Genomic DNA, 57,671 nt, shown 5'->3' on the forward strand with positions numbered 1-57,671 from the left:
TGACTTGTGCCAAGGACAGGCACAAAGGATATATAACTTACTGAACTCATACGTGGTTTCAAACAGTGTATTAATGTTTGTGATTGGTGCCGTTGTCGAAGCTTAAGGTATAATATTTCGCTTTAAAAATTTATTTTGGCCATTACAGTCTAACACTTTTAAGGAATAGCAGGGTGCGAAACTTGAGAATATATTCTCATTGAAAGCGAAGTGAATTAATCTCATAACACATTGATAATTAATAAGATTACCACGTCGCCTTGCCCCTCGCAATGACCAAGATTACAGTTTTGCAAAGTCTCTATTTAAGTCAGGTGCCATCGGATACGACGTTAGTCATTGATTTTGTCCAACTCTTTTTATCCTCGAACGCAGCTCGTACCCAAAAAAATAAGGGTATCATGGAAAACTACCTGGATATATTGTTTTTTATCGCCAGTTTCACAGTGATTGCCCTTGCTTCAAAGCAAATTGGACAATTCTTCATCAAAGCGCAACTCCCTCTGATTAGTGGATTTCTTTTTACCGGCATACTTGCCGGGCCTTATGTATTAGGTCTCATTTCAGTAGAAACTACAGAAAAATTACGCTTTGTGGATGAAATATCACTTGGGTTCATTGCCTTTGCCGCCGGAAGTGAACTGTATTTGAAAGAGCTGAAAAGTCGCTTTAAAATCATTACCTGGGTAACCATTGGGCTCGTGGTGTGTACTTTTTCTCTGGGCAGCTTAACTTTTTTTATATTGTCCGACTTTATCCCCTTTATGCAAAGCATGCCGGTAGCCGGCCGAATGGCGGTTTCTATCCTGGCAGGCGCTATCCTGGTCGCTCGTTCTCCATCCTCGGCCATAGCTATTGTAAATGAACTTCGTGCCATGGGGCCTTTTACTCAAACGGTATTGGGCGTAACAGTGATTATGGACGTAGTGGTCATTACTCTGTTCGCCGTTAACTCTTCGATCGCCGATGCCATTTTGACGGGCTTGAGCTTTGATCTGAGTTTTATAATCCTGCTCTTGATTGAGCTGGTGATATCGCTGGCACTGGGGTATTTTCTCGGAAAAATCTTAACGCGTATCCTGGCCAGTCGTATCAATAACACCGTAAAAACAGGGATCATTTTGCTGACAGGATATGGTATTTTTGTCTTATCTGCCGCGATCCGTGAAGCTACCCATGCCCGATTATCCTTTGAAATACTTTTGGAACCCTTGCTCATTTGCATGATTGGCGGCTTTCTGGCATCCAACTACAGCAAGTATCGCGCGGAGTTCTCAAAAATTCTTTACGACATCGGGCCTCTGGTTTATATCGTCTTTTTTACACTGGCCGGGGCTTCGCTGGCGTTGGATGTTCTGGCCAAAACCTGGCGAATTGCGTTGGTTCTCTTTGTGGTTCGTTTGGTTGCCATATTCGCCGGCAGTTTCAGCGGCGGCGCGCTGGCCGGAGTTCCCATGAAATACAACCGTATTGGCTGGATGTCCTTTATAACCCAGGCCGGAGTTGGGCTTGGTCTTGCGAAACAGATCGTTGTGGAGTTTCCGGAGTGGGGGCACCCTTTTGCCACAATAATTATTGCAGTCATTGCGCTGAACCAGATTGTCGGTCCTCCTATGTTCAAATGGGCGATTCGCATGGCAGGGGAAGCACACACTCGTGCAGAAACACCAGAATTTGGCGGTGGACGCAATGCAATAATCTTTGGTCTGGAAGGACAATCGCTGGCATTGGCTCGATCGCTGCGCTCCTACGGCTGGAGCGTGCAAATCGCCTCCATGGAAGTCAGCGATGAGGATATTAAAGCCTCTGATGTTGATATTTTTCCCATTTCCAGCTTGACTCTGGATGTGTTGCACCAACTGAACGCCGGACAAGCCGAAGCGATTGTCGCCATGCTCTCTGATGAAGAAAATTACCGGATTTGCGAATTGGCATATGAACATTTCGGAACGGAGAGCTTAGTCGTGCGTTTAAATAATCGGGCCAATTTTGACCGATTTAATGCACTGGGCGCTTTGATTGTTGATCCCACCATCGCGATTGTCAGCCTGCTCGATCATTTTGTACGCTTTCCGACGGCTACATCGCTGCTGCTGGGAATGGAAGAAAATCAGAGTGTTGCTGAACTGGAACTCCGCAATCCAAACTTACATGGCATCGCTCTGCGCGAATTGCGTCTGCCCTTGGACACACTCATTTTATCCGTCCGTCGCCATGGACAGATGTTGATATCTCACGGTTATACCCGGCTCGAAGTCGGTGATTGGGCAACCGTGATCGGGTCGTCGAAAAGCTTAGAAGAAATAGCGCTGCGATTCAATATAAACAGAGAATATGCTCTTTTGCACCTTATCGAAACGGTCACACCAAAAGAACTCGCATCCAGCTCATTGAAAACAGAAGTAAAAGAAATTATTAGGGGGAAAAATGGTGTCCCCAAAGATAGATTTGACAGGTTTATCGAAGAGAGTAGTGTAATAGATATTAGCCATGCCATAGGGGTAGAGGAGCTGTTTCAAATGGTGGCCAAAGCCATGGCTGCCAGACTGAACATAAAACCCGACTTACTTTTCGAATTGATGATGGCCAGAGAAAAAGAAAGCAGCACAGCCATAAGTCGAGGCATAGCCATACCGCATATCATCATCGACGGAAAACATACATTTGGTATCCTCCTGGCCCGTTGTAAGGAAGGAATCACATTTTCAGCATCAGCCCCGATGGTTTCTGCTGTCTTTGCAATGGTGGGAACCAGAGATGAGCGGAATTTTCATCTTCGCGCTCTATCGGCTATCGCTCAGATCGTTCAGGATCCTTATTTTGAAAAAAAATGGTTAAGAGCCAAAAATGAAAAAGCCCTGCGTGATGTTATGCTTATGGCAAAGCGCAAGAGGCATGGGCGGACTTGCTGAAACTCCATTTGCGAATCGGTTGTCGGCTTAGTCTGTTAGATAATATGCCAAAGAATATTTACCCCGTTCAATTCGCTACAGCGAACATTTAACAGGGAAAATCGGCTTTATAGTTAAAGAAAAACTCAGTAGATACGGGAAAAAGAAACAAGTATCGCGCAAAAGCGCTGATTAAACTGTTATTATTTAACCGGGCCGGCACAAATAATTCAGAAGAAAAGAAAATCAAGTTAATCCTGTCTGAAAAGTCAGTATGAGTTTGTTGCTGGCCATTACAATATTTGCTTTTGGGCAACAGCCCGTCAAGATTTGGCATCGATTCCCCCTTTATGATAATATTGAACCGCGGCCGGAGCTGATGACAAAACTCTTTCCGGGACTGTTTTATATTTGATGTTCAATACGAAAAAATTGACATAAAATAGTTATCTATGTTTTAATATTATAATTACAAACCAGATGATCTTGTTTAGAAGATGACTTGCATGACGCACTTAAGTTTATAAATTTAATATGTTATACGGCCAATATCTGTTAGAAACTTATAATCTGAAGAACATTCCCGAATTCCTGCCAGATTAATAAATAGGGCAAATCCATTTTCACATGGTTTGCCTTATTGATTTTTTATGGATTTTGAGATACGTGCAATTAAATTGATGTTGGGTTGGCTTTATGGAAAGGATAACGCAAATTTGATTTCGGTTAGAAATCTTCACTTTTCGTGAATTGAAGGTTCAGGCAAGGAATCTTATGCGGTACAGAAATGAACGATATACAGCTATACAATATTATTCCTATGGATTCTCCACGGGCTGTGCTCGACGAAGTAATAGTAATTCTTGACCTGATTTCGCCAGATTTCGATACCGCTCCCGTCACCTCTGCGTTTAACATGACCGTCAGTTTGTACCAGGGAAGATATCCAGGGTACCGCTCTTGCAACACCGAGTACCACGATCTACATCATACTATCGAGACCTTCCTTGCCACAGCACGGCTGATTCATGGAGCCGTATTGGACGGCAAAATCTTTACGGATCGCCGCATTACCTTGGGATTGATCACTGCCTTTTTACATGATGCGGGATATATTCAGGAAGAATCGGACAAGGATGGCACCGGGGCGAAATACACAGCCAATCATGTTCAGCGCAGTATAGACTTTTTAGAATGCCATGGTTCAGAACTCGGGCTGTCCCATGATGAAACAACCGAAGGCCGAGCAATAATCCTCTGCACCGATCTTGCTGTAGATATATCCACCATCGTATTTAAATCTGCCGAAGTAGAGCTACTTGGAAAAATACTAGGCTCAGCGGATCTCTTGGCTCAGATGGCAGACCGGACATATTTAGAAAAACTTCTATTCCTATACCATGAGTTCAAAGAAGCCGGTATTAGAAATTACCTGGACGAGGTGGATCTTCTCCGAAAGACCTTAGCATTTTATGACTTCGTGTCCCAGCGCCTTAAAACAACACTCGATGAGACCGACCTGTTTATGGGTCCACATTTTACATCAAGGTGGGGAATTCATGAGGATCTGTATCATGTGGCGATCGCAAAGCAGAGGGATTTCCTGAAGAAGATTCTGGAAATTAAAGATTCCGATCCCCGTGACCATTTGAAGCGTAGTGTCGTCAATAAAATACGAAGGGAATATTGAGGAAAAAGCTATCTGTCTTTTTTCTTAAAATATCACATGGTAAGCCCTGTTCAAACCAAAATTGATGATTTCTGCCTTGTATCATACATTATTTAACCAGGCCGCCACAAATAATTCAGAAGAAAAGAAAATCAAGTCAATCAAGTTAAGATGAACTCGTAAAAAGTCGTCACTCCGGTGGAAACCGGAGTTCAGATGATCTGCAGCTACTTGAAAAGACTGGATTCAACAAAATCAACAAGTTAAGTTCTTGCTATGATGCGATATAGTAGTAAAATGCCAATAATTGCTTTTGGGCAACAGCCCGTCAAGATTTGACACCGATTTTTATATGTGGTTTTTTGAATTGGCTGGATTTTTAGATGACAAAATAAAAAGGGCATTCCCTCATAATTTGATGGAATGCCCTTTTTTTAACTCAAAAATATTGGTCTAAACCGTAACGACATTCGCTGCAGCAGGACCTTTTTGACCCTGCTCAATGTCAAAAGTAACTCGGTCGCCTTCATTAAGAGACTTGAAACCGCTTGCATTGATTGCTGAATGATGGACAAATACATCCGGACCATCTTCCTGCTCAATGAAACCAAAGCCTTTACCGCTATTAAACCATTTTACAATTCCATTAGCCATAATTAACACCCTCCTTTTTAAAAAATTCTCATAGTTCCAGACTTCAGGGTGCCACTTTGACAAATGGTACTTTCCTTTAGAGCGAAACCGGCCCGCCAATTAAGAACAAGCCTTTACTGATTAAAAATGATAATAACACCTTTTAGGCGAAAAGCAAGGTTTATTATTGATATTTTTTAAATAAAGTGTTTTATTCTGCAAAATACAAATCCGCTTAATAGTGAGATCGGGATAATCTGGATTTTTTTACGAGGATTTCTAAAGGCAACAGGAACATTGGGTAGTCACTTTACCCAATGGCTCCAACAGGAAATCGGCTGTTTTGAGCTGAACGGAATAGGCAATTAAGAAAAGAAAAAATCTGGATAGACAACATCCGTTTTTATGAATGAGAAAAAACATGCTCCTATAATCCCCCAAAGACAGAGGTGTTAACATTGGACACATTTTTAAGCATCAGAAACACCTGTTTTTTGTTAACCGGCCGTTTTACCATGATTCGTACGTCGTCCACCGTCACAAACGTAAGATAGAACTTAAAATTGATCCACTTGATTTGTTGAAAATCACTTTCAAACAAGCCCCTTTTATCGGAGAAGGAAAAGCGCACTTTACGCGCATCAAAATCAAGCGTCACCGAGTCGGCGAACCGTTTCCCATACACCAAGTAAAGGAAATACATCGGCGAGACAAGAATGAGCCCTCCCAAAACAGCATCTGCCACGGCTGTCTTCAGGGAAAAGACCTGAAGGAAAATCACGATCAGAAAGATGGCAATTGCAATGGTATGGAAATGCTGTAATAAGATGCGCTCTTCGCCGGGCATGAAAAAGGTATATGTTTTTTTGCCAACAGGATCAGTCATGGTTTAGCTGTTTCGCAGGACCGGCTGCAAGCACACTGTCCGACGACCTGTCTTTGAATTGTTCAAAGTTTTCATGGAACAGAACAGCCAGCTTTTTTGCCTGTACATCATAATCAGATGGATTTGACCAGGTATTGCGGGGATTCAATATTTCTGATGGAACACCAAGCGATTCAGACGGCACCTGAAAACCAAATATCGGGTCGATCCACATCTCGACTTTTCCAAGTGAACCTGAGAGGGCTGCATTCAGAAGTGCTCGGGTATATCCGATTCTCATGCGGGACCCGACCCCAAATGGACCGCCGGTCCAGCCGGTATTAACCAGCCAGCATTCAGCGCTATGTTCTTCGATTCTGTCTGCAAGCAGCCGGGCATATACAAAAGGATGACGCATCATAAAAGGAGCGCCAAAGCATGCGCTGAATGTGGCGGCAGGTTCGGTTACACCCTTTTCCGTACCAGCAACTTTTGCGGTATAGCCGCTGATAAAGTGATACATTGCCTGATCCGGCGTAAGCCTGGCAATAGGAGGCAGAACACCGAAAGCATCTGCCGTAAGCATGATAATACTGCGTGGATGCCCGGCCATTCCTGAGCTGACAATGTTTGGAATATGCTTAAGAGGATACGAAGCACGGGTGTTTTCTGTTAAACTTTCGTCATCCAGATCAACGCGGTGTGTTACCGTGTTCATTGAAACATTCTCAAGGATAGTGCCAAAACGACGGGTGCATTCATATATTTCAGGTTCTGCTTCTTTGGAAAGCCGGATTACCTTTGCATAGCATCCACCTTCAAAGTTGAATACCCCGTTGGCAGACCAACCGTGTTCGTCATCGCCGACAAGCAATCTGTTTGGATCTGCTGAAAGTGTGGTTTTTCCGGTACCAGATAGACCAAAAAAGATGGCGACATCATCCGGGTCGGCCTTGCTGACATTAGCTGAGCAGTGCATTGAAAGGACATTTTGGTCGGGCAGAAGAAAGTTAAGTGCGGAAAAGATTGATTTTTTTATTTCTCCGGCATATGCAGTACCGCCGATCAACACCAGTTTTCGACTGATATTAATAATTACAAAAGTTCCACTGCGTGTTCCATCTTCGTCCGAATCTGCGTGAAAGTTCGGACAGTGAAGTACAGTGAAGTCAGGCTTGAATTTCCTGATAGCTTCAGGGTCTAATGGTTGCTGAATAAACATGTTACGAGCAAAGAGGTTATGCCAGGCATATTCATTAATGATTCGCACTGACTGACGGAACTGTTTGTCCGTACCAGCAAAACAGTCCTGCACAAAAACCGATTTGCCACGCAGATATGCTGCCATGCGTTTGAGTATAGAATTGAACCTTTCCTCAGGGTATTTCACATTGACCTTGTTCCACCATATATCATTGGTAGTCTCTGGTTCATCCACAATATACTTGTCCTTTGCGGCTCGACCTGTATGCTGCCCCATGCTGACCACCAAGGGGCCAAGATGTGCTATCAGGCCTTCAAAGCGACGGACAGCATGTTCATACAAAGCAGGCGTTGAAAGGTTCCAGCACACCTGGCCAAGCTCGTGCAACCCCAGACAATCTAACCCATGTTCCGGTATTAGCTCGTTGATTTCCATTATGCCCATCCTTTAGAATATTTTAGGGAAAGGAACTTTATTTATCTGTACTTAAGCCCGTGACTTTTTACGAAACCATCAACTTTTGCTCTTTCAAGCAAATTATTATAAAAAACCATGACAGAAATCAGAAGAAACGTAAAGAATATATTGAAACTCCCTAACCGGTATACGAGTTTCAGGCGTGGGCCTAGTGTAAATTTCCGCTTGCTTTCTATAACAGGAAAAAATATTATTAAACAGATTAAAAAATCATAGGAGCTTTGTGACATGCAAAAAGAGGTTGAGAAGTACGATTTTAAGCTTATAAAAAGAATCAGGGTAAGAATTCATGATACACCGGGTGCATTCGGCAGGGTTGCCGTGGAACTGGGAAAGTATGGTGGAATGTTGGGCGATATAACAAAAGTAGACCTGACCTCTCAGCATATTACCAGGGACCTTATCATGTTTTTTGATAATCAGAAACAATTCGAAGAAACTAAAGCTGCGCTGGAAAAAATTAAAAGGTGCAAAATACTTTCCATTGAAGATGAGGTTCTTAATATTCACAGGGGTGGTAAAATAGAGGTAACACCAACGGTAATAATGGACAACCTCAGTGATTTACGAATGATATATACGCCTGGAGTTGCGCAGGTCTGCGATTATATTCTCAAAAATCCAGAAAAAGTACGTGATTTTACGTCGATCGGCAATTCCGTGTGCATTGCCACAAATGGGTCCGCCATTCTGGGTTTGGGCAATATCGGCGTTCATGCGGGCATGCCGGTTATGGAAGGCAAGTCGGTGATCCTGCATAAAATGGCAGGGGTGAGTTGCATCCCTATCCTGGTTGACAGTGATGATGCCAATCGGATCGTCGATACTCTTGAAGCCATATCAAAAACATTCAGTATGATTATGATTGAAGACATAAAAGCGCCGTTATGCTTCGAGGTCGAGAGAATGTTGCAGGAAAAGTTGCCGATCCCTGTATTCCACGATGATCAACATGGTACGGCAACCGTTGTCCTGGCAGTATTAATAATAGCGCTGCGGATGCTGAGCAAAGAAAAAGAAAATGTCAGCATTGTGATCAATGGTGCAGGTGCAGCGGGTTTTGCTACTTGCAATATGTTGCTGGAATATGGGTTTAAGAAGATCATCGTTTGTGATTCGGCAGGGGCGATCTATGAAAAGAGAAAAGAAAAAATGAATGCGTATAAAGAGGCTCTTGCAAAAGTTACAAACAAAAAAATGAAAAAAGGCTCACTGGAAACGATCATAAAAAACAAGGATATATTTATCGGCGTTTCAGCGGCAAATCTGGTTTCAAAAAATATGGTGAAAAGCATGAATAAAGATCCGATTGTACTCGCTCTTGCTAATCCGATACCTGAAATAATGCCGCAGGATGCATTGGAAGCCGGCGCGGCATTTGCCAAAGACGGCAGAACAGTGAATAATTGTCTTGTATTTCCAGGGCTCGTAAGAGGAACCCTTGATGCCCGCACTTCAAAAATTACCTATCCGATGAAGTTTGCAGCAGCTGAAACAATTGCGGGTTTTGCAAGAAAACATGAAGGTGTGCCCAATTTTATGAACCTCGGTATCCATAAAAGTGTTGCAGAAAGAGTAAAATATGTAGCTCTAAATCAAAACAATATCACACCAATTTCTATTTTCTGATTTCAACCAGTCTTCAGCCGTCAGCCTAACAACCTGAGCAATTACAGAAGTTTTTACAAACTATAATAAGAGATAATTATTATGTCTGACAAACCGATAGGCGCAATTTTACAACGCGATAAAGAAACATACGCAATAGTTCCAAGGACTCCGGTCGGGCTTGTTACTCCGGAACATTTGGAAAACATTGCTAACGCAGCAAGAAAATACAAGATACCAATAATTAAAATCACTTCAGGCCAGCGTTTTGCATTGGTAGGGATAAAAAAAGATGATCTTGATAATATCTGGAAAGACCTTGATATGGATATGGGTAAAGCTACCGAGCTTTGCCTGCATTACGTCCAGGCGTGCCCGGGTACGGCTGTGTGTAAATTCGGAGTTCAAGACTCTTTGGGGCTCGGCATGGAAATCGAAAAACTTTTTTCTGGAATCGATCTTCCTGCCAAAGTCAAGTTTGGAGTATCGGGCTGTCACTTCTCATGCGGAGAAAGTTTCGTCCGTGATATCGGTATTCTTGGCATGAAAAAAGGCTGGACATTAATAGCAGGAGGAAATTCCGGACATCGCGCACGTATCGGAAACATTCTGTCCGAGAACCTGTCAAAAGATGAAATAATCGATCTAACTAAAAAGGTATTAGACTATTATAAAAACAACGCCAGGAAACGTGAACGCATGGCCAGATTCGTCGAGAGAATCGGAATTAAAGACATTAAAGGAGCTATATTCTAAGAAACCTTTAAAAAATGTTTCCTGCTAAAAGCAAGATCCGGGCACAAGGAAGGCGTCCGCCTCAGGAGGATTAACCATGGGAATAGATTGAGAATTATTAATTTTAACCCTCTTCCCAGGATATACAATCCTCAGGACAGTATTTTATGGCCTCTTCAACACATGATTCAGGATAATCTGAAAGCTCGGCGACTTTTATATAACCTGCGTCATTTAAACTGAAAACCAGGGGGCATACCTCGACACATCCCTCACATAGACTGCATTGACCAATATCAACAACCGGCCTTTTCATAACAGCCATTTTATTCTTCCTTTTGAAACTCATCCTTTGAAGCTCCGCACACCGGGCATTCCCAGTCATCAGGCACATTTCCCCATTTTGTTCCAGGCTCAACACCATGGTCAGGATCTCCCTGCTCTGGGTCATAAACATAGCCGCAAACCGTGCATATATATTTGTCCATTTTGTCCTCCCCCTGAAATCCGCAATCAGGAATATAACATGTATTATCCACAAACTCACACTTTTTCTTACATGAAGGACACTCTTCGGGAGGAGTGTCGATCTCAAGGGTGTAGCCGCAATTTGAACATCGCCAGCTTGGCATAATTGCCTCCTTAAGTTTTATCCCTTCCACAATCCATGTATATTGCAGTATGCCCGAACTGAGATTTCGTCGGCGTCCACGCTAAAGAATGCTTCGGGATCCTGTCCCGGGTTAAGGAACTGCCTGTATACCTTGCCGCCGGCAACAATTTCGATCCATTCGATAAAATGTTTTTCTTCCATTGGATGCGCCACAGCACCCACTTTGACCTTAACGCCCCAGGGAATCTTTTCAGATACAGGAACATGTTTCTCTATTGCCGCATCCACGGTATTTTCTTTAATAAGATTCATCGGTTTGCCGCAGCATACAAGCTCACCTTTTCCGCCATGCAGCACCTCAATAATGTTTCCGCAAACTTCACATTTGTAAACTTCAAGCCTTTCCGCCATGATACCCTCCTTTCATGAAAATCCTAATAGTTTTCTCCCAGCAGCTCAAAATGATCCTGGGGATGGTCGCAGGCCGGACAAACATTCGGCGCCTCTGTATCTTCATGAACATAGCCGCAGTTGCGGCAGCGCCAAACAACTTTTTTATCCTTTTTAAATACCCTGCCGGTTTCAATATTAGCTGCAAGAGTGTTGTATCTTTTCTCATGCTGCTTTTCCGCAACAGCAATCGCCTCAAATATTGCAGCTATGGCATCAAGCCCTTCCATGCGGGCAGTTTTTGCAAAATCCGGATACATTGTAGTATGTTCGTAATTTTCTCCTTCTGCAGATGCCTTAAGGTTTTCAAGGGTGCTGCTTATCAGACCGGCAGGGAATGATCCTGCGATCTCAACCTCTCCGCCTTCAAGAAGTTTAAAAAGTCTTTTTGCATGTTCCTTCTCCTGATTTGCAGTCTCTTCAAAAATCGCAGATATCTGAATGTAACCCTCTTTTTTTGCCTTGCTTGCAAAATAGGTGTACCGGTTTCTTGCCTGTGATTCTCCTGCAAAAGCTGTAAGAATATTTATTTCCGTTCTGGTTCCTTTCAGCTTCATAATTACATCCCCTTTTTTTATAATCTATTTGCCTGGTTTGTGTGTCGCCCTCATGGTCATGGCCATCTCTTGAATCGCGCCAAGATCCTCGGTCATCATTGCCCATCCATACCAGTAGGCATAATCCGGATTAACATGAAAAAAACCCTGGTATGTCCGCATCCGGTGTTTCATATACATTTGAAACAAAATCTGATCGATATGAGACAGTTTGTCGGTATCTCCGCCGCCGGTTTGCATAAAATAGAGTAAATCCGGATAAGCAAAAGAATAGTTGTCTGGTTTCTTTATAATATGGTCTTTATATAAAGCAGCAACAATTTCAATCGCTTCTGCAAGAAGGTGATCGGCCTTCTTCATTATTGAATCTCCCATGGCAAGCTGTTCACGTGCATATTGCTCTGAATGACAATTGCTGCAAACGCTGATCATCTTGTTACGTTCATCAAGCCAGTCTTTTTCCGTAAGTCTAACCATATCTACTGCCTTGACAACATCAAGCCTGGCTGTTGGCTTGCCTGTATCCGGATTCAGAACCCCAAGCGCCTTTAGAATTGTTGTCCTGTCAGCAGCCCACTCCTTGTCTTCAGGAAGCGGCAGCCTCACTCCTAAAAAACCCCAGGCAGTTCTGTTTGTATGAGTGCCTTCAGGCAGGTGGCAAAACTGGCAGGTGGGCGCCTGAGCTTTTTCATGCATCTTTCCCTTTTCCTTCACAGCATAACGCGTTCCGTGCTTGGAACTTTCCCACATCTCCCACTGCGGGTGATCGTATCCCATGTGGCACTGCTGGCATGCCTTTGGATCGAGCGCTTCTTTTTTGGAAAAGCTGTGCCTTGTGTGGCACTCGTCACATGAGTTGTTCTGGTAACGGTACCCTTTGTCTCGTTGTTCCTTTTTCTGAGCAGCACTCTTGATTCCCATGTTGTGGCAGCCTCCGCAACCCCTGCCGCCTTCCATCAACTCGTCCGGCTCAACATGTGTAACAGGAATGGCGTTCAGCGATGTCCAGCCAAAGCTGTGCTTGCCTTTTGCAAATTGATTAAACTGATCTTCATGACAATCTGCGCATACCTGTTCATCCGGCAATTTAGCAAGATGCGCGTCTTCAGCCCCATTATGGCTGTCACCATGGCAGAAGGAGCATGTAATTTCTTCACTGCTGTGCTTGCTTGATTCCCAGTCAGCCACCTGGCCCGGAGAAATCTTTCTGTGGCACGTAATGCAAGCCTCTTCTATTGCAAATGCCGGTGCAGCAAAACAGATAAGGCCTAGAGAAAATCCCAACACTGCAATCCATTTACTTGTCATAACATCCCTCCTTGCATTTCTTGTCACCTAAAGTTTCGCACCCTTGATTTCTATCAAAGTCAAGGCGGTAAAGGAGCCAAATTTATTTTGACCCTTACAGTCTAACACTTTTAAGGAATATCAGGGTGCGAAACTTAAGATACAACTATTATGTAAGCTTTCCATGTTCTGCCAGATCTGCCAAACCGCTACGATCTAAGAGCTTTATTTCCAGGCCATTTATTTCAATTAAATCCCGGGTGCTCATTTTTGCAAAAATTCGTGACAGAGTTTCCGGTATGGTCCCAAGGAGACTGGCGAGTTGACCTTTTGAAATCGGCAGTAAAATATTATCCGCGTTTTTCTGCTCCTCGGCGAGATATATCAGATAAGAGGCAAGGCGGCCGGGCACTTCTTTTAAAGAAAGATTTTCAATCTGAACTGTAAATTCTCTGAGCCGCATGGAAAGAACCGCGAGCATGTTCATGGCCATGGATGGGTTTGTGGTAATAAGTTTAATAAATGCGGTTTTTGGGAAAAAAAGGAGACGGGTTTTTAGCATAGCCTGAGCATTTGCCGGAAATTTTTTTCCTGAAAAGACAGGGACTTCGCCAAAAGGATTTTCAGGACCGTAGATGTGCAGGATCTGTTCTTTGCCGTCTATTGAGGCTTTAAAAATTTTAACTTTGCCTTCTGCAACAACATAAAATCCGTTTCCCTCATCACCCTCTGAAAAGATTATTTCTCCTTTACCATATCTTTTTTTAACCGCTATCCCCTCTATTTCGTTTAGCTGCTTTTCGGGCAGCCCGTTAAAAAGGGATATATCGGCGATTATTTCTGATATGTTTTTCATAAATAACCTCTTTTAAAAAAATAATCTCAATTTAACTTTCTGTCAATAATTATTAACCCGGCAAAATAATACCCGGACTTTGTCATGCCAGGCTTGATAAGCCTGCCCTGTACTTGATACGGGGGCATCCATAACGCATTGAATTTACTGGATCCAGGCTTTCGCTGGAATGACGGGAAACGGTGTTTTTGGAGTTTTTACGAAACCATCAAACTTGAGATAATTTTTTTTCTCCTTTTTTGATTTAAGTCAAGGTGTCTTGCCTGTTTTATGTGTAGCATACGCATAAAACAGGCAATGGAGATAAATCATGAAATGCCCGGGTCAAGACACCAGGTACTGGAAACCGGAAGCTATTTTTGATGCAAAATGTCCGGGATGCAGTCACAAGGTAGAATTTTTCAAGGATGACACTACCCGCAAATGCCCAAATTGCGGGCGCAGGTTTAAAAACCCTAACATAGATTTTGGCTGTGCTTTATATTGCCAGTTTGCCGGGCAATGCACAGGAAATCTTAAGTCAAAAGGATAACGAGATGGAAATACTACGAAAAATAATAGAGATCGACGAAGAATTATGCAACGGATGCGGCCAATGCGTGCCAGGCTGTGCAGAAGGATCATTGCAAATCATAGAGGGCAAGGCAAAGATGGTTTCGGAGAACCTATGTGACGGTCTTGGGGCATGCATCGGAGAATGTCCTAACGGAGCCCTCAGAATTGTCGAACGTAAAGCCGAGGAATTTGATGAAAAAGCAGTAAAAAAATATCTGGCAAAAAAAGAATCAACAAAACAAAAGCAACAGCCGGTATTGGCATGCGGGTGTCCGTCGACTAATATACAGACATTTGCACCGGTTTCATCATGCCGGGCAGCAAATATACCAGCCAGCTTTGCAGATAGTGAATCCGCCCTTTTTCACTGGCCGATTCAGATACGGCTGGTACCTGCAACAGCGCCATTTTTAAAAGGCGCGAATCTTCTGGTGCTTGCAGATTGCTGCGGTGTTGCCGTTCCGACCCTCCACAGGGATTTGCTCAAAGGAAGGGTCGTAATGATAGGATGCCCGAAATTTGATAATGTTCCAGAATACATCAACAAGTTCGCGGATATCTTCAAAACCGCAAACATAAAAAGTGTTCTATCAGTTGTCATGGAAGTCCCATGCTGCTCCGGCTTGCCAATGATTGTCAAAAAAGGTATGGAAGCAGCAGGGAAAAACATACCTGTAGAAAAAGTAGTCATCAGCACGAGAGGCAAGATACTGGAGCAAAAATAAACAGGATATCCCATAAATAAAAAGCCGAGCTGTCTCATAAAGCAGGCTGTTAAGCATTTTTTTTCAGAGCAACCAGCTCTTTGCCGAGAAGTTTTATATGGGCCATCTCTTCCTTGATAATTGCATCAATTTTTGTTTTCCCTGAATTAACAGGAACCATTTCCTTCATGCCCAGATAAAATGCTATGGAATCCTTTTCAGCCAGGATAGCCTGCTTGAGGATCTCTTCCATTGACGACATGTCGATCTTTTTTTCAAAAAACACCCTAATGTCGGCTAATGCTTGAAGATAAAGAGCCGTCTCACCCTCAGGATCAAATAAGGTTGTAAATCTCTCTTTTTCAGACAGTCCTGCTCTTAAATCAACAAATGTTTTTTCATGTTCCTCTTCCATTGCAGCAAGATCGAGTAAAAGCTTTTTTTCAGCAGGCTCAGCAATCGATTCTGCCGATCTCCTGTAAAAGGAAGCGCCATTTCTTTCAATCTGCTCGGCCATTTCAAATATTTCATCTGCATTAAAATCGTAAGTCATTGTTTATTAAAGCCCTTTTATTCTTCCTTTTGAAAATCATCCTTTGAAGAGCCACACACCGGACATCCCCAATCATCCGGCACATCTTCCCATTTTGTCCCGGGTTTTACTCCATTATCAGGGTCGCCTTGCTCAGGGTTATAAACATAGCCGCACACCGTGCATACATATTTGTCCATTTTTCCCTCCTTTTGCACAGATCTAATTAACTATAAGGACAGAAATATCCTTAGCCAGTTGAAATACTTTTTGTGAAACACTGCCAAGAATAAAATCCTTAATCCCGGACTGCCCTCTTCTCCCCACAACAATAGCATTATAACCGGATTGCGCTTCTTTAACGATATCCCTTGCAATCCCCTTTTTTTTGTTTTTTGCCTTTATGGTTATATTCTTTGCTTTAAACCCGGCATCTATTAATTTTTCCCGTGCTTTTTTGAGTGCGCTTTCAACCAGGTTCTTTTTTTTATCTTCAAGTTTACAAAAGGAACTTTGTTCAGATTTAAAATATGGGATTAATTCCGGACTGTTCATCTCACATAACGCAGCCGTATCCTGCATTACATTAAATAACGTCACCTTACTGTCAGAAGTGAAAAATTTCTCAATAAAGTCCACTGCCCGCATGGCGTTCTCAGAATCATCAAGTGCCACTAATATTTTTTTATTCATGAGTCATATCCTCCTTTTATAAAATTTAAGATTTTATATTTTGATTATACACTTTTTATATCCGGTTTCAACTTTTTTACAAGTTCATAAATATTTTTTATCTTGATAATATCCTTTTTTTTTATTAAATTATTAATATGGGGTATGTGTTTAATTTCCATGATGCCATAGCTTACGAGCAATGGTTTAACAATCCGCAAAACAGGTTTTTTTTCGATCTTGAAAAAGGTCTTATGCTTGATATGCTTAAGCCTGTGCGTGGAGATTCGGTTGTCGATATAGGCTGCGGAATCGGAGCAAACCTTTTGTCGTTTGCAGAAATGGGGCTTGAAGTAACAGGACTCGATCCTTCCCCGTACATGCTTGATATTGCAGCAAGAAATCTTGACAATCGCGCTGATCTTCATCGTGGATTTGCCGAAAACCTTCCGTTTGACGATAACTCCTTTAATTATGCATGCCTTGTTACCACACTGGAATTTGTCGATGATCCTCAAAAAGCCATTGAAGAGGCATGCAGGGTTACAAAAGACAAAATATTTATCGGCGTATTGAACCGTTATGCGATCAAAGGAATTCAAAGGCGCATTAAAGGGATGTTCATTAAAACCATATATAATCACGCAAATTTTTTCAGTATATGGGAGCTGAAACAAATTATCAGAACTATTCTTGGAGATGTTCCAATATCATGGAAAACAATATGCCAGTTGCCTATGATACATGGGAATATTGCATCCAGAATAGAACAGGTCGGCCTGTTGCAAAGATGTCCTTTCGGGGCTTTTGCAGGTATGGTTGTCACACTTGTCCCTCGCTATACAACAAGAGCCCTTCCGCTCAGATGCGATGTCAAGCATACAATCGACACACCGGCGGGTTAAAAGTGAGAAGGAACAGCAATTGTGGAAGCATATCTTTATAAACCATTAAAGGAAAAGAAGGTAAAGTGCAACCTGTGCAGCCATCGCTGTATTATAAAAAATGGCAAGCGCGGGATATGCGGTGTGCGTGAAAACCGGAATGGAATTCTTGAGAGCCTGGTTTATGGCAAACTTATTGCCAGGCACATAGACCCTATTGAAAAAAAGCCGCTGTTTCATTTTATGCCAGGCAGCAAATCATATTCCATAGCCACTGTGGGTTGCAATTTTAAATGTCTTTTTTGCCAGAATGCCGATATCGCTCAAATGCCTTCAGACCATAATGGAATGATAATCGGTGACCTCTGCTCACCAGAAGACGTTGTTGACGCAGCGGAAAAAGGGAAATGTAAAAGCATAGCCTATACCTATACCGAACCGACTGTTTTTTTTGAGTTTGCATTTGACACCGCAAAGCTCGCGCGTGAAAGGGGAATCAAAAATGTATTTATAACAAACGGTTACATGAGTTCGGAAGCCCTGCATATGATAAGCCCTTTTCTTGATGCAGCCAACGTTGATTTAAAGGGCTTTACAGAAAGTTTCTATAAAGAAATATGCGGGAGCAGACTTGAACCTGTTAAAGAGACCTTAAAACTTATGAAAAAGCTCGGTATCTTCGTGGAGGTCACGACCCTGCTTATTCCAGGATTAAACAACGGTGCAGAAGAGCTAAAAGAGCTGGCTTTGTTTATAGCAGATTCTCTGGGCACCGACACACCATGGCATATCAGCCGGTTTTATCCAACATACAAATTGACAGACCGCCCGTCAACACCGGTTGAATCAATCGCAAACGCCCGCGAAATAGGCATAAAATCGGGATTAAGATATGTTTATACCGGCAATCTGCCGGGCGATAAGGGAGAAAACACATTCTGCTATAGTTGCGGAAAGATTCTTATCAACCGTTTAGGCTTTTCCATAATCAAAAATGTGGTGGAAAACGGCTGCTGCCCGTATTGCGGTTCTCAGATAGATGGAATCGGGCTTGATAAATTATGAGGCCTTTGGAGCAGTTTCTGGCATACGGCAAAACCATTAAATTCAGCCATACTATTTTTGCCCTTCCTTTTGCCCTTTCAGCAGTAGTACTTGCTCACCGGCATTATCCAATCAGCCCGACACATCTCTTCTGGATTCTTATCGCCATGGTCGGGGCGCGCTCCTCTGCAATGGGTTTTAACAGGATTGCAGATGCAAGGTTTGACGCAAAAAATCCGCGCACATCAAAACGTGAAATACCTTTAGGCAGGCTTTCTTTATTCTCCGCAAAGATGTTTGTAATTTTATTTTCCCTTATTTTTATTTTTGCCGCTGCAATGCTCGGCAAGATATGCCTTTATCTTTCCTTTCCCGTGCTTGCTTTGATGTTTTCCTATTCCTACACAAAAAGGTTTACCTGGCTTTCCCATTTTTATCTTGGATTTGTGATATCGCTTGCGCCCACAGGAGCATGGATAGCTCTTACCAACACCTTTTCATTGCCCATCACATTGCTTTCTCTGACCCTTTTGACCTATATCGCAGGCTTTGACATCCTTTATGGTTGTCAGGACACAGGCTTTGATACAAAAGAAGGGCTCTTTTCCATACCCGCCAGGTTCGGTATTCATAAAGCACTTTTAATCTCTTCCATTACTCATGTTTTTTCTTTTTTGTTTTTATTTTTGATCTTTATTGCCTTTGATATGAAGATAATATATCTAATAACTATTATAGTAATCGCCTTGCTGCTTATTATTGAGCACAAACTTGTTAAACCCCGTGATCTCAGCCATGTTAATATCGCTTTTTTCCATATTAACAGCGCAATTTCAATAATCCTGTTTGTCGGCATATTAGCTGACGAGCTGGTCAGGCAATGGATATGAACAAAAAAATTATAGTGGCGATATGCGGAGCTTCAGGATCGATTTACGGCATCAGGCTGTTAAAGGCGCTTTTGAATAAGCCTGTAAATATATACTTAATCATTTCAAATGCCGGCTATAAAGTACTTGAGCATGAAACCGGTTACACAGGTGGATCGTTTTCATCTTTTTTAAAGGATAAAGGGGTTGTCGTTCATAATGATGCGGATTTAAATATCTATGAGCAGGATGATTTTTTTGCTCCACCTGCAAGCGGGTCATTCAGAAATGACGGCATGGTTATAGCTCCCTGCTCAATGAAAACACTTGCAGCAATTGCTTCCGGCATGGCGGACAACCTCATCCACAGGGCGGCAGATGTCAGCCTGAAGGAAAAGCGGCCACTTATCCTGCTCCCAAGAGAGACCCCTTTAAGCATTATTCATTTAAAGAACATGTACGTGGCAGCCAAGGCAGGCGCTACTATAATGCCCCCCTCCCCTTCATTTTATTCCAATCCCAAAAATATTTCCGACCTTGTAGATTCTGTAATTGCAAGGGTTCTCGACCACCTGAAAATTGAGCATGACCTTGTTAAGCAGTGGGGGTAAGAAACTTAACATGAATATAAAATGATAGCCCTATAGAATCCCCAAACAGTTCACTAAATAATCGTTGATTTAACGATTAAACAGAGCTATCCGTTACCGAACGGGAATAACTTGTCGTTTTCCTGCGTGAAACATCAAAATATTCCCGTTCGGTAATTTATCTTAAATTACAAGTGAGCGGAGCATAAATATTCTCTATCGGTAATATTCTATGGTAAAGGGAAAGATTGAAGCTCCCCGCCGCAAGCAGCGGGGACTGCGCTCGTTTTTGCGATTCAAGGGTTTGGAGATATAGAGTATGATCGAGGGAAAAGCACTTATCCCAATCGAACGAATTGAAAACGTTATTATCCAAATACGAGATCATAAAGTTATTATTGCTACGGACTTAGCTAAAATCTATGGTGTGACTACAAGAAAATTGAATCAAGCCATAAAGCGGAACATTGATCGATTCCCTCCTGATTTCTTGTTTCAACTGACTCAAAAAGAAAAAGAAGAGGTGATCACAATTTGTGACCACCTCGAAAATCTTAAATATTCCCCATACCTACCATTTGCTTTTACAGAACATGGCGCCATTATGGCAGCCTCGGTTTTAAATTCCAAACGAGCTATTCATGTAAGTGTATATGTTGTCAGAGCATTTGTAAAATTGCGGGAAATGGTATCAACCCATAAAGAACTAGCGCTCAAGCTTTTGGAAATGGAGCAACGATTAGAAAGTCATGATAAGCAGATTCAGGCCGTTTTGGAGGCGATCCAGCAACTTATGACACTGCCTGCCAAACCACACAAGAAGATTGGATTTATAGTAAAGGAAAGGCAAGCTACCTATGGCCGTAGAGGCATAAAACGCAAAAAAGGCTAATCATGCTTGATGATGGAACAAAAAAAGCGGAGGCAAGGCCGCCCCACCCAAAAACCCTTATACGGCTATTGACGGTGAAAAAAATCGCAAAGGAAAACGATAGTTACTTCTTGACGATATAAACTTATAAACTGAGGAATGTCCCATATATCCCTGTTGTTGAGGTAATGATATGATCAAGTTGCATTATCCTAAATTTTATCGGCAACGCCTTGTTTTGATTTTGTTAGAAAAGGCTGGAGGCTGCCTGTCAAAAATGGATTTTCAGAAGCTATTGTTTTTATTGCATCAGAAGACAGGAATTTTGTACTATGATTTTATTCCTTACCACTATGGCTCTTATTCGTTCCAGGCAGCATCAGACATTGAAACTTTGCAAGCAACAGGCTGGCTTAAATCAGAAGAGAAAAATATTACTTTACTAAAACAACTCCCTCAATCAAAAGGTTTAAAGGGATATGAAATAGATGAGATTAGTCGATTTATGCAAAGCTATAAGGATTATCGGGGCCGCAGGCTGCTGCGTTATACTTATCAATATTATCCTTATTATGCGATCAGGAGCAAAATAGCTCATGATATTGTGGATAAAGAAACTCATAAACGTATCCAGGCTGAAAGGAGCCGGACGATAAAACAGGAGTCTGTGCTTTATACAATTGGCTATGAAGGATCAACCTTTGAGGCTTATATTAACAAACTGATAGCCAACGATATACGACTGTTGTGCGATGTGCGAAAAAATCCGCTGAGTCGCAAATTCGGTTTTTCCAAAGGGATACTATCCAGCGTATTACCAAAATTAGGTGTTGAGTACTTGCATGTCCCAAAGTTAGGAATTGTCTCGCAAAAACGAAAACAGCTCGAAACAAAGGATGATTACATCCGCCTGTTTGCAGAATACCGGGAATCTCTTCCTGAAAAAGCAAGCTGTCTGCAAGATTTGACAGTGCTGATGGAGCGTTATCAAAGGATAGCGCTGACCTGCTTTGAAAGGCATTCGTATTTTTGTCATCGTCATTGTATCAGTGATTATCTGGAGGCTGAGAAAGACATAGCGGTTGTCCATTTATGATCGAAAAACGAAAAATATTCATAACAGTCAAGACATATCCAACCCTGTCAAGAAAATATGATGAAATTGTTTGTACAGCAGGAATCTTGGATGATGGAAGCTGGGCGCGTATATATCCACTACCGTTCCGCAAGCTGGATTACGAAAAGCGTTATAGAAAATATCAGTGGATGGAAATCCAGTTACAAAAAAATACGAGTGATCCCAGACCAGAAAGCTATAAAGTATGTGATATTACACAAGTCAGGCTTATCGGAAAACCAGTTGGGACAGCAATGGGATGGAAGGAGAGAAAACGTATTATTTTTGATCAAAATCCAATCTACACTGATTTGACCGGTTTAATCGAACAGGCACAAAGAAATAAGCTTTCCCTGGCCATTTTCAAACCCGAGGAAATTATTGAGGTTGTTGTTGCGGAAACACAACACGAATGGAGTGAAGAAAAGTTAACCCTCCTGAAAGCAAAAGCAAAGCAGCTTTCTCTTTTTCAGACTGAAGAGGAAGTGAAAAGAGAATTTTCAATAGTTGATAAACTTCCCTACGATTTTTTTTATCGTTTCAGGGACAAAAAGGGCAGAGAAGCCAAACTCATAATAAAAGATTGGGAGATTGGCATGCTTTACTGGAATTGTCTTAAAAATTCCAGCGGTGATGAACAAGAGGCTGTATACAAAGTTAAAGAAAAATATTTTAATTTGTTTAGCAAAAAAGATATTTACTTGTTTTTAGGAACAACAAAACAATTTCATGGATGGGCTAAAAATCCATTTGTAATTATTGGAGTTTTTTATCCACCGCTTGAATCACAGCTTTCATTCTTTTAGCAACACAAAGCACTGTTTCCTAATATCAACCCAAAGTTGAAACGTCGAGAATATTACCCACAATAACTCAAATTGTATATTGATGGATTGACAGAAATGATAGCGGTAATTTAGAAAAAAAACATAACAAATTGACTTGTATATTCAATTAATATATTTTGTTATAGATTAATTTCGGTCTGTTTTTTGAACCTCAAGCAGGAGGATCAGGTGACCAAGAATTACAAAAAAATAAAGCCCCATTTCTTCAGCCATATGAAGGATGGGGTTTTTTGTTTTACAACCCTGGATCTGAACCGTAATATCGAGCGAATACAAAAATAGCAAACTTCCTTACGGTCGCAGCTCCCCGCTGATTGGCGGGGAAGCTTCAAATCATGAACTAAAAAGGATTTAGCTGTTCTATCCTTGACGATACAAACTTATAAACTGAGGAGCATTATAAACAGTCCAAGCGAAATATTTCCGAAACTTAAACCTAATATTCAAATATGTGGAAGTATTTTCCAAATATATAGTCCGATATCATGGGAAAAATTTACACTTATTAACACTGACAAGCTGACTGCTCGCGATCAGCATAACGCCGGCGGATGCTTCGCCATCCGCCGGCGTTATGCAGCACAATAAAGAGATAGAACTTGGACGTGCCATGTATGTGAGACCCAATTCGACACTGTTGGGAGAACATATTAGGGGCAATTCTTGATTATTGACAAATGGAATTTTGCAGTAACCTCATGGGCATTGGAAAAGAAATAAAGTTAATTGAGATAGTGCATTTGTCAAGATTAAAGACCCTATCGGGTTGTACTAATCAGGTGGCATAAAAAATGCGAATTACGAAATCTCAGCTTGTAAATAAACCAGGGAAATGGGGTCGCCATATCGTCATACTTGGGGCTGGGGCGAGTGTCGCAGCGTTTCCTTATGGTGACGCTAATGGGAAAAGACTGCCGACGATGAATAACTTAATTGAGATGCTTGGTCTCGAACCGGTATTAGAACGGGGAGGAGTTAAGAATAAACGTCGCAACTTTGAAGATATTTACAGTGAGTTGTACGAAAATAATCCTGGGTCACCATTTCTTAAAGAAATTGAGAAGATCATATATACTTATTTTGACAGCCTAAAACTCCCAGAATTACCAACCGTGTATGACCGTTTATTGATGTCCCTTAGGCCAAAGGATATTGTTGCAACCTTTAACTGGGATCCATTCCTCTTTGATGCGTGGAATCGGAATAAGGATAAAGTTCCAGCTCCGGAGATTCTTCACCTTCACGGCAACGTCCGCTTAGCATATTGCCCAGAGCACCCTGTTTATGGTGGACACGGCATGTATTGTCCAAAATGTGATAGAGAGCTTATCCCCTCTCAGCTACTCTACCCCGTCGCAATGAAGAACTATGCCAACGAACCCTTTGTCAAGACAGAATGGGAAGTTCTAAAGAAATATCTGCGTCAGGCGAAGACCCTAACAATTTTTGGCTATGGAGCACCGACTACGGATAAAGAAGCAGTTGATATTATGAATAGTGCATGGGACAAGGACAATCGATTAATCGAACGAACGGAGATCATTGATAAAAAGGACAAAGAAGTTCTGTGGACGCAGTGGGAGCCTTTTATAATAAGAACTTACCTTGATTGCCCTAAGGACTTTTATCAATCACGGATAGCAAACTTTCCTAGAAGAACTTGTGAAGCGTTATTAGCTCAAACAGCTTATGGTCAATGGGTTGAGAACAACCCCTTCCCGTTGGATGCTAATTTTGATGAACTATTGTCTTGGGTAAAGCCATTAGTTGAGGCAGAGCGTGTATTGGATGCTGTCTGAAAATTTATAGAGGCTTTTAGTTCATAACTATGGCTATGCGATAATTTTATGTAAATACATAACCCAACGCACTCGGACGCCAAACAGCTTCGCCGTTCGGCGCCGATGGTTTCAAACGTTAGGAGCAAGAATATGGATTTTCTGAATAGAATTCCTAATTGGCTGAGATGGATTTTATCGTTGCCTACTGCTCTTTTAGCACTGTTTATTTCTTATCCACTGATCATATTATTAAACAAAATAACGATGATTGGTATTGGGGAAGGCTTTTTAACAGACCTTGTAATATTGATATTGGCTAACCTATGGAGTGCTGCTGCTTTCATATGGGTCGGAGCTATAATAGCACCACGTCATAATTTCATTGTTTCGATCATTTTCGCAGTATTCTATAGCTTTATACTTGGAGCATCGTTCTTTGCAAAGTTTTCACTCGGGGCTAAGTCGAGTGTTACTTGGCTGGAAATGACTATAACGGTAATAGCTGGATTAGTCGCGGCAGTCGGAGTGGTGTATCATTTTTATGAAAATGAGAAAAAGGATGAAATTCACTCTGTAAGTTTTAAAAATGAATTATATTAGATAGCTGGCTCCTAACCTGTTTGAGTAAAGTGGGGGACAATCCTATATCCTCCTGTCAAGAGCAAAATAAAAAGAATATAAAATCAATATGTTACTATACATTATAAATTTTGGGCGTATCGGTATTGTAAGCTCTCAAAGAGCTTTTAAACAAATGTGTTGGCGAGTTTCTCACCTATAAATAAACCTGTTGCCTTATCGTTACTTCTATCCGGTGTGGATCTTTTTCCACCTATAATCCCTTATCCAGGCTATAATGTTCGGTGAGAGGCCCTTTATTGTCCCTTCCGAGGTCATATGCCTCTACGTCCATGCTCGGGCTCTCTCGCCATATCAAAACTTTATTTATTGACTTTCACCCACTATATGACTATAATTCTGGTCAACTAAAAAAGAGGTGTTTTTATGCAAACATTATCATTGTCCGAAGTTAAGATGAAGCTTAGCGAGCTTGTTGAAAAAGTCCACTCAACCGATGAGGAGATTGTAATTACAAAAAACGGCAGACCCTCAGCCGTACTGGTCAGCTCTGATGAATTTGAAAGCTGGAAAGAAACTCTTGAAATCATTTCCGACAAAGACATGATGGACGAAATTAAGCAGGGGCTTGCGGCACTCGAGAAGAAAACCAGGCTTTATACGCTTGAGGAGTTATTTTAGCATCAAACAGCCATTCTCGGACAGCTCGTTAGGAGCAAAACATATGCCGGCGACTTATAAGTTTAGAATGCCGGATAAGACAGCGGATCTTATCCGGCATATACATCCTGAAATAAAGAAAAAAATTAAGTCATCTCTTGAAATTATTTTATCAGATCCCCAGGCCGGCAAATCATTGAAGGGTGAACCGACAGGTTTAAAAAGTTTCAGGACAGGTCGATTCAGGATTATTTATAAGATATCTTCAAAACAGATTATAGATATTGTGGCTGTTGGCCCGCGAAGTGTAATATATGGAATTACTTACAGAATTTTAAAAAAACAAACAGATCAGAAAAAAGAATAGAGCGGGTAGGTCTCAGAGATTTATTTAAGTCCGCTTTTTATTAATGCTTCTGCTAACGGGTTATTAAACGGCTTATTCCTGCCGCTTACCTTATTTTCCTGCTTATCCTTTGGTTTCGGGTTACGGTTTTCAGCCTTTTTTAAGCCCGGATTTTCAATTGCAATCCCTGACTTATCTGCCCGCGATTTCATTGTGAGAGAAATCCTGTTTCTGGCAAGGTCAACTTCAAGCACGGTTACCATTACCTTTTGCTGAACCTTTACAATATCCGCTGGATTTTTTACAAATCTGTCTGCCATCTGGCTGACATGAACAAGGCCGTCCTGATGCACACCAATATCAACAAAAGCTCCGAAGGCTGTGATATTTGTCACAATTCCAGGGATTTTCATCCCAGGTCTCAGGTCTTCGATTTTTTCAATACCATCAGCAAATGCGAATGCCTCGAATTTTTCCCTTGGGTCACGTCCTGGTTTTGCCAGTTCATCAAGGATATCATTTAATGTGGGAATTCCGACTGATTCAGTAACATATTTTGTAACATCAATCTTTTGCCTGATATCAGGTTTTTTTATAATATCAACGACTGTTGTCTCAAGGTCTCTTGCCATGGCGTCAACAATATAGTAACTTTCAGGATGCACCGCGCTGGCATCCAGCGGGTTTTCACCGTCAACGATCCTTAAAAAACCCGCAGACTGTTCAAACGCCTTGGGGCCGAGGCGCGACACTTTTGTCAATTGCTTCTTGGACATGAAGGGGCCGTTCTCCTCACGATATGCGATAATGTTTTTTGCGATTACGGTGTTCAGGCCTGAAACATAGGTAAGGAGCTGGGCGCTGGCTCTGTTCAGATCAACACCGACACCGTTAACACAACTCATAACAACATCGTCAAGGGTCTGTTTCAGTGCCCTCTGATCAACATCATGCTGGTACTGACCAACACCTATTGATTTTGGATCGATTTTTACAAGCTCTGCGAGAGGATCCATCAAACGTCTTCCGATTGATACAGCTCCTCGCACCGTTAGATCATGATCAGGGAACTCTTCCCTTGCCACGTCAGAAGCGGAATATATTGAAGCCCCGCTCTCATTGACCATTATAATCTGCACAGGCTTTGAAAAAGGGACAGCCTTGACAAAGGCTTCTGTTTCTCTGCCTGCTGTACCGTTTCCCACAGCTATGACCTCAATATCAAACTTTTCGCACAGGGATTTTATCTTTTCGATTTCTGCAAGAGCCTTTTTTTCAGACATATGGGGATAAACAGTATCATAATGAAGCAGTTTGCCCTGCCGGTCAAGACAGACAAGCTTGCACCCGGTTCTGAACCCAGGGTCTATTCCCATGACGCGTTTTGCTCCCAGCGGCGGGGCAAGCATGAGCTGGCGAAGGTTATCAGCAAAGACTTTTATCGCTTCAGTCTCAGCTCTTTCTTTTGCGTAAAGCCTGGTTTCAGTTTCCATTGAATGGGAAAGAAGACGCTTGTAGCAGTCCTTTACAGCCAGCTTTACCTGCGCGGAATCATCACCTTCTCCATTAACAAACAGGTTTTCAAGTATAGCTGTTGCTTCCTCTTCGTCAGGCAGTATGTCAAGATGCAGAAAGTCTTCGCTTTCACCCCGTCTCATGGCCAGCATCCTGTGAGATGGAACGCCTGCAACCGGTTCTTCCAAGTCAAAATAGTCTCTGAATTTAGCCCCTTTTTCCTCCATGCCTGACGCAACCCGGCTTTTAATCGTAGCTTTTGTGAAAAAAAGGTTTCTCAGCCAGGACCTGGCCTTATCATTCTCATTTATGATTTCTGCAATTATGTCTCTGGCCCCGGCCAGGGCATCTTCGACAGACTCAACCCCTTTTTCATGGTCAATGAAAGATTCTGCTTCTTTGACCGGATTTGCTCCTTTCTGCTCAAAAATCATCAGTGCCAGAGGTTCAAGCCCTTTTTCCTTTGCTATAATAGCTCTTGTCCGTCGTTTGGGCTTATAAGGAAGATATATGTCTTCAAGCACGGCCATGGATTCCGCAGCAAGAACCTTTTCCCGAAGTTCATCTGTCATGTGACCGTGTTTTTCAAGAGATTTGAGGATCGTTTCCTTTCGTTCTTCCAGTTCCCTGAGCTGGTTCAGCCTGTCCCTGACCGCCTTAACAGCGACTTCGTCAAGACTTCCTGTGGCTTCTTTTCTATAGCGCGAGATAAACGGAATTGTTGCGCCTTCTGATAGAAGAGAAGCTACTGCCTGAATCTGATTATCGGCTATGTTCAGTTCTTTGGCAATTACGGATATAAATCTATCGTTGTTCATAATATCTGTTCCTGATTGTTTTTATATGCCTGAGCTCTTTTTTCCCAGGCGACAAAATATCCACGGGCCTGGTATTTGTCAAGCCGCTTAATATATGCCAATTACCATATCTCTGCTTTTCTGACGATATGCACATTGCCAGGGCCTGCATTTTTGGCTTCTGTGTAATCTGCGTAATCTGTGGATTAATATTGATTCTAAATTCAAATTACATTATTTTGCATGTAATTAAATACAACATTAATGAATGATCTCAAAAGGAACCAAAATTGTATAAAAATTTAAAAGATTTTTTAGATACCCTTGATAAAGCAGGAGAGCTCAAACATATACACGATAAAGTTTCCCCTCATCTTGAAATAAGCAAACTTACAGACAGGGAATCAAAAAGTCCGGAAGGCGGCAAAGCGCTCTTTTTTGAAAATATTGATGGTTCATCATTTCCGGTTGCCACAAACATATTCGGAAGTTCCCGCAGGATCTGCATGGCCCTTGGGGTGGATCATCTCGACCGGTTGGGAGAAAGAATAAAAAAATATATTGATCTCAACCCGCCAAAGAGTTTAATGGGGGCACTGCAAATGCTGCCGATGGCTTTCGGCCTTACAAAATTCTTTCCACGTTCATTCAGGGCATCAACCCCGCCATGCCAGGAAGTAGTGTATAGAAATGATGATGTTGATCTTTCAAAGCTCCCTGTTCTCCACTGCTGGCCAAAGGATGCCGGCCCTTTTATTACTCTGCCGATGGTATTTACAAAGAGTTTTGAAACCGGAAAACGCAATGTTGGAATGTACAGAATGCAGATCTTTGATAAAAACTCAACAGGAATGCACTGGCACATTCATAAAGATGGCTCGCATTATTTTAATGAATATCGCAAGGCCGGTAAAAAAATGCCTGTCGCAGTCGCAATAGGAGCGGACCCTGCCATTATATATTCTGCAACCGCGCCAATGCCGAGAGGAATTGACGAAATGCTTCTCGCAGGTTTCATACGAAATAAGCCTGTGACCATGGCAAAGTGCTTAACCGTGGACATGGAAGTGCCGGCTGAAGCTGAATTTGTGCTCGAGGGGTATGTTGACCCGGATGAACTAAGGCTTGAAGGCCCGTTTGGGGATCATACAGGTTACTATTCTCTTGCCGACGATTATCCGGTATTCCATGTTACAGCCATAACCCACAGAAAAAATCCTGTTTACAATGCCACTCTTGTTGGACGACCGCCAATGGAAGACTGCTATATGGCAAAGGCAACAGAACGGATTTTCCTTCCATTGCTACAGACGGTAATGCCTGAAATATGCGACTACTGGTTCCCATGGGAGGGGGTATTTCATAACATAGTTGTGGTATCCATTGACAAGGAATATTCGGGACATGCGCAAAAAGTAATAAGCGGGTTATGGGGACAGGGCCAGATGAGCTTTTGCAAGGCAATAGCAATTGTTGATAAAAATATCAGCCCGCAGAATCCTGAAAGGATAATAAAAGAGATTTTGTCGAGACTCGATATAGCCTCTGATATCACCATTACCAGGGGGGTTTTAGACGTGCTTGATCACTCATCCCCTTTTGCCAATTATGGGAACAAGATAGGGATTGACCTTACAGCAAGATTCAAAGGGGAACCGCCGAGAAGCAACAGGCGTTTTTTATCAAAACCCCCTTCTGAAGCCGGCCTGTCGAATATAATCAAAAGCAGTGTGCCTGGATCTGCTGGATGCAGACACCTGTTTAAGAAGCTTCAGGAAGGCAAAGAGGTTTTAAACAGGATTCTAACTGTTTCAGTGGAAAAGACCGTTGATAGAGGTGGAAAGGATTTTGCCTCAATTTTATTAGGCCTGAATGCGCTTGATATGTTCAATGTTTTTATTCTGTTTGACAGGGAGATCGATCTTAATGACGGCTCCCTTATGTTGTGGAAGGTATTTAACAATGTCGATCCGGGTCGGGATATGATTTTTCAAAACAATCGTGTGGTAATTGATGCGTGTAAAAAAGGGATTATGGACGGCCATGAAAGGGAGTGGCCGGATGAACTTACTTTTGACTGAGAACTAAGCGCCCTATGGGCTGGCTTAAAAGATGAACGTCCAACATCGAACATCCAACGTCGAATGAAAAACCAATACCAAATGAGAAACAAAGGTTCAGGGGTTCAGCTCGAAACTTGAAACTTGCAAAAATCTACGACCTCTGACCTCTGTTTCTTTATCTTTCTCATTCAACATTCGATGTTGGACGTTCAAAGTTCGATGTTCATTTTTTTCGCCAGGGGATATCTCCTGCCATCACCAAAGGCCTTTGATGTAACCTTAAGAGCCGGCGCTGCCTGGCGTCTCTTGTATTCGTTTTGATCGACCCTGTGAACAACGTCCTCTACAAGGCTTCTTTCAAATCCCATGTCAACCAGTTCGTCTATTCCCTTGAGCTCCTTGATATATCCATTTAATACGCTGTCCAGTATTTCATATGGCGGCAGATCATCCTGATCTGTTTGATCGGGTTTAAGTTCAGCCGAAGGAGTTCTTTCAATTATACTTTGCGGGATATACTCCTTTTCAGAGTTTATAAAACAGGCAATATCATAAACAATTGTTTTGGGAACATCTCCAATCACTGCCAGCCCTCCGTTCATATCACCATAAAGCGTGCAATAACCGACGCTGAGCTCGGATTTGTTCCCTGTGGAAAGAAGAAGGCTGCCATGCATGTTGGAAAAAGCCATGAGAATGGTTCCCCTGATTCTTGCCTGTATATTCTGCTGCGCAACAGTCGGCCTGCTTTCCTTAAAAGAGGGTGAAACAAGCATCGCAAATTCTCTGAATATATTTTCAATCGAAATCTCTTTCAGCTCAATTTCAAGATTTTTCGCAAGTTTTTCAGAATCATTTATGTTTTCCCGGGAAGTATATATTGACGGCATAGATACAGCCAGCACATTATCAGGCCCCATAGCCTTTGTCGCAATGTATGCGGTCAGTGCTGAATCAATGCCCCCGCTGAGCCCTAAAACAACCTTTGAAAAGCCGCACTTTGTTGCATAGTCTCGCGTCCCCATGATAAGGGCCTTTAAAATGCTTTCAGTGTCTGAGCCGGATATGCTGTGGATGTTTTCCTTAAAGGCTTTTGCAGGTTCAGTATCAAAGACAATAATGTCCTCCTCAAAATCACAGGCTCTGGCCTTTATATTTCCGTATTGATCAAAAGCAGCGCTCAAACCATTAAAAAGGATACCGTCGTTTCCGCCCACCTGGTTCGCATATATTAAAGGAACACCATATTTTCCGGCTATAGAGCTCAGCGTATCTATCGTTAACTCATTTTTCCCAACATAAAAAGGGGATGCGGATATATTTATGATAAGGTCGGCCCCATCCTTTATCAGCAATGATACAGGGTCTGAATGATAGATTCTTTTCTTTATTATATCCCTGTCATTCCAGATATCCTCACAGATAGTAAGCCCTATTCTGCGGCCTTTGTATAAATAGGATTCGCATGATAAGCCTGGTTCAAAATATCTGCCGTCATCAAACACGTCATAATTTGGAAGAAGCCTTTTTTTAACCTGATGCAGCAAAACGCTGTTTTCAAACAGAGCTGCCGAGTTGTAAAGGGCCTTTCCCTCCTTATCAGGATTTTTATCAACAAATCCGCATATTACTCCGATCCCATGTATGGACTTTATAAGTTTGTCTAAACATTTAAGATTTGCTTCAACAAAATCCTTTTTTTCAAGAAGATCGCGCGGCGGATATCCTGTGATAACAAGTTCAGGAAAAACAATCAGATCGCACGAAAGCTGTTTTGCCCTGTCTGCGAAATTCATAATTTTGTTAAAATTATGATTAAAGTCGCCGATTATCGGATTTATTTGAGCTATAGCTATTTTCATGACACTAGTTTAATAATATAGGAATTTCCATTTTTTGCCTAATGAATTCGGTATCATAGAATAGATAGATTGTTGAGCGAAAAGTGCCTATAATGCCTAAAGTTAAGGAATTCTGCCATTTTATATAGGTTTCTAAACCATCAATACACAATTGGAGCAGACTCTAAGTGGTTTTGGGTTATCAATTAGCACGCCGAAGGCGTACCATAACTTTAGGCGCTTTAATATACTTTAGCTCACTTTAGGCACTTATGTCCACACCGAAGGTGCGCTAAGTTCGAATTCTTCGTGAACTTCGTGGTAAAACTTTGACTATTTATGACAAAACTCAAAGGTCTCACTTACTGTTTACTTATGTCGAGTTCGATTTCGACCCTGCGATCCGGTATCCCGCTTTTCTCAATGCCGCCTGCTTCAATCTCCGTCGCAGGTCCCATTCCAAGCGTTTTGATTTTATATGTGCTAATCCCTCCGGCCACAAGATAATTTTTTACAACGGCTGGGCGTCGCCTACACTCTTGACAAAAATCTTAACCTGGCAAGCTGTGATTATCAGGCGGACTGAAGGGACACACTGAATTAGGCTGTGGATTTATGATGCCACTTGAAGGGGTAATTGGAAATTGCCTGCAATAATCCCTGGCACTGTAATGTCTTCATCAAGTGATTCCCAGCGCGATGCAAATCCATTCAACCTTATTTTGACTTCTTTGAGCTGACCATCTGTAGCTTTTGATAGAAGTTTAAAGCGATCTGCCGGAAATCCAATAATGCGACTATCTGTTAATTCGATGTAAATCGTTCTGCCTTCCTTCCAGGCCTTAATTGCGGTAGGTTCTACAATTTCCATTTTATTTATCTCGGGATTCATTATATTTCCCCATTAAAAGAAGTTGATTTTCAAATACGATCTTTTATGTTTTTCTGATGGTCAATGGTGGCACACCTTTATTTCTTGCCAATCTAATTGGTTGAAGCCAAAACTTACACTCACCATCAGGAGTTTCGACATGAATATGTGGTGATTCGTTTCCTTCATCTGAATAGAAATGGAACCTGAAGGAACCTATTTTCATGACCGTCGGCATAAAAAAATAATATCATAGCACATTTTTCATTACAAGTGATTTTCTTTCAACGAAATGGCGGGAAAGTGCGTCCACAAGTAAGTAAATAACTTGGCATTTATGGTTTTTAAAGGTTTTATCGACGCGAAGTTTTTCTCTGAAAAAAGAACTAATGGCCAAGTCTTCATGCTTGATAGAATACCTGATATAGAATCTCTTGAAGAATAAGATTTAACCGCAGACACAGATAGACTTTTACGTCATATGGAATAACCACACAAACAGAAAATGAAAGATGAATAATATTTGACCGGATAATGGATGAATGATAGAGTAAACACAAAAAATTAGATAGTGGGTGTATCATGGACAAAATTGTGGCACATTGGGTCGAACGGGCATCTCAGGAACGTCCATAAATAATTTAACCTCCCCGCTGCAAGCAGCGAGACCTTTGCAAAACTCTCATTTGGGGTCGATTCTGGTCGCTGCGATGAGCAAATCAAAGCGGCGATCTCATGGCTTATCAATGCGTTATGAGATTGCTTCGCTTGCCCCCTTTGCTACGTTCGGGGCTTTGGCTCATTGCAATGACAATACTAGGGTTCTGCAAAGGTCTCGATGTTTCCATGAAGACTTTCAAAGCATAAAATTCGCCGGGTGTTTTGAGGATATTAATAAGGAGTAAGATAAAATGTGCGGAATTTTTGGATATAATGGCATAGAACAGGACGGGGTGAAAAAAATATTGGAAGGTATCCACAGGCTTGAACATCGCGGATATGATTCTATGGGCATAGCATTTTTAACCGGTGATAAGGTTGAGTGTTTTAAAGTAGCTGAAGATGAAAAGGCTGGTTTTGATATAAAAGATCTGGCTAAAAAAATCCCCGACAAAAAAGTGATTTGCAACATTGGAATTGGCCACACCAGATGGGCGACTTATGGCGGAAAGACTGTAAAAAATGCTCATCCGCATTTTAGTAATGGTTTGTTTATTGTTCATAATGGTAATGTTGAAAATTTTGAGACATTAAAAAAAGAAATAGACACCCACACGCTTTATTCAGAAACTGATTCTGAAGTTATTGTTAAGCTGATCGATAAGATATATCAGGAAACCGGCGACTTAGTGAAGTCGATCGAGAAGGTTATGAGGATGCTTGTTGGGGCTAATGCAATACTTCTTATGAGTAAAAATCATCCGGATCAATTGTTTGCGGCTAATAAAGGGGGAACAATACTTTTGGGGAAATCTGATTCCGGAGTTATTATTGCTTCCGATCCAGCAGCGTTTGAAGGCAACCATATTATTAAGAAAAGAAACCTTGGGACAAATGAAGTAGCAGTTATACATTCAGATTCCTGGGATATCATCGCCAAAGAAGTTGTTGCTATTGAGAAGGATTATTTTCAGGACATTGGTAAAAATGGCTGTGATTTTTATATGGAAAAAGAAATATTTGAGCAAGGCGCAGTATTGCAGGGAACAATGAGCGGACGTTTGATTCCTGACAAAGGCAATACTCGCCTTGGGGGCATAAATGAAATAGCAAGGGAACTAAGAAATGTGGAAACATTTCATTTTGTTGGGTGTGGCACAGCCTATAATGCCTGCTCATACGCCGCGTTGCTTTTTAATCGTTTTGGCATAGCATCCCGCGCCTGGATCGCTTCTGAATTTTGTTATTCTCATCCGGTATTTGGCCCGAATGATGCTTTTTTCTTTATTTCTCAATCCGGAGAAACAGCAGATACCATTGAAGTGCTTGAGGAAATACAAATAAAGGGAAATATCTGCCTTGGTATAGTAAACGTTCCGGACAGCAAAATTGCTCGCTTAACTGAGGCTGGCGTTTATATCAGGGCAGGCAAAGAAAAAGGCGTTGCTTCAACAAAAGCATTTACAGCTCAGTTGGTTACCATAGTGCTGCTGGCAATATATTTGGCCCGGCAAAGAAAGATGACGATAGATACGGGCATGGGAATTATTGAAGAACTTATGCTTATCCCGGAAAAAATCGAAAAAGTTCTTAAACAGAAAAATAAAATAAAGCGGTTGGCGAAGAAATATAAAGAGTTTAAAAATTATTATTTTTTAGGTCGATATTTTAATTCAGTTGTAGCTCAGGAAGGAAGCCTTAAGCTTAAAGAAATTTCTTATATGCATGCTGAAAGCTATCCCCTGGGAGAGATGAAACATGGCCCCCTGGCTTTAATTGACCCTTCCTTTTGCAGTGTTGTCATCATTCCCAATGATTCCGTACATTCAAAAGGGGTGGTTAATGTTCGAGAAATAAAGGGAAGGAACGGTGTTGTTATAGCAGTTGTTACGGAAGGCAATAGTTTTGAATTAGCAGATGATATTATTGAGATTCCTGAGATTAGACCAAGGTATGAATATTTATATCCAATAATAGCCGCAATTCCTTTGCAGCTATTTTCTTATTACATGGCATTAGAGTTAAATTGCAATCCTGATAAACCAAGAAATTTAGCAAAAACTGTGACAGTTGGATAAAAAATATGCCGAAATTGACCTAAACTAAAAAGGATGTTTTGTAAAGGTCTCCCCTGCCCTTGGCCTGAGGGGCAAGGGGCTCTATAATAGACTAAAACAATATCGTGTTGCGGACAGAAACTTCTTTACCAGACGGATAATATCTTCCAACTGCTCGGGCTTTTTCCATGCAACCCTTGAATCAGCCTTAAACCAGGTCATTTGACGTTTTGCATATCTTCTTGTGTCCCGCTTAAGGGTCGACAATGCCTCATCCCATGAAAGACGACCCTTTATATAATCGGTAATATGGCGATAGCCGATCGACTGCATAGACTTGAGGTTTTCCGAATAGCCCTTGTCAAGAAGCCACTTAACCTCATCTACAAGTCCTGCGTCAATCATTGCGTCAACTCTGGAGTTAATGCGATCATACAGGATTTCTCTGCTCATATTCAAACCAATGGTCAAAACTTTAAATGGCTCATCCGCAAACCTGTGCTCTTCATGGCATTCTGATATGCTCTTTCCGGTTATCTCATATACCTCCAGAGCCCTTATTATCCTGTATGCATCATTAGGGTGTATATTTTCGGCCGCTGTTGGATCGCATTTGCTCAGCCGCTTGTGAAGAAAAGCTGCGCCATGGACCGCCGCCTCCCCTTTCATGCGCTCACGGACATTTACATCCCCGCCTTTTACTGGACCTGTAAACAGGCCATGTAATAGCGCCTTGACATAAAATCCAGTACCTCCCGCAACAAATGAAACAATATCCTGCCTGTCAAGTTTAATGATAGTTTCACGCGCCATCTTTGCATACATGGCTGCATCAAAGGGTTCGTCAGGATCAATAATATCGATCATATGGTGTTTAACACGGGCCTGTTCATCAGGGGTCGGCTTTGCCGTGCCTATATCCATATATCTGTATATCTGCATTGAGTCCGCGTTTATAATCTCGCCATTAAATTTTCCGGCGATTTCAAGGGCCGCAGATGTCTTGCCGACCCCGGTGGGACCGCAAATTACAATCACCTTTGGTTTTGGTTTGTTAGTGTTCACAGTAAACCTTTTTGGGAACCGTTTTCATCACAGCAACTTTAGAATTATTTACATAGCGCGTAACAATAAAATGATCAATTTTTAAAAATATATCTCTCTTACAATAAGGCTCAAGCTTTTATTAAAACATTTTATCTTGACAAAACTTTATGTTATGTACTCTATAAAAGTAACAGTTTACGGTTCACGGTTGAGATCTTTGAATTTTACCAGGAATAGTCTTGTCGTTCCCGTGGAAACGGGAATCCAGCCCCCGATTAGGTCAAGGACAAGCATTTTTAAGTCGTTATGGATTCCGGCCGGAATGACAAAAACGAACCAACTGTTAACTGTGAACAGTTACCTATAAAAATTTGTCGCAAGCGCAAGACAAAGGTCTTGCCTTTTTTTATGCGACCAACAGGAGCCATTTTGTATGGTATTTAATGTTTTACTTTATACATCCCTGTTTGTCTTCATCTTCGGCCTTATCTACAGGATTAGCACCTGGTTCTCCTGGAAAATCGGCATTTCATCCGGAGATATCGGCAAGTCCGAAAGACTGGCTGCGGCTTTTAAAGGTATGCTGGGAGTTATTTTCAGCGCAAAAATCCTTATCCTTATTAAGGTATTTATCCTTGATGTGGTGTTTCAAAAAAGGATTCTCAAAGAGGATTTTCTCCGCTGGGCCATGCATATGCTCATATACACAGGTTTTATGTTATTACTGCTCATGCATGCGCTTGACGAGCATATAACCGCCTCTCTGTTCAGTGAATATTACTCCACATTAAATCCATTTCTTTTTCTGCGAAATTTTTTTGGCATCATGGTAATTGCAGGGCTTGCGATCGCCATATACCGGCGCTTTATCCTGAAGGTACCTCGCCTGAAGACAAACAGCATGGATTATTATGCCATAATTATTCTTGTCGTTATTATGATTTCCGGTTTTTTTCTTGAAGCAACAAAAATCACATCTATCTCTGATTTTGAAAGAATGGTAAATGAGTTCTCAGATGTGGATGAAGAAAAGGATCTCATAGCGCTTGAAAGTCTGTGGGTCCATGAATTTGGAACTGTTTCTCCGGATCTTAAGGAGCCCTTTGAGCAAAAGCTGCTTGAACATGGCCGTGAAATCCACGAAACAAATTGCGCTTCCTGTCATTCTTCTCCAAAATGGGCAGCTGCAGGATATGCTCTGGCCAATATTCTAAATCCAATAGCCTTAAGCCTGGACAGGGCAAAAGGCCCCAACATTCTATGGTATATTCATATACTGGTCTGCTTTTTCGGGCTGGCATATCTTCCGTTCAGCAAAATGTTTCACATAATCGCCGGCCCCATAAGTTTACTTACCAATGCTGTTATGGAAAAGGAAAGCTCACATCCTGCAAATATTGCGACAAGACAGGTGATGGAGCTGGATGCATGTACCCATTGCGGAACCTGCAGCCTTGGATGTTCCGCTGCAACGGCATTTGACGCTTTGGGCAATGAAAATATTCTGCCGTCGGAAAAGATGGTTTCTCTAAAGAGTTTAATTGCCGGGCAAAAACTAAGTTCTGAAAAGATGAAAGCCGTCCAGGAGGGGATTTGCCTTTGCACGAATTGCGATCGATGCACCGTGGTTTGTCCTGTAGGAATCAATCTTAAGGAATTATGGCTTAACGTGCGAGAGGATTTAATCCAAAAAGGATATCCTGAACCGCTGCTCCTTTCCCCCTTTTCTTTTGCCAGAGGCTTAAACCGTTATGATATACCGGCTGACAAGTATTATAAACCTGTTGAGGCCGCAAAACAGGCAGTGGCAGGAAAATTTGATTCGCTGATTAAGCAAAGCCCTCTGGTTCTCAATGGTGGGGGTATCAAGGAATTTAATCAACTATCCAAAGACAATACATTTGCATATTGCTTTAGCTGCCGGAACTGCACCAGCATATGTCCCGTGGTATGCAGTTTTGATAAACCTGAAGAGGCGCTGGGACTGCTGCCGCATCAAATTATGCGCTGTCTCGGCCTTGGCCTTGTTGAAATGGCATCAGGCGCAAGCATGATATGGAACTGTTCGACCTGTTATCAATGCCAGGAACACTGTCCACAGAACGTAAATGTCACGGATCTTTTTTTTCAATTGAAAAATATAGCTGTCAAAAATGTAAAAAAAGCATCAAACGAAAAAGAATTATCACAACGACATGAAACTTAAGTTAATAAGCTTTAGCTTTTTAAACTTTATCTGTTTCGTGCTTTCGTGTTTTCGTGATTAAATAAAGGTTGAAACAAGATGATCAAATATGCATTATTTTTGGGATGCAATATACCGGCAAGGGTAAGCTGGTATGAAGATTCTTCCAGAGCGGTTTTAAAGAACCTGGGCGTGGAGCTGATTGACATCCGAGGCTTTAACTGCTGCGGCTATCCCCTGAAAAATATCGACCAAAGAGCATATATTCTGTCTTCAGCAAAAAACCTGGCATTGGCTGAAAAGCAAGGCCTGAACATACTGACTCTGTGCAAATGCTGTTTCGGAAGCCTGAAAAAGGTTGAATATCTTCTCAAAGAGGATTCAAATCTGCGGCAGGATATAAACCGCTTGCTCGCTGATAGTGGCTTGAAATATGAGGGCAACATCGCTGTAAAACATTTTCTTTCGGTCCTTTATCATGATGTGGGTATTGATGCCATAAAAAGCAGGTTGTCCGGTTCATATAAAGATCTCAGAATCGCCGCCCATTATGGATGCCATGCCCTGCGTCCCAGCAGAATCACCCGGTTTGACGATCCAGTTGCGCCAACTATATTTGATGAGCTGGTGGAGATAACCGGCGCCATATCTGTTGACTGGCCCCAAAAACTGGAATGCTGCGGAGCCCCTTTAACAGGCATAAATGATGATATCTCGATTAATTTGACAAAAAAGAAGGTGTTGGATGCTAAAAAATCAGGCGCCGACTACCTGTGCACTGCCTGTCCGTTCTGCCATCTGCAATTCGATACTATTCAAAAGAAGGTGGCTTCTAACAACGGAAACAGCGAATATCTTGCCCCTGTTCTTTATTCCCAGCTTCTTGGGCTGTGCATGGGCATTGATCAGGAGACTCTTGGAATCAATAAAAACAAACTTGATATCAACGAAATTAAATCTTTTATAGATTCAGCCACAGACCCACATAGACCCACATAAACAAGATAAAGAAAGTAAAGTGTTTGTCCTTGTGTGTCTGTGGCTGAGAATTAATAATAACTTTAGGAACATAAAGATGTCGGAAAATAAAACAGGCTCGGTTATGGTGATAGGCGCGGGAATCGCCGGAATGCAGGCAGCATTGGATCTGGCTGATTCCGGTTATTATGTCTATCTTGTGGAAAGGTCAAGCTCGATCGGCGGCATGATGTCGCAGCTTGATAAGACCTTTCCCACCAATGACTGCGCAATGTGAGTTATCTCACCTAAACTGGTCGAGGTCGGCCGGCACATCAACATTGAGCTGCTTACCCTTTCCGAGGTAAACTCGGTTTCCGGCAAGCAGGGGAATTTTGAGGTAAACATAACGCAGCACCCGCGTTATGTTGATCCTGACAGGTGTATTGCGTGCGGCCTTTGTGCAGAAAAATGCCCTAAAAAAGTACCTGCTGAGCATGATGAAGGATTGGGCATGCGCAAAGCCATCTATGTGAAGTATCCACAGGCTGTTCCTTTAAAATACGCCATTGACGCAAAAAATTGCATCTACTTTAAAAAGGGGAAATGCAGAATATGCGAAAAATTCTGCCCTAACAATGCTATAAATTTTAAGGATCAAAAAAGGGAGGTTACCCTGAAAACAGGGGCAATTATCCTTGCCCTGGGCAGCAAGATCTTTGATCCGGGAACCCATGATACATACGGCTATAAAAAATCACCCAATATTGTAACAAGCCTGGAATTTGAAAGGATTTTATCATCATCCGGGCCTTATGGCGGACATCTCGTTTCCTCCCCGGACAATAATGAACCTGAAAAGATTGCCTGGCTTCAATGCGTAGGATCCAGGGATGAACGCCCGGGCTCTAAAGGATACTGCTCTGCTGTCTGCTGCACCTATGCTGTTAAACAGGCCATGCTGGCCAAGGAACATACTAAAAAAAATCTGGATGCAGCTATTTTCTATATAGACATCCGTACAAACGGAAAGGACTTTGAGAAATATTATAACCGGGCAAAGGATGAGGCCGGCGTACGTTTCATTAAATCGAAAATTACAAACATTACAGAACTTGATGGAAAGCACCTTATATCCTATGTGGATGAAGCAGGCAAAAGAATCGAAGAATTATTCGACATGGTAGTATTGTCTGTAGGGCTCGGAGTATCAGGAGAAGCCGTAAATCTTGCCCAAAAACTGGACATAAAACTTAATCATTACGGCTTTGCGGGCTCCGGCAGTTTTGAGCCTGTTGCCAGCTCCAGACCTGGCATCTATGTTTGTGGCGCATTTCAGGCTCCCAAGGATATTCCGTCGTCGGTTATAGATGCCAGCGCTGCCGCAGGTCTGGCTGGAAGCAAACTGGCCGACTACAGGTGGACCCTCACAAAAACAAAACATATCCCCGAAGAAATCGATGTCCGCGGAGAACCTCCCAGAATCGGCGTGTTTGTATGCCGCTGCGGATCAAATATCGCGGGCGTTGTTGATGTTCCAGCAGTTGTCGAATTTGCTCAAAGTCTGCCCTATGTGGTCTATGCCGAAGAAAATATGTTCAGTTGTTCTCAGGACACACAGGATAAAATCACAGAGATTATTAAAAACAAACGACTAAACAGGGTTGTTGTGGCAGCCTGTACGCCAAGAACTCATGAACCGCTTTTTCAGGAAACATTAATCAATGCTGGCATTAATAAATACCTTTTCGAGATGGCCAATATCCGCAACCAGTGCTCCTGGGTTCATAAAGATGATAAAGAAAAGGCCACGGAAAAGGCTAAAAATCTGGTTAAAATGGCTGTGGCAAAGGTTGCCCTGCTTGCCCCTCTTGAAGAACCTTCAATGCAAATCAACCAGAATGTGCTGGTCATCGGAGGCGGAATAGCCGGCATGGTGGCAGCCAAAAATCTGGCAGACCAGGGCTACCGGATCTTTTTAATTGAAAAGGCTGATTCACTTGGCGGGCAGGCGCGTCATCTACATGAAACATGGCAAGGAGAAGACATTCAACAATATTTATCCGGTCTGATAAAAGAGGTGCAATCTGATAAAAGCACAGAGATATTTTTAAATTCCCACATAAAACAGGTGGATGGTTTTGTGGGAAATTTTAAGACAACAATCGAAAATAACAGCAAGAGCATAGTACTGGAACACGGAATAACGATCATTGCCTCAGGCGCCTCGGAATTCGTGCCGGATCAGTATCTCTATGGCAATGACAGACGTGTTGTAACCGGGCTGGAACTCCAGCAGCGTTTCATCAACAAAGACCCCTCGCTGACACAACTCAATACCGCGGTATTTATCCAGTGCGTTGGTTCACGCATTCCAGAGCGACCTTTTTGCTCAAAGGTCTGCTGCACACAATCCATTAAAAGCGCCGTAAAACTCAAAGAGATTAAACCCACAATGGAGGTCTTCGTGCTATACAGGGATATGCGCCCATATGGGCTGCGAGAGGATTTGTATAGAAAGGCGCGCTCTATCGGGATTAACTTTATCCGCTACGACTTTGGCAAGGAGCTTGCCGTAGAAGCAGACAACGGAAATCTGCGGATTGCTTTCATTGATTGCGTGCTAAAGCGAAAGATGGTAATACAGCCTGACATTTTAATACTGGCCGCTGCTATTGTTCCGGAAAAAGTAAACAGGCTGGCGCAGCTTTATAAAGTAACGCAAAATGAGGATGGATTTTTTGCGGAGGCGCATGTTAAACTAAGGCCTGTTGATTTTGCAACAGGCGGAGTGTTTCTATGCGGGCTTGCTCATGCCCCTAAATCAATAGATGAATCAATAACTCAGGCCCAGGCCGCAGCATCGAGAGCTGTTACACTTTTATCCGCGAAGAGCATCTCTGCCGACGGAACAGTGGCCTGTGTGAGCCCGAACTTATGCAGCAGTTGCGGTGTTTGTGTATCAATATGCCCATATTCTGCCGCCCTGTTTAATGAAAAAAGCGGCAAGGCCGAAATTAAACCGACATTGTGCAAAGGGTGCGGTCTTTGCACCGCGTCCTGCAGATCAGGGGCTATTAATCTAAAAGGATTTGATAATGAGCAGATCTTTGCGCAGATATTTGCAATGAATGAAGAAGAAGGAGTTTTCAATAATGCCTGATTGGGAACCAAAAATTGTAGCTTTTCTTTGCAGCTGGTGCAGTTATGGAGCTGCCGATCTTGCCGGGGTCAGTCGTTTGCAGTATCCACCGAACTTAAGGGTTATCAGGATCCCCTGTACCGGCCGGATGAGCCCGAAGTTTATTTTAACTGCTTTCAGGCAGGGGGCTGACGGTGTCTGGGTTTCCGGGTGACATCCCGGGGAATGCCATTACCTGGAAGGTAATTATTATGCCCGCAGAAAGTTTACACTCTTTAAAAGCCTTTTGGAACACACAGGAATTGAGTCCGGCCGGATCTTTTTTTCATGGGTCTCATCATCTGAAGCAAACAGATTTGCGCGACTTGCATCAGAAATCACCTCAAAGGTTAAGGATCTGGGGCCAAACAATAATTATATAAAACAAAGGCCTGTCAAGGTAGCATGTTAAAATATATTGATACGATAAGAAAAATATCCAAGCGGCTCTTAAAGGAAAAAACAGTCGATATGGTAATAGGTTTCCGTAAGGGAACAGTGCCGATGATAAATGAGCCATGTTTTACAAACAAACCGGATGATGTGGATAGTCTGGTTTGGGACAGTAACTGCGGAATCAACCTGGCAAACTATCTAACCAACAGAAAGGAAAAAATTGCCATTATTGCCAAGGGATGCGATTCAAGAAACATTATTACACATATAATTGAAAACAAGGTTAAAAGAGATCAACTGTTTATTATTGGAGTGCCGTGCAAGGGGATGATCGACAGGCATAAGATTGCATCGATGTTTGAAGAGGAAATAATCGAGGTTGCGGAAGAGGGAAATATTGTCATTGTTAAGAGTGCTGGTTTTGAAAAAAGGCTGGAAAAATCAGAGATCCTGCAGGAAAACTGCGCAGTATGCATCCACCGCAATCCTGTTATATACGATGAACTTGTTGCCGAACCCGTAAAGGAACAGACAGAGATTGACAGATATAAAGATGTGCGCAGGATCGAAGAGATGCGGGTGGAAGAAAAAAATAATTTTTTTGACAATCTCCTTTCACCCTGCATCCGCTGCTATGCATGCAGAAATGCATGTCCCCTTTGCTACTGCCCCACATGCTTTGTGGACGAATCCCGGCCTCAGTGGTTAGGAAAAAGCATTGATCCCACAGACATTAAAACCTTCCATTTACTGAGGGCTTTTCACTGCGCCGGCAGGTGCACGGATTGCGGCGCCTGCCAGCGTGCTTGCCCAATGGGTATAAATGTCAGAATATTTACAAAAAAACTGGAAAAGGATTGTTTTGAATTATATGGCTGGGAATCAGGCCTGTCCCTGAAGGAACGCCCCCCTCTTGATACATACAAACCTGATGATCCGGATTTAGGAATTTAAGCATACCATGAAGATCATAAGAATTGACAAGAAAAATTGGGCCGAAGATATTGAAAATTTAAGTGGATCTTACCGATTATTCGGCCCTGTTAAGGATAATAGCTCTCATATGTTTAAAGAGCTTAATAAGGGGGAGTTGCCGGATTTAAATTATTTCAACACAACCCTTTCACCCAAATCGATTATTTATCCTCAGTCTGAGGTTATGCTTGAATATAGCCTGGATGAAAACAAAGAAAATCATCATGTAATGAAAGAGGTAAAAAAGGATTATTCCCAACGCGCTGTGATCGGGATCAGACCATGTGATGCAGCGGCTTTTTCATTGGTCAAACGCAACTTCAACACCCCTGAATATAAGGACCCATACTGGACAAGGGCTTATGAGACAACCACATTTGTCGGGCTTGCATGCAACAACCCGCAGACCACATGTTTCTGCCGAACCGCCGGCAACGGCCCTTTTCATGAAGATGGACTTGATGTTCTCCTTATAGATATGGGAGATCATTTTTTTGCAAAAATAATTTCTTCAAAGGGTGAAACCCTGTTAAAGGCTGCCGGATGGAAAACCGAAACTGATGCCGAGACCAGCGGCAATCTGGTTGCAGCCATGAAACAGAAAGCAGAAGACGCAATAACCGCATCTGTTTTTACAGATAAATTAAAGAACAAAAAAATTACCGACCTTTTTGACGCCCCATTTTGGGAAGAGCTGGCTTTTGCATGCATAAACTGCGGAACATGCACATATGTTTGCCCGACATGCTGGTGTTTCGACATTCAGGATGAAATTTACGGGCTCTGCGGCATACGCATGCGGAATTGGGACAGCTGCATGTTTCCTCTTTTTACTCTACATGGATCAGGGCATAATCCAAGAAATACAAACATGCAGAGGCTCCGGCAGAGGTTTATGCACAAACTGAAATATTATGTGGACAAATACGGCAATGGGATTCAATGTGTCGGATGCGGTCGATGCATACGTCTGTGTCCGGTAAATATCGACATACGAAAAGTTTGTGATTTGATGAACAGTTATAGTGCCTAAAATTCATAAAGTATATTAAAGTGCCTAAAGTTAAGGTATTCTGCTTATTTTAAAGTTACAAGCAACTGAAGAAAAGTTAAAATTGGCCGCGCCGGACCTGCCTGCCGGCAGTGGCGCATTCCTTAACTTTAGGCATTTTAGGCACTTTAGCTCATTTTAGGCACTTTACTTATTTCAGGGGAATGTAGAATGCAAAATCCATATCTGCCTTATCCGGTTCGTATAGAGGAAATAATAACCGAAACCGAAGATAAAAACATTAAAACATTCAAGCTGGTCTTTTTAAACCCTGATGACGAAAAGAATTTTTCATATAAGGCAGGACAGTTTGCAGAGCTTTCAGTGGCGGGAAAAGGAGAGGCGCCCATAGGAATTGCATCTTCACCCACGGAAAAAGGATATCTGATGTTTACCATCAACAAGGCCGGGCTGGTTACAACCGCCCTGCATTGCATGAAACCTGGGGACATTATCGGTATTCGCGGACCTCTCGGCAACAGTTATCACTGGGATATCCTTGAAGGAAAAAATATTGTCATAATCGGCGGCGGCTTTGCCTTTACCACGCTTCGCTCCTCCATAGTATATATGCTTGATCCTGCGAATCGCCCGAATTTCAAAGAAATCCATGTGATTTATGGCGCACGGTCTCCCGGAATGCTCCTTTACAGGGATGAACTTGCTGAGTGGGAAACTCGTGATGATATTAATATGCATATTACCGTGGACAGCACAGATGATCCGGACTGGAAATACAATGTAGGATTTGTACCAACAATCACCGAGCAGAAAGCGCCTCCGGCCACTGCAGACACCTACGCAATTATTTGCGGCCCGCCGATCATGATTAAGTTTACCCAGCCGGTATTAGACAAGCTTGGCTACGCCCATGATCACATAATAATGTCCCTTGAAATGCGAATGAAGTGCGGCATTGGAATTTGCGGCAGGTGCAATATTGGAAAAGAATTCATATGCAAAGACGGACCGGTTTTTACGCTAGCCCAGCTAAACAGTATGCCAAAGGAATATTGAGACATATTAAACTTTTTACAAAACAGTCCTTTTTTAATATTGACATTTATCAATCTATAATATATAATTTTTTAAATTAATTAATGTGAAATTAAAAGGCGAAACGCTATAATATTTTTTAAAAAAGGAGGATTTTTAAATGCCAACAGTTGAATTTATGGGTAAAACTTTTACCGTAGATGAGGACGGATTTATTGATGATTTTAAAAATTGGTGCCCTGAGTGGGAACAGTGGGTGAAAAAGGAAGAGGGCATTGAAGAGCTCAATGAGGAACATAAAAAGCTTGTTGCAGTTCTTCGCGAATATTATGAAAAAAATGGAATTGCTCCAATGGTTCGAATACTTTCCAAGGTTACAGGATTCAAACTGAAACATATATATGAGCTTTATCCGTCTGGACCAGGCAAGGGAGCATGTAAGATGGCCGGTCTTCCAAAACCTACAGGATGCGTCTAAGTCAAGAAATCAATGGCCTGTTTAACATATTTTTAAGTAAAAAAGCTCCGCATATTATGCGGGGCTTTTTTTATTAAGGTAAAAATAATCATGTCTTCAATGGATGATATAGACAGAGAAATTCTAAACAGGATACAGTCCGACTTTCCGATAACCCCCCGCCCCTATCTTACCGTGGCTAATGATCTGGGTCTTTCCGAAGATGATGTTTTAAAGCGACTTGCCGTGTTGAAGAAAAAAAGGATTATCAGGCGAATAGGGGGTAACTTTGTCCCTGAAAAATTAGGATTTGTCAGCACCCTCTGCGCAGCAAAGGTGCCGAAAAGTAAAATTGAATTCTTTGCTAAGGAAGTAAACAGCCATCCTGGAGTAACTCATAATTATAAACGGGATAACAGGTATAATATATGGTTTACCTTTATTGCTCCATCCATGGAGGAAATAGAAAAAAACCTTAAAAAGATCTCCGATAAAACGGGAATAACAGACATTATCAATCTGCCTGCAACAAAGGTTTTTAAGATAAAGGCTCACTTTGATCTATAGCAGGTTGTGAGAATTAATTAATGAAGGATATAAGGGTTGCGGTTGCTATTTTCAATTCGCCTGTCAATAAAACCGAGCATAATATTGACCGCATGGCCAGGTGGGTAAAGGAAGCAAAGAGGAAAGGCGCTGAAATAATCTGTTTCCCTGAAATGAATGTTACAGGGTACTGTATACATAAGGATATTAATGAGATAGCAGAGCCTGTTTCAGGCAGGGTAACACAAGACCTTTTACGTTTAGCCGGAGAGGAAAAAATTGTTATTCTTGCGGGTATGGCTGAGAAAGACGTAACAGGCCGGATATTTGCGAGCCACCTGGTTATTACGCCTGACGGTGTTTCAGGTATATATCGAAAGCTGCATATAGCTCCCCCTGAAACCCCTTTTTTTACTCCGGGCACCGAAATTCCGCTGTTTGAGACAAGAGGAGTAAAATTTGGAATTCAGCTTTGTTATGATGCGCATTTCCCCGGGCTTTCCGAACATATGGCTATAAATGGAGCGGAAATAATCTTCATTCCACATGCATCTCCAAGAGGAACTCCGGACAAAAAATTCATGTCATGGATGCGGCATCTTCCTGCAAGAGCTTATGATAACAGCCTTTTTATTATCGCATGTAACCAGACAGGTAAAAACGGCAAAGGGCTTACTTTCCCGGGCGTGTCGGTGATAATCGGTCCATGCGGCAAAATTATAAAGAAAAGGATAAGCAGCAGGGAGGGTATAATGGTCGGAGATTTAAAGGCTGATGACTTGGCCAGGGTGCGAAATAACAGGATGCATTTTTTCCTTCCGAACAGAAGGCCATGTCTGTATAAACGTCTCGAAATTTCTACAACCTATTGGAATTCCTGTGACTTTGGTCGAGTAGTTAAATAGTCGAGTTGTAAGGGTTCTTGAACCACTCGACCACTTGTAAGCGAAGCCGAACTAAGTTCTATGATTTTCTGCTTCGTATATAATCCAGAAGATATGCTATCCCGACCAGAAAAACAGCAAGACCGGCTACATGGAAAACATCGGTTTGAGCATAAAAAAATCGTGTTAAAATAACCGCAAAAACAACTCCGAGTATGGCCCTGATTACAAATATATGAAATTGATTCAAAATAATTACCTGCAATATAATTTATTATAAGAAACTTTGATGAACTCGTAAAAAGTCATACACCAAGTCATTGCGAGGAGCGCAACGACGAAGCAATCTAATAAATATAAGCACTTATCTTATACGAGATTGCTTCGCTTTGCTCACAATGACATATTCTGGATGCCGGATCAAGTCCGGCATGACGATTTCGAGACTTTTTACGAGTTTATCAACATTAAAGATTTGTGTCAAATTTATCTGTTTTTTTCTTTACTTAATTATCAGTTATTGTTATAAATAAATTTTTTAGATGTTAAGTGTAATAAAGGGGGCGTTTTGAGCAAAGTGGAAAATCTTTCCGTCGTAGCATGCTGAAAACATTAGATTTCTCCCTGTCGTCGATCTGCTGGTCGATCCGGCAGAGCCCTTTGGCGGACGCTGAACCCGATTTTTTACAAGTTCAGCAACAGTTGGAAAGTGAGCAAAATCGTCTTATATAATAAGGTTACAGGAGGATTATAAAAATGGACATCAGCAGGAAGTTGGGTATTTTAGTTTTTTGTGCTGTACCGGCGATTGTTGGCGGAGGTATTGTTTACGCTATTTTTGGGAATTATGCCCCTGTTTTCATATATGAAATCCTTCTTTTATTCGTAGCTTTCGGCATTATCAGCAAGTAAAACTGGGTGTTCGAAAAATCCCGGATTTTGAGGCCAGGGACAAGGGATAAAAATCTTACTGCCGGCGTCTGCCTGTGCGTTGCATCTGTCTGCGCGCTATTTTTCACCAAACAGGCCCGAACGGGCCGTTTCCGGATCGAAATTTTATTCCAAGCAGTAAATTATTAGTACTTATTGATTTTGTTCTTGGAGATACTATGCGAGATGGTAATTCTCGAAATATCATTTTTTGGTTTTTTCTGAGCCTTTTTATTCTTTCAATTGCAATGCTCACATGGCTTATATGGCCATTTATATCGATAATTATTCTTGCCTCTGTTATGACAGGAATTTTCAGCCCTGTTTTTAATTTAATAAAAGTAAAAGATAAAATAACACCCCCTTTTGCCTCATTTTTAACCTGCGCTCTAATATTTTTTGTCGTGCTTATTCCAATAGTATTTTTTATTGGCATACTATCAAAAGAGGCACATGATCTTTATGTAACCGCAAAAGGTGCATTATTAAATGACCATATAAAAAATCTTATTTCAAGCAGCGGTCTTCTTGAAAAAGCAAACCTTTTGCTTAAGAATTTCAATGTTGAAATAACTGGAGATGCTCTAAACAAGACTATCTCAGAAATTGGTAAAATTATCGGTCTTTTTCTTTACGAGCAGGCCAGATCAATCGCCTCGAATACACTTGCGTTTTTTGCAAACATATTTCTCATGCTTCTTGTTATCTATTTTCTTTTAATTGACGGCGCCAGGCTGATTTCTTTTATTACAGACCTTTCCCCGCTCCCTAAAGAACAGGACGAAAAATTAATTCAAAAGTTCAAGGATATGGCGGGAGCCATTCTGATCGGCAACGGGCTTGGTGGTTTGATTCAGGGAATCCTGGGCGGAACAGTTTTTATGCTGTTTGGTTTAAAATCACCTTTTCTGTGGGGTGTGATAATGGCTCTGCTTGCATTTCTTCCTATAGTAGGAATAGGAGTTGTATTTATACCTGCGGCCATATATCTTTTTTTAAAAGGACAGATCGGCGCAGCTATTTTCTTTGTTATTTTTTATATAATCATTTCCGGCACCATTGAATATATCTTCAAGCCAAAAATAGTGGGCCAGCGCGTTAAAATGCATACACTTCTTGTATTCTTTTCCATAATCGGAGGCCTTAAGCTGTTTGGAATTGTTGGCATTATATACGGCCCGCTTGTTGTAACCGCATTTTTGACCCTGACCGATATTTATCATGCCAGCTACCGGAAACTGCTTGGGCCAAAGGAATTGACATAATGTATACTGGAAAAATGTCGGAAATCAGCATTGAAAACGAAATGAAAAAATCTTATCTTGATTATGCCATGAGCGTGATCATAGGAAGGGCTTTGCCGGATGTGCGTGACGGCCTGAAACCTGTCCATCGACGCGTACTGTTTGCAATGCGTGAGCTCAAAAACGACTGGAATAAACCTTATAAAAAGTCTGCCCGAATTGTCGGAGATGTTATCGGCAAATACCATCCTCATGGCGATACTGCTGTCTATGACACGATTGTGAGGATGGCGCAGGATTTTTCTTTAAGGTATCCCCTTATAAACGGCCAGGGAAATTTTGGCTCTGTTGACGGGGATTCTCCTGCTGCAATGAGATACACAGAGATCAGAATGATGCGCCTGGCGCATGAGATGCTGGATGATCTGGATAAAGAAACAGTTGAATGGACCGCTAATTATGATGAATCATTGAATGAGCCTTCAGTGCTTCCTGCTAAGATTCCCAATCTTTTGATCAATGGTTCTTCCGGCATAGCGGTCGGCATGGCAACCAATATTCCGCCGCATAATCTTTCTGAAATAATTACAGCAATAAATGCGATAATAGACAATAATGCAATTTCATGTCAGGACCTTATAAAACTGGTGCCTGGTCCCGACTTCCCTACAGGCGGCATTATTCACGGAACAACCGGTATATTTAACGCGTATAAAACCGGACGCGGTATAATCCGTGTAAGAGCAAGAATTCAAATCGAAAAGGACAAAAGAACACAAAGTGAAACCATAATAATTACAGAACTCCCTTATCAGGTTAACAAAGCCAGACTTATTGAAAAGATTGCCGAAATGATAAGGCACAAGCAAATAGAAGGGATAAGATATGTAAGGGATGAATCCGACAGAGAGGGAATGCGGATCGCTATCAGCCTTAAGAAAGATCAGGTTCCGGGGGTGGTTATTAATCAGCTTTATAAGCACACACAGATTGAAAACACCTTTGGCATTATACTTCTTGCTATTGTAAACAATCAGCCAAAACTTCTATCTTTAAAAGAGATCCTTAAATATTTTATTCTTCACCGCAAAAACATAATTATTCGGCGGACCACCTATGACTTGAAAAAGGCACAGGAGCGCGCGCATATACTTGAAGGCTTGAAAATCGCCCTTGATAATCTTGACGATGTTATTTCCCTTATTAAAAAATCAAAATCCCCTGTTGATGCAAAAGCAGGTCTGATTCAAAAATTTAACTTAAGCACAATCCAGGCTCAGGCAATATTGGATATGCGCCTGCAAAGGCTTACCGGTCTTGAACGCGAAAAAATATTAGAAGAATACAAGAACGTTTTACAAGATATCACAAGATTCAAAGAAATACTTGCCAGCGAAAAAATGGTGGAACAAATCATCAAAGAGGAGCTTTCCGAGATACAAAACGAATTCGGAGATCCTCGCCGCACTGAAATACTGGAAGCTACAAAGGAGATTACAATAGAGGACATGATTGTTGAAGAGGATATGGTCGTTACCATATCCAGCAGCGGTTATATAAAACGGAATCCGATTACCCTTTATCAAAGCCAGCGGCGGGGCGGTAAAGGAAAGACAGCCATGGGAATAAAAGATGAAGATTTCGTCAAACATCTCTTTGTAGCCTCCACTCACCATACATTTCTTTTTTTTACAAATCTGGGTAAGGTTTACTGGCGCAAAGTATATGATATCCCTCAGGCAGGTCGTTTGAGCCGCGGCAAGGCAATCGTTAATTTTCTTAACTTCGCAAAGGATGAAAAGCTTGCAACAGTGCTTGACGTACCGTCATTTGAACCAGGTTATCATATTATTAAGGCCACAAAAAAAGGGCTTGTAAAAAAGACCGATCTTATGGCTTACAGCCGCCCCAGGGCAGGAGGTATCATAGCCTTGAAACTTGCCGCAGATGATGAGTTGATCGGAACACGGATAACAGATGGAACAATGAATGTGTTCTTGTGTTCTGCCATGGGCAAATCAATACGTTTTCACGAATCTGATGTTCGTTCAACAGGCCGAGTTGCAAGTGGTGTACGCGGACTGAGGCTGGCTCCTGGTGACCCTATAGTCGGCATGGAGGTTTTGAGCCATGGCCAAACCCTGTTTACCGCCACAGAAAACGGGTACGGAAAAAGAACATCGATTGATGAATATCCTGTTCAGAAACGCGGTGGCAAAGGTGTAATTACTATTAAAACAAGTGAGCGGAATGGGCTCGTAGTTGCAATGCTTCTTGTGGAAGAGGATGACGACCTTATGCTCATGACTAACAGCGGCAAGATTATACGCATACCTATAAAAGGGATTTCGATTATCAGTCGCAATACCCAGGGCGTAAAGCTTATAGATATTAATCCCGGAGAAAAGGTCGTGGGAGCTGCCGGGCTTGCTGAAAAGGAAGAGGAAAGGGTAATACAACTCAATGAATAATATAGATGTAAATTCCACAAAAATCGGTGTCGTGGGAAGCGGAAGCTGGGGAACGGCTTTGGCCGATCTTCTTGGCCGGAAAGGTTTTAATATTGATCTGTGGGTATTTGAAGCTGAAGTAATTAAGCAGATTAAGGAGTTAAAAGAAAACAGGCTGTTTCTTCCCGGTATTTCCCTTTCTTCAAACATATGCCCGTCAAACAATCTATCTCGTGTTGTATCGGGCAAAGACCTGGTAGTTATTGTTGTGCCGTCTCACTTTATGAGGGAAACATCACATAAAATTGCCGAATATGTTTCAAAGGATACTATTATAGTTTCCGCCTCAAAAGGGATTGAGAACAAAACCCATTTAACCATGTCCGGCGTGCTTAAAGAAACACTTCCGAAAATTCCTGAGAAGCATATTGCAGCCCTTTCCGGCCCCAGCTTTGCCCGTGAAGTTGCTTCAAACGTTCCGACCTTAGTCGCTGTAGCATCAAAGGACAAAAAGATAGCCTCCTTTGTGCAACATGTCTTTGCCACAGCTCTTTTTAGAGTATACACAAACAATGATATTATAGGAGTGGAATTAGGCGGTTCCGTCAAGAATGTAATTGCCATTGCCTCAGGAATGATCGATGGGCTCGGTTTTGGTCTGAATACCAGGGCCGCCCTTATTACCAGAGGTCTTACGGAAATCAGGCGCCTCGGCTTAAAGCTTGGGGCAAACCCACGCACATTCACCGGCCTGGCCGGTGTTGGAGACCTGATCCTGACCTGTACCGGCACGTTAAGCCGCAATTATACCGTCGGTAAACAGTTAGGCCAGGGAAAGAAGTTGCAGGATATCCTGTCTGAAATGCGCATGGTTGCCGAAGGAATTAAAACAGCTAAATCTGTTTACAACCTGTCTCGCAAGATCGGCGTTGAAATGCCGATTTCTCACGAGATCTACCATATACTTTATGATGATGCCTCTCCCAAAGGGGCGCTGGACAGGCTGATGGCTCGTGATCTTAAGCATGAGTTTGATGAATTATAGATATAAAAAATTGACCGGTATTTAACCAGATGCCAACTACTGACTCTCATAAAGGAACGGGACACAGGCAAAGGTTGCGGGACAAATTTCTTGCTTCAGGCCTGTCAGGGTTTCATGACTATGAGGTGATTGAACTTCTTCTAACCCTTGCCACTCCGCAAAAGGACTGCAAAGAAACCGCTAAAGCCGCTTTAAAAAGATTTAAGACTCTCCAGAAAGTACTTGAGGCATCTACTGCAGAGCTTTGCATGATTGATGGCATAGGCCCTAAAAATTTAATCGGGTTAAAACTGATAAAGGCTGTTGCCGACAGGTATCTGAAAAAGAAATTAATAGAAAAAAAACCTCTTAATAACTCAAAAGAATTATTTGAATATCTATACCACAGCATGAAGGGGAAAAGCAGGGAGAATTTTAAGGTAATTTTTTTAGATGCAAAAAACAATGTTGTTGCAATCGAAACACTCTTTCAAGGCACATTAACAGCCAGTTCTGTTTACCCAAGGGAGGTTGTCCAGGCAGCCCTGAATCAGCACGCTGCAGCGCTTATTTTTGCCCATAACCATCCTTCCGGGGATCCAGAACCATCCGCCGAAGACATCTCCATAACCAAGCAACTTGTTTTTGCATGTAAAACAATGGGGATAACCGTTCATGAACATTTGGTAATAGGAAACAACAACTATTTCAGCTTTGCGGACCAAGGACATATTGCCGGAATGAATCGTGAGTTTGAGAAAATAAATAAAGGAAAATGAAAGATAAAAAGAAGAAATGTCCATCCTGTTTTGGAATTATTGACATTGTTTTTCCAAAAACAGATGATGGCCTGAGAACCACCCCAGAGGCTTGTTTTGAGTGTCCCCATAAAACAGAATGCCTGAGGTCGGCCTTGAAGGAACTGGGGGGACTCAAGGTCCGTGAAGAGTTCGTAGACAGGGCATATGAGTCGGGCATGATAGGTTTTCTGGATAGATGGTCCCAAAAAAAGGTGTTAAGCCGCAAGATAAAGGAACAAAGCACAAAAACAGGAAAAGTTTGAGGTGAGCTAAAGCTGATGAATCGCTTTGCTCTATTTTTAAATTTTGAATTATGAGTTTTTAATTCAAAATTTAAAATCATTCAGAACCAGGAGTAAACAATGAAATCAATTAAAGAAATAGATATTATAAATAAGAGGGTTTTTATCAGGGTCGATTTTAATGTTCCCATAGATAGCCAGCAGAATATTATGGATGACACCAGGATTCGGGCTGTTCTTCCTACCTTAAGATATGCCCTGGACAATCAGGCAAAGCTGATTATAGCTTCACACATGGGCAGACCAAAAGGAAAGAAATCGCATGAACTAAGCCTTAAACCAATAGCCAAACGGTTGGGCAGACTGCTTGAAAAAGATGTGAAGATGGCAAACGATTGTATAGGTCCTGATGTAAAATCGCTTATATCAGCTATGAAAGCAGGCGACATTGTTCTTCTCGAAAACTTACGATTTCATCAAGAAGAACAGGAAAATAACGACGAGTTTGCCAAAGAGCTTGCATCGCTTTGCGATGTATATGTAAATAATGCTTTTGCAGTATCACACCGTGTCAACGCTTCTGTCGTAGCTATTACAAAATATGCGCCTGTCTCAGTTGCCGGCTTTCTGCTTCAAAAAGAAATCGGTTATTTTTCAAAGATAATGGCCAGTCCTCAACGCCCTCTTGTCGCAATCATCGGCGGCGCAAAAGTATCCGACAAGCTTATGGCATTAGATAACATGCTGGAGCACGTTGATAAGTTCATAATCGGCGGAGCCATGGCAAACACCTTTTTGAAAAGCAAAGGCTATGATATTGGGAAATCAAAAATCGAAGAAGATCTTGTAGAAACAGCCGGATTGATAATGGAAAAAGCCGCTAAGCGCAAAATCAAGTTCTATCTTCCGATTGATGCCGTAGTTGCAAGACGCCTTGACCCAGAAGCTCAAACAAAGATAGTTCCTTTGCAGGAGATCCCTGAAAACTGGATGATTATGGATATAGGCCCTGCCAGCTCTTTGCTCTTTTCCGAAGTTCTTCATAACGCAAAAACAGTAATTTGGAACGGCCCCATGGGTGTGTTTGAAATCGACTCTTTCAGCAGAGGCACAATTGCCATGGTCCACAATGTAGCTAACTGCTACGCCCTCACTGTTGTGGGCGGAGGCGATACAGATGTCGCTATCCATAAAGAAGGCGCTACTGATATGATAACATATATTTCAACAGGTGGGGGGGCATTTCTCACCATGTTAGAGGGAAAGACATTGCCTGCAATAGCCGCCCTGGAAAATGCTGAAAAAACATACAAGTAATAATTGCAGAAACTGTTCAAGTAGCCGCCAAGACACTAAGAATAGATATGATTGATAAATTTTAAGATAATTATATTATAATCTTAGGGTCTTAGTGGCTGAATAGTTACTGATTGCAAAGGTAAACATTCTAACTCTAATGGCCCTAAAATCTCTTTCCGGTAAACATATTGTTTTAATACTTATAATTTTATTATCCCTTGCATTGCCGGGTTATTTCTACAGAATGCAATTATGGGAAGGTGTTGCGCAGTGCTATAATCTTTTTATTGACAGAGAAAAGGCCAAAACATTCATCACATCATTCGGCATGGCAGCGCCTGTGGTTTTTATGATAATTCAGGCCCTTCAGGTTCTCTTTGCTCCTCTCCCGGGCGAAGCTACAGGCTTTATCGGAGGCTATCTGTTCGGAGCAACCAAAGGTTTCTTGTATTCCAGTTTGGCTTTGACTGTGGGATCGTTGATCAACTTTGTTGTCGGCCGCTTTCTCGGAAAACATTATATCAGGAAGCTTATCCCAAGCGCTTATTTAAAAAGATTCGATACTGTTTTTAAACATCAGGGAATTTTTGTTTCTTTTCTTTTATTTGTTCTTCCAGGCTTTCCAAAAGACTATTTTTGTTTTTTCCTTGGTTTAAGTTCTATCCCTGCCAGGATTTTCATTATTATTGCCTGCATAGGACGCATGCCTGGAACATTTATGCTAAGCCTTCAGGGATCATCAATTTACGAGCAGAATTACAAGCTGTCCGCCCTTGTCCTTGGCTTAAGCGTTGTTATTACCCTCTTTGCATACAGGCACAGAAAAACTCTTTATCAGTGGATGGAAAAGTTTAACAATAAATAATCGGCTGTTGACGGTTGAAATAGATAATGATAATTATATATGTTAGAGGTTTCTGCAACTTATTGAAACTCCTGTGACTTTAGTCGAATCATCGAGTTGTAAGGGGCATTGAACTACTCGACCAATTTGTGAGCAAAGCAAACTAAGCACGATAATGGTTGCCAACGATAAATATACAATGGAGTTTGAAGGTTGATTAGCACAGTGGGGAAAAAAATTGCATGCTGGAGCGTAAGGGAGGAACTTAGCCAGGCAAACAAATTAAGGCGCTCATATTACGAGCTTTTGAGAGATGAGCTTGATCAATTCATGATCCAGTATGCTCTAATAGATTCCTATACAAATTTTACCAACAAAAAACTCCCTTATCCCTTTGTTGAAAAACGGGAGCTCAAACCACGCGCTCGCATCCCGGCCGTTGAATACGAAGGCCAGAATACC

At 41.9% G+C, this 57,671-nt stretch carries 56 protein-coding genes and 1 pseudogene (1 of these 57 running past the window's edge); 38 read left to right on the forward strand and 19 right to left on the reverse strand.

Annotated elements, in window-relative coordinates; all coding sequences use genetic code 11:
- The first annotated feature begins 272 nt into the window (after positions 1 to 272).
- Positions 273 to 2,912, forward strand: a complete 2,640-nt coding sequence (locus tag VMW78_07050) for a PTS sugar transporter subunit IIA (GenBank protein HUV50756.1) — start codon at positions 273 to 275, stop codon at positions 2,910 to 2,912.
- A 799-nt stretch (positions 2,913 to 3,711) separates the two neighbouring features.
- On the forward strand, positions 3,712 to 4,581 hold the full coding sequence (locus tag VMW78_07055; protein ID HUV50757.1) for a hypothetical protein: 870 nt from the start codon (positions 3,712 to 3,714) through the stop codon (positions 4,579 to 4,581).
- A 432-nt stretch (positions 4,582 to 5,013) separates the two neighbouring features.
- Here VMW78_07055 and VMW78_07060 read toward each other — a convergent pair whose 3' ends face one another.
- The 3 genes from VMW78_07060 to pckA form a co-directional block, all read right to left on the reverse strand.
- Positions 5,014 to 5,214 carry a cold-shock protein gene (locus VMW78_07060; protein HUV50758.1) on the reverse strand — a complete coding sequence of 67 codons (201 nt, stop codon included), beginning with the start codon at positions 5,212 to 5,214 and terminating at the stop codon, positions 5,014 to 5,016.
- Between the two features lie 406 nt (positions 5,215 to 5,620).
- Positions 5,621 to 6,079 (reverse strand): hypothetical protein, encoded by a 459-nt coding sequence (locus VMW78_07065; GenBank protein HUV50759.1) that lies wholly within the window; start codon positions 6,077 to 6,079, stop codon positions 5,621 to 5,623.
- Positions 6,072 to 7,697, reverse strand: a complete 1,626-nt coding sequence (gene pckA, locus VMW78_07070; protein ID HUV50760.1) for a phosphoenolpyruvate carboxykinase (ATP) — start codon at positions 7,695 to 7,697, stop codon at positions 6,072 to 6,074. Before pckA ends, VMW78_07065 begins: the two co-directional genes overlap by 8 nt.
- 270 nt (positions 7,698 to 7,967) lie before the next feature.
- Here pckA and VMW78_07075 point away from each other — a divergent pair, with 270 nt between their 5' ends.
- Both VMW78_07075 and VMW78_07080 read left to right on the forward strand, forming a co-directional pair.
- On the forward strand, positions 7,968 to 9,368 hold the full coding sequence (locus VMW78_07075) for an NAD-dependent malic enzyme (protein ID HUV50761.1): 1,401 nt from the start codon (positions 7,968 to 7,970) through the stop codon (positions 9,366 to 9,368).
- Positions 9,369 to 9,449: 81 nt separating this feature from the next.
- Positions 9,450 to 10,103 (forward strand): NAD(P)/FAD-dependent oxidoreductase, encoded by a 654-nt coding sequence (locus tag VMW78_07080; protein ID HUV50762.1) that lies wholly within the window; start codon positions 9,450 to 9,452, stop codon positions 10,101 to 10,103.
- A 103-nt stretch (positions 10,104 to 10,206) separates the two neighbouring features.
- Here VMW78_07080 and VMW78_07085 read toward each other — a convergent pair whose 3' ends face one another.
- The 7 genes and pseudogenes from VMW78_07085 to VMW78_07115 form a co-directional block, all read right to left on the reverse strand.
- Positions 10,207 to 10,407, reverse strand: coding sequence for a ferredoxin (locus tag VMW78_07085; GenBank protein HUV50763.1), 201 nt, complete (start codon positions 10,405 to 10,407; stop codon positions 10,207 to 10,209).
- Between the two features lies 1 nt (position 10,408).
- Positions 10,409 to 10,570 carry a rubredoxin gene (locus VMW78_07090; GenBank protein ID HUV50764.1) on the reverse strand — a complete coding sequence of 54 codons (162 nt, stop codon included), beginning with the start codon at positions 10,568 to 10,570 and terminating at the stop codon, positions 10,409 to 10,411.
- Between the two features lie 66 nt (positions 10,571 to 10,636).
- A pseudogene (locus VMW78_07095) lies at positions 10,637 to 10,714 on the reverse strand (hypothetical protein).
- Positions 10,715 to 10,731: 17 nt separating this feature from the next.
- Positions 10,732 to 11,106: a desulfoferrodoxin gene (locus VMW78_07100; GenBank protein ID HUV50765.1), complete on the reverse strand. Its 375-nt coding sequence runs from the start codon at positions 11,104 to 11,106 to the stop codon at positions 10,732 to 10,734.
- Positions 11,107 to 11,129: 23 nt separating this feature from the next.
- Complete coding sequence (locus VMW78_07105; protein ID HUV50766.1) at positions 11,130 to 11,705, reverse strand: rubrerythrin family protein; 576 nt, start codon at positions 11,703 to 11,705, stop codon at positions 11,130 to 11,132.
- Between the two features lie 21 nt (positions 11,706 to 11,726).
- On the reverse strand, positions 11,727 to 13,010 hold the full coding sequence (locus tag VMW78_07110) for a multiheme c-type cytochrome (protein HUV50767.1): 1,284 nt from the start codon (positions 13,008 to 13,010) through the stop codon (positions 11,727 to 11,729).
- 148 nt (positions 13,011 to 13,158) lie between these two features.
- Positions 13,159 to 13,845 carry a Crp/Fnr family transcriptional regulator gene (locus VMW78_07115; GenBank protein HUV50768.1) on the reverse strand — a complete coding sequence of 229 codons (687 nt, stop codon included), beginning with the start codon at positions 13,843 to 13,845 and terminating at the stop codon, positions 13,159 to 13,161.
- Between the two features lie 310 nt (positions 13,846 to 14,155).
- Between VMW78_07115 and VMW78_07120 the strand changes: the two genes are divergently transcribed.
- Entirely contained in the window at positions 14,156 to 14,377 is a 222-nt protein-coding gene (locus VMW78_07120) for a hypothetical protein (protein ID HUV50769.1), read from the forward strand.
- 4 nt (positions 14,378 to 14,381) lie between these two features.
- On the forward strand, positions 14,382 to 15,125 hold the full coding sequence (locus VMW78_07125) for a 4Fe-4S ferredoxin (protein HUV50770.1): 744 nt from the start codon (positions 14,382 to 14,384) through the stop codon (positions 15,123 to 15,125).
- 49 nt (positions 15,126 to 15,174) lie between these two features.
- On the opposite strand, the gene VMW78_07130 is transcribed toward VMW78_07125, so the two are convergent.
- Genes VMW78_07130 through VMW78_07140 form a run of 3 tightly spaced genes read right to left on the reverse strand, consistent with a single transcriptional unit; the run spans position 15,175 to position 16,329 of the window.
- On the reverse strand, positions 15,175 to 15,657 hold the full coding sequence (locus tag VMW78_07130) for a ferritin family protein (protein HUV50771.1): 483 nt from the start codon (positions 15,655 to 15,657) through the stop codon (positions 15,175 to 15,177).
- 17 nt (positions 15,658 to 15,674) lie between these two features.
- On the reverse strand, positions 15,675 to 15,836 hold the full coding sequence (locus tag VMW78_07135) for a rubredoxin (GenBank protein ID HUV50772.1): 162 nt from the start codon (positions 15,834 to 15,836) through the stop codon (positions 15,675 to 15,677).
- 22 nt (positions 15,837 to 15,858) lie between these two features.
- The gene (locus VMW78_07140; protein HUV50773.1) at positions 15,859 to 16,329 is read right to left on the reverse strand and encodes a universal stress protein; all 471 of its coding nucleotides are present in this window, start codon (positions 16,327 to 16,329) and stop codon (positions 15,859 to 15,861) included.
- Positions 16,330 to 16,466: 137 nt separating this feature from the next.
- On the opposite strand from VMW78_07140, the gene VMW78_07145 reads away from it, so the two are divergent.
- The 11 genes from VMW78_07145 to VMW78_07195 all read left to right on the forward strand — a co-directional run bounded on the left by VMW78_07145 (position 16,467) and on the right by VMW78_07195 (position 25,918).
- Positions 16,467 to 17,213, forward strand: a complete 747-nt coding sequence (locus VMW78_07145; protein HUV50774.1) for a class I SAM-dependent methyltransferase — start codon at positions 16,467 to 16,469, stop codon at positions 17,211 to 17,213.
- Between the two features lie 21 nt (positions 17,214 to 17,234).
- On the forward strand, positions 17,235 to 18,257 hold the full coding sequence (amrS, locus tag VMW78_07150; protein ID HUV50775.1) for an AmmeMemoRadiSam system radical SAM enzyme: 1,023 nt from the start codon (positions 17,235 to 17,237) through the stop codon (positions 18,255 to 18,257).
- The gene (locus VMW78_07155; GenBank protein HUV50776.1) at positions 18,254 to 19,126 is read left to right on the forward strand and encodes a UbiA-like polyprenyltransferase; all 873 of its coding nucleotides are present in this window, start codon (positions 18,254 to 18,256) and stop codon (positions 19,124 to 19,126) included. Before amrS ends, VMW78_07155 begins: the two co-directional genes overlap by 4 nt.
- Positions 19,123 to 19,716 carry a flavin prenyltransferase UbiX gene (locus VMW78_07160; protein HUV50777.1) on the forward strand — a complete coding sequence of 198 codons (594 nt, stop codon included), beginning with the start codon at positions 19,123 to 19,125 and terminating at the stop codon, positions 19,714 to 19,716. The genes VMW78_07155 and VMW78_07160 overlap by 4 nt, the downstream gene beginning before the upstream one ends.
- A 298-nt stretch (positions 19,717 to 20,014) precedes the next feature.
- On the forward strand, positions 20,015 to 20,587 hold the full coding sequence (locus VMW78_07165; protein HUV50778.1) for an ORF6N domain-containing protein: 573 nt from the start codon (positions 20,015 to 20,017) through the stop codon (positions 20,585 to 20,587).
- A 172-nt stretch (positions 20,588 to 20,759) separates the two neighbouring features.
- Positions 20,760 to 21,662: a DUF488 domain-containing protein gene (locus tag VMW78_07170; GenBank protein HUV50779.1), complete on the forward strand. Its 903-nt coding sequence runs from the start codon at positions 20,760 to 20,762 to the stop codon at positions 21,660 to 21,662.
- A gap of 86 nt (positions 21,663 to 21,748) precedes the next feature.
- Positions 21,749 to 22,489, forward strand: a complete 741-nt coding sequence (locus VMW78_07175) for a hypothetical protein (GenBank protein ID HUV50780.1) — start codon at positions 21,749 to 21,751, stop codon at positions 22,487 to 22,489.
- Between the two features lie 833 nt (positions 22,490 to 23,322).
- Entirely contained in the window at positions 23,323 to 24,330 is a 1,008-nt protein-coding gene (locus tag VMW78_07180) for a hypothetical protein (protein ID HUV50781.1), read from the forward strand.
- 132 nt (positions 24,331 to 24,462) lie between these two features.
- Positions 24,463 to 24,912, forward strand: coding sequence for a hypothetical protein (locus VMW78_07185; GenBank protein HUV50782.1), 450 nt, complete (start codon positions 24,463 to 24,465; stop codon positions 24,910 to 24,912).
- Between the two features lie 405 nt (positions 24,913 to 25,317).
- Positions 25,318 to 25,572 carry a type II toxin-antitoxin system Phd/YefM family antitoxin gene (locus VMW78_07190; GenBank protein ID HUV50783.1) on the forward strand — a complete coding sequence of 85 codons (255 nt, stop codon included), beginning with the start codon at positions 25,318 to 25,320 and terminating at the stop codon, positions 25,570 to 25,572.
- 43 nt (positions 25,573 to 25,615) lie between these two features.
- Complete coding sequence (locus tag VMW78_07195; protein HUV50784.1) at positions 25,616 to 25,918, forward strand: type II toxin-antitoxin system RelE/ParE family toxin; 303 nt, start codon at positions 25,616 to 25,618, stop codon at positions 25,916 to 25,918.
- Between the two features lie 20 nt (positions 25,919 to 25,938).
- Here VMW78_07195 and VMW78_07200 read toward each other — a convergent pair whose 3' ends face one another.
- Complete coding sequence (locus VMW78_07200; protein ID HUV50785.1) at positions 25,939 to 28,230, reverse strand: Tex family protein; 2,292 nt, start codon at positions 28,228 to 28,230, stop codon at positions 25,939 to 25,941.
- 269 nt (positions 28,231 to 28,499) lie between these two features.
- Here VMW78_07200 and VMW78_07205 point away from each other — a divergent pair, with 269 nt between their 5' ends.
- Positions 28,500 to 30,290, forward strand: coding sequence for a menaquinone biosynthesis decarboxylase (locus tag VMW78_07205; GenBank protein HUV50786.1), 1,791 nt, complete (start codon positions 28,500 to 28,502; stop codon positions 30,288 to 30,290).
- A gap of 191 nt (positions 30,291 to 30,481) precedes the next feature.
- Here VMW78_07205 and VMW78_07210 read toward each other — a convergent pair whose 3' ends face one another.
- The 3 genes from VMW78_07210 to VMW78_07220 all read right to left on the reverse strand — a co-directional run bounded on the left by VMW78_07210 (position 30,482) and on the right by VMW78_07220 (position 33,222).
- Positions 30,482 to 32,134, reverse strand: a complete 1,653-nt coding sequence (locus VMW78_07210) for an NAD+ synthase (protein ID HUV50787.1) — start codon at positions 32,132 to 32,134, stop codon at positions 30,482 to 30,484.
- A gap of 592 nt (positions 32,135 to 32,726) precedes the next feature.
- Positions 32,727 to 33,005 carry a DUF2442 domain-containing protein gene (locus tag VMW78_07215; GenBank protein HUV50788.1) on the reverse strand — a complete coding sequence of 93 codons (279 nt, stop codon included), beginning with the start codon at positions 33,003 to 33,005 and terminating at the stop codon, positions 32,727 to 32,729.
- A gap of 43 nt (positions 33,006 to 33,048) precedes the next feature.
- On the reverse strand, positions 33,049 to 33,222 hold the full coding sequence (locus tag VMW78_07220) for a DUF4160 domain-containing protein (GenBank protein HUV50789.1): 174 nt from the start codon (positions 33,220 to 33,222) through the stop codon (positions 33,049 to 33,051).
- 673 nt (positions 33,223 to 33,895) lie between these two features.
- On the opposite strand from VMW78_07220, the gene glmS reads away from it, so the two are divergent.
- Positions 33,896 to 35,722 carry a glutamine--fructose-6-phosphate transaminase (isomerizing) gene (glmS, locus tag VMW78_07225; GenBank protein HUV50790.1) on the forward strand — a complete coding sequence of 609 codons (1,827 nt, stop codon included), beginning with the start codon at positions 33,896 to 33,898 and terminating at the stop codon, positions 35,720 to 35,722.
- Positions 35,723 to 35,803: 81 nt separating this feature from the next.
- On the opposite strand, the gene miaA is transcribed toward glmS, so the two are convergent.
- Entirely contained in the window at positions 35,804 to 36,766 is a 963-nt protein-coding gene (miaA, locus tag VMW78_07230) for a tRNA (adenosine(37)-N6)-dimethylallyltransferase MiaA (GenBank protein HUV50791.1), read from the reverse strand.
- Positions 36,767 to 37,181: 415 nt separating this feature from the next.
- Here miaA and VMW78_07235 point away from each other — a divergent pair, with 415 nt between their 5' ends.
- From VMW78_07235 to VMW78_07280, 10 genes are all read left to right on the forward strand, one after another.
- Positions 37,182 to 38,954 (forward strand): 4Fe-4S dicluster domain-containing protein, encoded by a 1,773-nt coding sequence (locus VMW78_07235; GenBank protein HUV50792.1) that lies wholly within the window; start codon positions 37,182 to 37,184, stop codon positions 38,952 to 38,954.
- Positions 38,955 to 39,032: 78 nt separating this feature from the next.
- On the forward strand, positions 39,033 to 39,932 hold the full coding sequence (locus tag VMW78_07240) for a CoB--CoM heterodisulfide reductase iron-sulfur subunit B family protein (GenBank protein HUV50793.1): 900 nt from the start codon (positions 39,033 to 39,035) through the stop codon (positions 39,930 to 39,932).
- 76 nt (positions 39,933 to 40,008) lie between these two features.
- Complete coding sequence (locus VMW78_07245) at positions 40,009 to 43,053, forward strand: CoB--CoM heterodisulfide reductase iron-sulfur subunit A family protein (protein HUV50794.1); 3,045 nt, start codon at positions 40,009 to 40,011, stop codon at positions 43,051 to 43,053.
- Positions 43,046 to 43,483: a hydrogenase iron-sulfur subunit gene (locus VMW78_07250; protein HUV50795.1), complete on the forward strand. Its 438-nt coding sequence runs from the start codon at positions 43,046 to 43,048 to the stop codon at positions 43,481 to 43,483. Before VMW78_07245 ends, VMW78_07250 begins: the two co-directional genes overlap by 8 nt.
- Positions 43,477 to 44,421 (forward strand): 4Fe-4S dicluster domain-containing protein, encoded by a 945-nt coding sequence (locus VMW78_07255; protein HUV50796.1) that lies wholly within the window; start codon positions 43,477 to 43,479, stop codon positions 44,419 to 44,421. Before VMW78_07250 ends, VMW78_07255 begins: the two co-directional genes overlap by 7 nt.
- Before the next feature lie 7 nt (positions 44,422 to 44,428).
- The gene (locus VMW78_07260; GenBank protein HUV50797.1) at positions 44,429 to 45,475 is read left to right on the forward strand and encodes a 4Fe-4S dicluster domain-containing protein; all 1,047 of its coding nucleotides are present in this window, start codon (positions 44,429 to 44,431) and stop codon (positions 45,473 to 45,475) included.
- A gap of 189 nt (positions 45,476 to 45,664) precedes the next feature.
- The gene (locus VMW78_07265; GenBank protein ID HUV50798.1) at positions 45,665 to 46,510 is read left to right on the forward strand and encodes an FAD/NAD(P)-binding protein; all 846 of its coding nucleotides are present in this window, start codon (positions 45,665 to 45,667) and stop codon (positions 46,508 to 46,510) included.
- 139 nt (positions 46,511 to 46,649) lie between these two features.
- A complete protein-coding gene (locus tag VMW78_07270) occupies positions 46,650 to 46,967 on the forward strand; it encodes a TusE/DsrC/DsvC family sulfur relay protein (GenBank protein HUV50799.1) in 318 nt (105 codons plus the stop codon).
- Positions 46,968 to 47,066: 99 nt separating this feature from the next.
- Positions 47,067 to 47,513: an AsnC family transcriptional regulator gene (locus tag VMW78_07275; GenBank protein HUV50800.1), complete on the forward strand. Its 447-nt coding sequence runs from the start codon at positions 47,067 to 47,069 to the stop codon at positions 47,511 to 47,513.
- A gap of 20 nt (positions 47,514 to 47,533) precedes the next feature.
- Positions 47,534 to 48,397 carry a nitrilase-related carbon-nitrogen hydrolase gene (locus tag VMW78_07280; protein ID HUV50801.1) on the forward strand — a complete coding sequence of 288 codons (864 nt, stop codon included), beginning with the start codon at positions 47,534 to 47,536 and terminating at the stop codon, positions 48,395 to 48,397.
- Positions 48,398 to 48,455: 58 nt separating this feature from the next.
- On the opposite strand, the gene VMW78_07285 is transcribed toward VMW78_07280, so the two are convergent.
- Complete coding sequence (locus tag VMW78_07285) at positions 48,456 to 48,626, reverse strand: hypothetical protein (GenBank protein HUV50802.1); 171 nt, start codon at positions 48,624 to 48,626, stop codon at positions 48,456 to 48,458.
- Between the two features lie 506 nt (positions 48,627 to 49,132).
- On the opposite strand from VMW78_07285, the gene VMW78_07290 reads away from it, so the two are divergent.
- The 9 genes from VMW78_07290 to VMW78_07330 form a co-directional block, all read left to right on the forward strand.
- Positions 49,133 to 49,288 (forward strand): hypothetical protein, encoded by a 156-nt coding sequence (locus VMW78_07290; GenBank protein HUV50803.1) that lies wholly within the window; start codon positions 49,133 to 49,135, stop codon positions 49,286 to 49,288.
- A 197-nt stretch (positions 49,289 to 49,485) separates the two neighbouring features.
- On the forward strand, positions 49,486 to 50,571 hold the full coding sequence (locus tag VMW78_07295) for an AI-2E family transporter (GenBank protein HUV50804.1): 1,086 nt from the start codon (positions 49,486 to 49,488) through the stop codon (positions 50,569 to 50,571).
- On the forward strand, positions 50,571 to 53,021 hold the full coding sequence (gene gyrA / locus VMW78_07300; protein ID HUV50805.1) for a DNA gyrase subunit A: 2,451 nt from the start codon (positions 50,571 to 50,573) through the stop codon (positions 53,019 to 53,021). Before VMW78_07295 ends, gyrA begins: the two co-directional genes overlap by 1 nt.
- Entirely contained in the window at positions 53,014 to 54,045 is a 1,032-nt protein-coding gene (locus VMW78_07305; GenBank protein HUV50806.1) for an NAD(P)H-dependent glycerol-3-phosphate dehydrogenase, read from the forward strand. The genes gyrA and VMW78_07305 overlap by 8 nt, the downstream gene beginning before the upstream one ends.
- 29 nt (positions 54,046 to 54,074) lie before the next feature.
- Complete coding sequence (gene radC, locus VMW78_07310) at positions 54,075 to 54,803, forward strand: DNA repair protein RadC (GenBank protein HUV50807.1); 729 nt, start codon at positions 54,075 to 54,077, stop codon at positions 54,801 to 54,803.
- Entirely contained in the window at positions 54,800 to 55,087 is a 288-nt protein-coding gene (locus tag VMW78_07315; GenBank protein HUV50808.1) for a hypothetical protein, read from the forward strand. The genes radC and VMW78_07315 overlap by 4 nt, the downstream gene beginning before the upstream one ends.
- A gap of 99 nt (positions 55,088 to 55,186) precedes the next feature.
- Positions 55,187 to 56,383, forward strand: a complete 1,197-nt coding sequence (locus VMW78_07320) for a phosphoglycerate kinase (GenBank protein ID HUV50809.1) — start codon at positions 55,187 to 55,189, stop codon at positions 56,381 to 56,383.
- A gap of 139 nt (positions 56,384 to 56,522) precedes the next feature.
- The gene (locus VMW78_07325) at positions 56,523 to 57,230 is read left to right on the forward strand and encodes a VTT domain-containing protein (GenBank protein ID HUV50810.1); all 708 of its coding nucleotides are present in this window, start codon (positions 56,523 to 56,525) and stop codon (positions 57,228 to 57,230) included.
- A 204-nt stretch (positions 57,231 to 57,434) separates the two neighbouring features.
- Positions 57,435 to 57,671, forward strand: the 5' end (the start) of a protein-coding gene (locus VMW78_07330; protein HUV50811.1) for a hypothetical protein. 837 nt of this gene lie beyond the right edge of the window; 237 of the gene's 1,074 nt are visible here — the first part of the coding sequence; the start codon lies at positions 57,435 to 57,437; the stop codon falls past the right edge of the window.

The sequence above is a fragment of the Anaerolineae bacterium genome (genome assembly GCA_035529315.1).
Taxonomy (GTDB): Bacteria; Desulfobacterota; Desulfobacteria; order Desulfobacterales; family ETH-SRB1; genus Desulfaltia.

Bases quoted from the DNA above. Each gene is read 5' to 3' on its own strand.
- VMW78_07140 (HUV50773.1), bottom strand. From the start codon at position 16,329: ATGAATAAAAAAATATTAGTGGCACTTGATGATTCTGAGAACGCCATG.
- VMW78_07290 (HUV50803.1), top strand. From the start codon at position 49,133: ATGGACATCAGCAGGAAGTTGGGTATTTTAGTTTTTTGTGCTGTACCG.
- VMW78_07050 (HUV50756.1), top strand. From the start codon at position 273: ATGACCAAGATTACAGTTTTGCAAAGTCTCTATTTAAGTCAGGTGCCA.
- VMW78_07315 (HUV50808.1), top strand. From the start codon at position 54,800: ATGAAAGATAAAAAGAAGAAATGTCCATCCTGTTTTGGAATTATTGAC.
- VMW78_07085 (HUV50763.1), bottom strand. From the start codon at position 10,407: ATGGCTGTTATGAAAAGGCCGGTTGTTGATATTGGTCAATGCAGTCTA.
- VMW78_07115 (HUV50768.1), bottom strand. From the start codon at position 13,845: ATGAAAAACATATCAGAAATAATCGCCGATATATCCCTTTTTAACGGG.
- VMW78_07295 (HUV50804.1), top strand. From the start codon at position 49,486: ATGCGAGATGGTAATTCTCGAAATATCATTTTTTGGTTTTTTCTGAGC.
- VMW78_07215 (HUV50788.1), bottom strand. From the start codon at position 33,005: ATGAATCCCGAGATAAATAAAATGGAAATTGTAGAACCTACCGCAATT.
- VMW78_07110 (HUV50767.1), bottom strand. From the start codon at position 13,010: ATGACAAGTAAATGGATTGCAGTGTTGGGATTTTCTCTAGGCCTTATC.
- VMW78_07130 (HUV50771.1), bottom strand. From the start codon at position 15,657: ATGACTTACGATTTTAATGCAGATGAAATATTTGAAATGGCCGAGCAG.
- VMW78_07135 (HUV50772.1), bottom strand. From the start codon at position 15,836: ATGGACAAATATGTATGCACGGTGTGCGGCTATGTTTATAACCCTGAG.
- VMW78_07235 (HUV50792.1), top strand. From the start codon at position 37,182: ATGGTATTTAATGTTTTACTTTATACATCCCTGTTTGTCTTCATCTTC.
- VMW78_07125 (HUV50770.1), top strand. From the start codon at position 14,382: ATGGAAATACTACGAAAAATAATAGAGATCGACGAAGAATTATGCAAC.
- VMW78_07200 (HUV50785.1), bottom strand. From the start codon at position 28,230: ATGAACAACGATAGATTTATATCCGTAATTGCCAAAGAACTGAACATA.
- glmS (HUV50790.1), top strand. From the start codon at position 33,896: ATGTGCGGAATTTTTGGATATAATGGCATAGAACAGGACGGGGTGAAA.
- radC (HUV50807.1), top strand. From the start codon at position 54,075: ATGCCAACTACTGACTCTCATAAAGGAACGGGACACAGGCAAAGGTTG.
- VMW78_07100 (HUV50765.1), bottom strand. From the start codon at position 11,106: ATGGCGGAAAGGCTTGAAGTTTACAAATGTGAAGTTTGCGGAAACATT.
- VMW78_07195 (HUV50784.1), top strand. From the start codon at position 25,616: ATGCCGGCGACTTATAAGTTTAGAATGCCGGATAAGACAGCGGATCTT.
- VMW78_07275 (HUV50800.1), top strand. From the start codon at position 47,067: ATGGATGATATAGACAGAGAAATTCTAAACAGGATACAGTCCGACTTT.
- VMW78_07270 (HUV50799.1), top strand. From the start codon at position 46,650: ATGCCAACAGTTGAATTTATGGGTAAAACTTTTACCGTAGATGAGGAC.
- VMW78_07075 (HUV50761.1), top strand. From the start codon at position 7,968: ATGCAAAAAGAGGTTGAGAAGTACGATTTTAAGCTTATAAAAAGAATC.
- VMW78_07170 (HUV50779.1), top strand. From the start codon at position 20,760: ATGATCAAGTTGCATTATCCTAAATTTTATCGGCAACGCCTTGTTTTG.
- VMW78_07160 (HUV50777.1), top strand. From the start codon at position 19,123: ATGAACAAAAAAATTATAGTGGCGATATGCGGAGCTTCAGGATCGATT.
- VMW78_07265 (HUV50798.1), top strand. From the start codon at position 45,665: ATGCAAAATCCATATCTGCCTTATCCGGTTCGTATAGAGGAAATAATA.
- VMW78_07255 (HUV50796.1), top strand. From the start codon at position 43,477: ATGTTAAAATATATTGATACGATAAGAAAAATATCCAAGCGGCTCTTA.
- pckA (HUV50760.1), bottom strand. From the start codon at position 7,697: ATGGAAATCAACGAGCTAATACCGGAACATGGGTTAGATTGTCTGGGG.
- VMW78_07260 (HUV50797.1), top strand. From the start codon at position 44,429: ATGAAGATCATAAGAATTGACAAGAAAAATTGGGCCGAAGATATTGAA.
- VMW78_07240 (HUV50793.1), top strand. From the start codon at position 39,033: ATGATCAAATATGCATTATTTTTGGGATGCAATATACCGGCAAGGGTA.
- VMW78_07145 (HUV50774.1), top strand. From the start codon at position 16,467: ATGGGGTATGTGTTTAATTTCCATGATGCCATAGCTTACGAGCAATGG.
- VMW78_07220 (HUV50789.1), bottom strand. From the start codon at position 33,222: ATGCCGACGGTCATGAAAATAGGTTCCTTCAGGTTCCATTTCTATTCA.
- VMW78_07305 (HUV50806.1), top strand. From the start codon at position 53,014: ATGAATAATATAGATGTAAATTCCACAAAAATCGGTGTCGTGGGAAGC.
- VMW78_07325 (HUV50810.1), top strand. From the start codon at position 56,523: ATGGCCCTAAAATCTCTTTCCGGTAAACATATTGTTTTAATACTTATA.
- VMW78_07320 (HUV50809.1), top strand. From the start codon at position 55,187: ATGAAATCAATTAAAGAAATAGATATTATAAATAAGAGGGTTTTTATC.
- VMW78_07060 (HUV50758.1), bottom strand. From the start codon at position 5,214: ATGGCTAATGGAATTGTAAAATGGTTTAATAGCGGTAAAGGCTTTGGT.
- gyrA (HUV50805.1), top strand. From the start codon at position 50,571: ATGTATACTGGAAAAATGTCGGAAATCAGCATTGAAAACGAAATGAAA.
- VMW78_07055 (HUV50757.1), top strand. From the start codon at position 3,712: ATGGATTCTCCACGGGCTGTGCTCGACGAAGTAATAGTAATTCTTGAC.
- VMW78_07180 (HUV50781.1), top strand. From the start codon at position 23,323: ATGCGAATTACGAAATCTCAGCTTGTAAATAAACCAGGGAAATGGGGT.
- VMW78_07210 (HUV50787.1), bottom strand. From the start codon at position 32,134: ATGAAAATAGCTATAGCTCAAATAAATCCGATAATCGGCGACTTTAAT.
- VMW78_07165 (HUV50778.1), top strand. From the start codon at position 20,015: ATGATCGAGGGAAAAGCACTTATCCCAATCGAACGAATTGAAAACGTT.
- VMW78_07155 (HUV50776.1), top strand. From the start codon at position 18,254: ATGAGGCCTTTGGAGCAGTTTCTGGCATACGGCAAAACCATTAAATTC.
- VMW78_07090 (HUV50764.1), bottom strand. From the start codon at position 10,570: ATGGACAAATATATATGCACGGTTTGCGGCTATGTTTATGACCCAGAG.
- VMW78_07065 (HUV50759.1), bottom strand. From the start codon at position 6,079: ATGACTGATCCTGTTGGCAAAAAAACATATACCTTTTTCATGCCCGGC.
- VMW78_07280 (HUV50801.1), top strand. From the start codon at position 47,534: ATGAAGGATATAAGGGTTGCGGTTGCTATTTTCAATTCGCCTGTCAAT.
- VMW78_07185 (HUV50782.1), top strand. From the start codon at position 24,463: ATGGATTTTCTGAATAGAATTCCTAATTGGCTGAGATGGATTTTATCG.
- VMW78_07080 (HUV50762.1), top strand. From the start codon at position 9,450: ATGTCTGACAAACCGATAGGCGCAATTTTACAACGCGATAAAGAAACA.
- VMW78_07120 (HUV50769.1), top strand. From the start codon at position 14,156: ATGAAATGCCCGGGTCAAGACACCAGGTACTGGAAACCGGAAGCTATT.
- VMW78_07190 (HUV50783.1), top strand. From the start codon at position 25,318: ATGCAAACATTATCATTGTCCGAAGTTAAGATGAAGCTTAGCGAGCTT.